General features: G+C 57.1%; 53 protein-coding genes and 6 tRNA genes (2 of these 59 only partly in view). 19 read left to right on the forward strand and 40 right to left on the reverse strand.

From position 1 onward, the window contains the following. Positions 1–841, forward strand: partial view of a helix-turn-helix transcriptional regulator gene (locus WF331_RS05535; RefSeq protein WP_340622719.1) — the 3' portion only. It extends 314 nt beyond the left edge of the window; 841 of the gene's 1155 nt are visible here — the last part of the coding sequence; the start codon falls outside the window, past its left edge; its stop codon occupies positions 839–841. Between the two features lie 39 nt (positions 842–880). Here the strand turns inward: WF331_RS05535 and WF331_RS05540 are convergent, their stop codons facing one another. From WF331_RS05540 to WF331_RS05585, 10 genes are all read right to left on the reverse strand, one after another. Next, a complete protein-coding gene (locus WF331_RS05540) occupies positions 881–1123 on the reverse strand; it encodes a hypothetical protein (protein WP_016501565.1) in 243 nt (80 codons plus the stop codon). Between the two features lie 372 nt (positions 1124–1495). Next, on the reverse strand, positions 1496–1723 hold the full coding sequence (locus tag WF331_RS05545) for a hypothetical protein (protein WP_049278030.1): 228 nt from the start codon (positions 1721–1723) through the stop codon (positions 1496–1498). A gap of 521 nt (positions 1724–2244) precedes the next feature. After that, entirely contained in the window at positions 2245–2628 is a 384-nt protein-coding gene (locus WF331_RS05550; protein WP_340622720.1) for a hypothetical protein, read from the reverse strand. Positions 2629–3347: 719 nt separating this feature from the next. Next, the gene (locus tag WF331_RS05555) at positions 3348–3575 is read right to left on the reverse strand and encodes a hypothetical protein (RefSeq protein WP_340622721.1); all 228 of its coding nucleotides are present in this window, start codon (positions 3573–3575) and stop codon (positions 3348–3350) included. 617 nt (positions 3576–4192) lie between these two features. Further along, positions 4193–4420, reverse strand: a complete 228-nt coding sequence (locus tag WF331_RS05560) for a hypothetical protein (protein WP_019471225.1) — start codon at positions 4418–4420, stop codon at positions 4193–4195. Between the two features lie 1062 nt (positions 4421–5482). Beyond that, positions 5483–8002 (reverse strand): sigma factor-like helix-turn-helix DNA-binding protein, encoded by a 2520-nt coding sequence (locus WF331_RS05565; protein WP_340622722.1) that lies wholly within the window; start codon positions 8000–8002, stop codon positions 5483–5485. Between the two features lie 5 nt (positions 8003–8007). Beyond that, a complete protein-coding gene (locus WF331_RS05570; protein ID WP_340622723.1) occupies positions 8008–10254 on the reverse strand; it encodes a DEAD/DEAH box helicase family protein in 2247 nt (748 codons plus the stop codon). A gap of 320 nt (positions 10255–10574) precedes the next feature. Beyond that, positions 10575–10835 (reverse strand): hypothetical protein, encoded by a 261-nt coding sequence (locus WF331_RS05575; protein WP_340622724.1) that lies wholly within the window; start codon positions 10833–10835, stop codon positions 10575–10577. Then, on the reverse strand, positions 10832–11812 hold the full coding sequence (locus WF331_RS05580) for an integrase domain-containing protein (protein WP_174371221.1): 981 nt from the start codon (positions 11810–11812) through the stop codon (positions 10832–10834). Before WF331_RS05580 ends, WF331_RS05575 begins: the two co-directional genes overlap by 4 nt. 1057 nt (positions 11813–12869) lie before the next feature. Further along, entirely contained in the window at positions 12870–14192 is a 1323-nt protein-coding gene (locus tag WF331_RS05585) for a tyrosine-type recombinase/integrase (protein ID WP_340622725.1), read from the reverse strand. A gap of 581 nt (positions 14193–14773) precedes the next feature. Between WF331_RS05585 and WF331_RS05590 the strand changes: the two genes are divergently transcribed. After that, the gene (locus WF331_RS05590) at positions 14774–16678 is read left to right on the forward strand and encodes an AAA family ATPase (protein ID WP_340622726.1); all 1905 of its coding nucleotides are present in this window, start codon (positions 14774–14776) and stop codon (positions 16676–16678) included. A 4-nt stretch (positions 16679–16682) separates the two neighbouring features. On the opposite strand, the gene WF331_RS05595 is transcribed toward WF331_RS05590, so the two are convergent. Genes WF331_RS05595 through WF331_RS05610 form a run of 4 tightly spaced genes read right to left on the reverse strand, consistent with a single transcriptional unit; the run spans position 16683 to position 20403 of the window. Further along, positions 16683–17645, reverse strand: a complete 963-nt coding sequence (locus tag WF331_RS05595) for an SdiA-regulated domain-containing protein (RefSeq protein WP_010794530.1) — start codon at positions 17643–17645, stop codon at positions 16683–16685. Between the two features lie 45 nt (positions 17646–17690). Next, positions 17691–18050: a TraR/DksA family transcriptional regulator gene (locus WF331_RS05600; protein ID WP_003090764.1), complete on the reverse strand. Its 360-nt coding sequence runs from the start codon at positions 18048–18050 to the stop codon at positions 17691–17693. Next, complete coding sequence (locus tag WF331_RS05605; protein WP_003090760.1) at positions 18050–18901, reverse strand: universal stress protein; 852 nt, start codon at positions 18899–18901, stop codon at positions 18050–18052. Before WF331_RS05605 ends, WF331_RS05600 begins: the two co-directional genes overlap by 1 nt. A gap of 14 nt (positions 18902–18915) precedes the next feature. After that, the gene (locus WF331_RS05610) at positions 18916–20403 is read right to left on the reverse strand and encodes a SulP family inorganic anion transporter (RefSeq protein WP_003090759.1); all 1488 of its coding nucleotides are present in this window, start codon (positions 20401–20403) and stop codon (positions 18916–18918) included. Between the two features lie 517 nt (positions 20404–20920). Between WF331_RS05610 and WF331_RS05615 the strand changes: the two genes are divergently transcribed. The 4 genes from WF331_RS05615 (at position 20921) to WF331_RS05630 (ending at position 27529) form a co-directional block, all read left to right on the forward strand. After that, entirely contained in the window at positions 20921–21481 is a 561-nt protein-coding gene (locus tag WF331_RS05615) for a recombinase family protein (protein WP_003090771.1), read from the forward strand. Between the two features lie 3 nt (positions 21482–21484). Further along, positions 21485–24451, forward strand: a complete 2967-nt coding sequence (locus WF331_RS05620) for a Tn3 family transposase (RefSeq protein WP_003090772.1) — start codon at positions 21485–21487, stop codon at positions 24449–24451. A gap of 560 nt (positions 24452–25011) precedes the next feature. Continuing rightward, on the forward strand, positions 25012–26727 hold the full coding sequence (locus tag WF331_RS05625) for an Eco57I restriction-modification methylase domain-containing protein (protein WP_156867337.1): 1716 nt from the start codon (positions 25012–25014) through the stop codon (positions 26725–26727). Positions 26728–26767: 40 nt separating this feature from the next. Then, a complete protein-coding gene (locus WF331_RS05630) occupies positions 26768–27529 on the forward strand; it encodes a PaeR7I family type II restriction endonuclease (protein ID WP_128610145.1) in 762 nt (253 codons plus the stop codon). Between the two features lie 227 nt (positions 27530–27756). On the opposite strand, the gene WF331_RS05635 is transcribed toward WF331_RS05630, so the two are convergent. Together WF331_RS05635 and WF331_RS05640 are read right to left on the reverse strand one after the other, a co-directional pair. After that, the gene (locus tag WF331_RS05635) at positions 27757–28575 is read right to left on the reverse strand and encodes a hypothetical protein (RefSeq protein ID WP_185279736.1); all 819 of its coding nucleotides are present in this window, start codon (positions 28573–28575) and stop codon (positions 27757–27759) included. Between the two features lie 997 nt (positions 28576–29572). Continuing rightward, the gene (locus tag WF331_RS05640; RefSeq protein WP_337160266.1) at positions 29573–30013 is read right to left on the reverse strand and encodes a hypothetical protein; all 441 of its coding nucleotides are present in this window, start codon (positions 30011–30013) and stop codon (positions 29573–29575) included. Positions 30014–30155: 142 nt separating this feature from the next. Here WF331_RS05640 and WF331_RS05645 point away from each other — a divergent pair, with 142 nt between their 5' ends. The 3 genes from WF331_RS05645 (at position 30156) to WF331_RS05655 (ending at position 32718) form a co-directional block, all read left to right on the forward strand. Beyond that, positions 30156–30896 (forward strand): cold-shock protein, encoded by a 741-nt coding sequence (locus WF331_RS05645; RefSeq protein WP_185279738.1) that lies wholly within the window; start codon positions 30156–30158, stop codon positions 30894–30896. A 660-nt stretch (positions 30897–31556) separates the two neighbouring features. Next, a complete protein-coding gene (locus WF331_RS05650; protein ID WP_128610141.1) occupies positions 31557–31799 on the forward strand; it encodes a hypothetical protein in 243 nt (80 codons plus the stop codon). After that, entirely contained in the window at positions 31792–32718 is a 927-nt protein-coding gene (locus tag WF331_RS05655) for a site-specific integrase (RefSeq protein WP_185279739.1), read from the forward strand. Before WF331_RS05650 ends, WF331_RS05655 begins: the two co-directional genes overlap by 8 nt. A gap of 337 nt (positions 32719–33055) precedes the next feature. On the opposite strand, the gene WF331_RS05660 is transcribed toward WF331_RS05655, so the two are convergent. From WF331_RS05660 to WF331_RS05685, 6 genes are all read right to left on the reverse strand, one after another. Beyond that, positions 33056–34072 carry a replication initiator protein A gene (locus tag WF331_RS05660; protein ID WP_337160267.1) on the reverse strand — a complete coding sequence of 339 codons (1017 nt, stop codon included), beginning with the start codon at positions 34070–34072 and terminating at the stop codon, positions 33056–33058. A gap of 6 nt (positions 34073–34078) precedes the next feature. Next, positions 34079–34282: a helix-turn-helix transcriptional regulator gene (locus WF331_RS05665; RefSeq protein WP_128610139.1), complete on the reverse strand. Its 204-nt coding sequence runs from the start codon at positions 34280–34282 to the stop codon at positions 34079–34081. 106 nt (positions 34283–34388) lie between these two features. Next, positions 34389–35135: a hypothetical protein gene (locus tag WF331_RS05670; RefSeq protein ID WP_280070249.1), complete on the reverse strand. Its 747-nt coding sequence runs from the start codon at positions 35133–35135 to the stop codon at positions 34389–34391. Then, on the reverse strand, positions 35132–36346 hold the full coding sequence (locus WF331_RS05675) for a tyrosine-type recombinase/integrase (protein ID WP_156867335.1): 1215 nt from the start codon (positions 36344–36346) through the stop codon (positions 35132–35134). The genes WF331_RS05670 and WF331_RS05675 overlap by 4 nt, the downstream gene beginning before the upstream one ends. 166 nt (positions 36347–36512) lie before the next feature. After that, a tRNA-Thr gene (locus WF331_RS05680) sits at positions 36513–36588 on the reverse strand. A 71-nt stretch (positions 36589–36659) separates the two neighbouring features. Next, positions 36660–37070, reverse strand: coding sequence for a pilin (locus WF331_RS05685; RefSeq protein WP_016484801.1), 411 nt, complete (start codon positions 37068–37070; stop codon positions 36660–36662). Positions 37071–37286: 216 nt separating this feature from the next. Here WF331_RS05685 and WF331_RS05690 point away from each other — a divergent pair, with 216 nt between their 5' ends. The 4 genes from WF331_RS05690 to yacG are packed head-to-tail and all read left to right on the forward strand — an operon-like array spanning position 37287 to position 40184. Further along, positions 37287–38495: a type II secretion system F family protein gene (locus WF331_RS05690; protein WP_284365294.1), complete on the forward strand. Its 1209-nt coding sequence runs from the start codon at positions 37287–37289 to the stop codon at positions 38493–38495. A gap of 2 nt (positions 38496–38497) precedes the next feature. Further along, positions 38498–39364, forward strand: coding sequence for a prepilin peptidase (locus tag WF331_RS05695; protein WP_284365291.1), 867 nt, complete (start codon positions 38498–38500; stop codon positions 39362–39364). Further along, positions 39364–39987 (forward strand): dephospho-CoA kinase, encoded by a 624-nt coding sequence (gene coaE, locus WF331_RS05700; protein WP_049278022.1) that lies wholly within the window; start codon positions 39364–39366, stop codon positions 39985–39987. Before WF331_RS05695 ends, coaE begins: the two co-directional genes overlap by 1 nt. Further along, positions 39984–40184: a DNA gyrase inhibitor YacG gene (gene yacG / locus WF331_RS05705; RefSeq protein WP_016501579.1), complete on the forward strand. Its 201-nt coding sequence runs from the start codon at positions 39984–39986 to the stop codon at positions 40182–40184. The genes coaE and yacG overlap by 4 nt, the downstream gene beginning before the upstream one ends. A gap of 134 nt (positions 40185–40318) precedes the next feature. On the opposite strand, the gene WF331_RS05710 is transcribed toward yacG, so the two are convergent. Further along, positions 40319–41026: an energy-coupling factor ABC transporter permease gene (locus tag WF331_RS05710; RefSeq protein WP_197864851.1), complete on the reverse strand. Its 708-nt coding sequence runs from the start codon at positions 41024–41026 to the stop codon at positions 40319–40321. A 193-nt stretch (positions 41027–41219) separates the two neighbouring features. Here WF331_RS05710 and WF331_RS05715 point away from each other — a divergent pair, with 193 nt between their 5' ends. The 3 genes from WF331_RS05715 to WF331_RS05725 all read left to right on the forward strand — a co-directional run bounded on the left by WF331_RS05715 (position 41220) and on the right by WF331_RS05725 (position 43536). Further along, a complete protein-coding gene (locus WF331_RS05715) occupies positions 41220–41849 on the forward strand; it encodes a DUF1780 domain-containing protein (RefSeq protein ID WP_016501581.1) in 630 nt (209 codons plus the stop codon). Positions 41850–41982: 133 nt separating this feature from the next. Next, positions 41983–42156 (forward strand): DUF3094 family protein, encoded by a 174-nt coding sequence (locus WF331_RS05720; RefSeq protein WP_013970765.1) that lies wholly within the window; start codon positions 41983–41985, stop codon positions 42154–42156. An 84-nt stretch (positions 42157–42240) separates the two neighbouring features. After that, entirely contained in the window at positions 42241–43536 is a 1296-nt protein-coding gene (locus WF331_RS05725; protein WP_016501582.1) for an NAD(P)/FAD-dependent oxidoreductase, read from the forward strand. Positions 43537–43742: 206 nt separating this feature from the next. Here the strand turns inward: WF331_RS05725 and WF331_RS05730 are convergent. The 8 genes from WF331_RS05730 to rluD all read right to left on the reverse strand — a co-directional run bounded on the left by WF331_RS05730 (position 43743) and on the right by rluD (position 49117). Then, positions 43743–43818, reverse strand: a tRNA-Lys gene (locus WF331_RS05730). Positions 43819–43824: 6 nt separating this feature from the next. After that, positions 43825–43901: transfer RNA gene (locus WF331_RS05735), tRNA-Pro, on the reverse strand. A gap of 46 nt (positions 43902–43947) precedes the next feature. Continuing rightward, positions 43948–44023, reverse strand: a tRNA-Lys gene (locus WF331_RS05740). A gap of 6 nt (positions 44024–44029) precedes the next feature. Then, a tRNA-Pro gene (locus tag WF331_RS05745) sits at positions 44030–44106 on the reverse strand. Between the two features lie 3 nt (positions 44107–44109). Beyond that, positions 44110–44185, reverse strand: a tRNA-Asn gene (locus WF331_RS05750). Between the two features lie 418 nt (positions 44186–44603). Continuing rightward, positions 44604–47168 carry an ATP-dependent chaperone ClpB gene (clpB, locus tag WF331_RS05755; protein ID WP_016501583.1) on the reverse strand — a complete coding sequence of 855 codons (2565 nt, stop codon included), beginning with the start codon at positions 47166–47168 and terminating at the stop codon, positions 44604–44606. A gap of 249 nt (positions 47169–47417) precedes the next feature. Beyond that, a complete protein-coding gene (pgeF, locus tag WF331_RS05760) occupies positions 47418–48158 on the reverse strand; it encodes a peptidoglycan editing factor PgeF (RefSeq protein WP_340622727.1) in 741 nt (246 codons plus the stop codon). Next, positions 48155–49117 carry a 23S rRNA pseudouridine(1911/1915/1917) synthase RluD gene (gene rluD / locus WF331_RS05765; RefSeq protein ID WP_041168125.1) on the reverse strand — a complete coding sequence of 321 codons (963 nt, stop codon included), beginning with the start codon at positions 49115–49117 and terminating at the stop codon, positions 48155–48157. The genes pgeF and rluD overlap by 4 nt, the downstream gene beginning before the upstream one ends. A 147-nt stretch (positions 49118–49264) precedes the next feature. Between rluD and WF331_RS05770 the strand changes: the two genes are divergently transcribed. Continuing rightward, a complete protein-coding gene (locus WF331_RS05770; protein WP_016501586.1) occupies positions 49265–50284 on the forward strand; it encodes an outer membrane protein assembly factor BamD in 1020 nt (339 codons plus the stop codon). A 94-nt stretch (positions 50285–50378) separates the two neighbouring features. Further along, on the forward strand, positions 50379–50609 hold the full coding sequence (locus WF331_RS05775) for a PP0621 family protein (RefSeq protein ID WP_016501587.1): 231 nt from the start codon (positions 50379–50381) through the stop codon (positions 50607–50609). A gap of 85 nt (positions 50610–50694) precedes the next feature. On the opposite strand, the gene thiO is transcribed toward WF331_RS05775, so the two are convergent. The 5 genes from thiO to WF331_RS05800 are packed head-to-tail and all read right to left on the reverse strand — an operon-like array spanning position 50695 to position 53522. Beyond that, complete coding sequence (gene thiO, locus WF331_RS05780) at positions 50695–51792, reverse strand: glycine oxidase ThiO (protein WP_016501588.1); 1098 nt, start codon at positions 51790–51792, stop codon at positions 50695–50697. Positions 51793–51846: 54 nt separating this feature from the next. Beyond that, complete coding sequence (locus tag WF331_RS05785) at positions 51847–52236, reverse strand: type IV pilin protein (protein WP_016501589.1); 390 nt, start codon at positions 52234–52236, stop codon at positions 51847–51849. A gap of 1 nt (position 52237) precedes the next feature. After that, positions 52238–52702 (reverse strand): hypothetical protein, encoded by a 465-nt coding sequence (locus WF331_RS05790; RefSeq protein ID WP_016501590.1) that lies wholly within the window; start codon positions 52700–52702, stop codon positions 52238–52240. Next, positions 52699–53346, reverse strand: coding sequence for a PilW family protein (locus WF331_RS05795; protein ID WP_016501591.1), 648 nt, complete (start codon positions 53344–53346; stop codon positions 52699–52701). Before WF331_RS05795 ends, WF331_RS05790 begins: the two co-directional genes overlap by 4 nt. Next, positions 53343–53522, reverse strand: coding sequence for a prepilin-type N-terminal cleavage/methylation domain-containing protein (locus WF331_RS05800; RefSeq protein ID WP_016501592.1), 180 nt, complete (start codon positions 53520–53522; stop codon positions 53343–53345). Before WF331_RS05800 ends, WF331_RS05795 begins: the two co-directional genes overlap by 4 nt. A gap of 109 nt (positions 53523–53631) precedes the next feature. Here WF331_RS05800 and WF331_RS05805 point away from each other — a divergent pair, with 109 nt between their 5' ends. Next, positions 53632–54123, forward strand: coding sequence for a GspH/FimT family pseudopilin (locus WF331_RS05805; protein ID WP_016501593.1), 492 nt, complete (start codon positions 53632–53634; stop codon positions 54121–54123). 126 nt (positions 54124–54249) lie between these two features. Here WF331_RS05805 and ispH read toward each other — a convergent pair whose 3' ends face one another. The 4 genes in view from ispH to ileS are tightly spaced (at most 14 nt apart) and all read right to left on the reverse strand, a layout consistent with a single transcriptional unit that may run on beyond the window. Continuing rightward, a complete protein-coding gene (gene ispH, locus WF331_RS05810; protein ID WP_016501594.1) occupies positions 54250–55197 on the reverse strand; it encodes a 4-hydroxy-3-methylbut-2-enyl diphosphate reductase in 948 nt (315 codons plus the stop codon). A gap of 14 nt (positions 55198–55211) precedes the next feature. Then, on the reverse strand, positions 55212–55649 hold the full coding sequence (gene fkpB, locus WF331_RS05815; protein ID WP_016501595.1) for an FKBP-type peptidyl-prolyl cis-trans isomerase: 438 nt from the start codon (positions 55647–55649) through the stop codon (positions 55212–55214). Further along, the gene (gene lspA, locus WF331_RS05820) at positions 55642–56157 is read right to left on the reverse strand and encodes a signal peptidase II (protein ID WP_016501596.1); all 516 of its coding nucleotides are present in this window, start codon (positions 56155–56157) and stop codon (positions 55642–55644) included. Before lspA ends, fkpB begins: the two co-directional genes overlap by 8 nt. Further along, positions 56150–56857, reverse strand: partial view of an isoleucine--tRNA ligase gene (ileS, locus tag WF331_RS05825; protein ID WP_340622728.1) — the end only. It continues 2124 nt past the right edge of the window; only the last 708 of its 2832 coding nucleotides appear in the window; its start codon lies off the right edge, out of view; it ends in the stop codon at positions 56150–56152. The genes lspA and ileS overlap by 8 nt, the downstream gene beginning before the upstream one ends.

Raw genomic sequence — 56857 nt, forward strand, 5'->3', positions numbered from 1 at the left:
GGTGGGCCGAAGCCACTCGCTGGTGCTCTCACCTTCAGACGCCATGTCACTCTGGGCGGTTTTCCAGCATGCCGAACGGTTCGGCCTGCAATCAGCCACCGATGAGTTGAAGGGCTTGCGCGACTATACGGAACTGGTGATGCAGGACGGCTCGGTACGCAAGCTGAACTTCACCAAGCGTATTACTTCAGGGACGCGGTTTACCCAGCTACAGCCGGGCAAGTACAAAGCCCAACACCTCAAGCAGATACAGATGGCCATCCTCGATAACGAAGCCCTTGAGGTCTGGTACCGCCCGCGTAATGCCGACGGGGTCGAGTGTGTCTACCAGCTCAAACCACTGGGCCTGTCCCACCAGGATTCCAATATCTACCTGTCTGCCTATGTCACCGAAGAGCAGTGGGTGGGTAACGCACCCGCGCCCGACGTGCCACGAGGCAAGTACAGCAGCAACGGGCCCAATACACTGTGCGCGCTGATGCTGCACAGGATTACCAAGGTAGAGCCGGGCAAGCGGATTATCGACGACCCGGAGGGTTACGACATTCACGCAGACGAAGCCCAGACAGACCTGGTGACCATCCACTCCCCTGCGCAAAAAACCCGCCTTCGGCTTAGCCAGAACCTGTACAACCGCCTTGCTGAAAACCCGCTGGATAAAAACCAGAAGCTGCTGCCGGACGGCGACAAATGGCTGCTGACCTGCAAGGTTCGCGATACCCAGGGGCTACGGTTGTTCCTGATGGCAAATGCTGCCGACATCGAGGTGCTGGAGCCGCTTGCCTTGCGGGCGCACATTCATGAAATGCTTACCCTCGCCCTGAAGACTTACGAACAGTGAACAACACGGTTCCAAAAGCACCTTCCTCGTGCCGGCAAATCAACGGACCAAGGGACGAACCACAACAAACAGTACTACCAGGCCCACAAGCCCAGAAGCAACCAGCCACCCGGTCGAGGCCATTGCCTGGAAAAACCCCGGGAAGAAAGGAACCCTCCCAAGCTTGACCAGCGCCAGGCAAAGCCATGGCATCAGGAGGATGTAAAGCAGCGGGATATAAACGATCGCCTGAAGCACTAGCGTCAATCCGCCGGCCCAGTCATTCCAGTGATGGTTGGACATGGTGATTTCCTTATCTTGAACGTGACGGGGAATCGTCCGGCTCTTGGTACCCCATACCGCCGTTAGTACACAAGGCATGACCCCCATTTACCATGCCTGTAAAAATATCCCCAACCCGCCCCAAAGTGGTCATTTCCAGGAGCGGCCTTGTGTCGCGGAAGGGCTGCAAAGCAGCCCAGGTAATCCATACCTCCGCACCGAACACCGGGTGTACGGCAGTTGCCCTGCTCAACACCTAAAACCTGGCACCATCCCTGTGGGAGCGGGCGAGCCCGCGAACACGGGCGCAGCCCGTGCCATCCACCGTGATGCCTGCTAAACGGCTAGCCGGCCGCGCACTGCGCAGGAAGCGCCGATCAGCAAAGGCCCAGCCTAATCAGCCGGGGCCTGACCACTCTGCTCCATCACCTTCCCACACTGCTCACTGGCCAATCGGCTGATAATCCGGATCGCTTGGTGAATGCCGGCAGTGTTGCGGAAGCTCAGTTGCGGGTTGTGTTCGCATTCCAGCATTTCGTCATGCTGGACCAGGGCCTCGCCTAGTAGTTCGAGGGTCCAGGCGTAGCTTTGGATGGTGGAGAGGCGCTCTTGGTCAGTCATGGCGTACCTCCGATTGGGCGGAGGCGAAGCGGGATTGGCTAACGGTGAAATAGCTGAGGGTCATCGAGGAACGACGGAGGAGAACGGATGCGAGGGTCCTGCTTGGACTTGAGGTAAGCATGCATGAGGCTCCAAGTTTTAGTTGGAGCTGCCACGATCCTTCCTACGGGATTGGGTGGCAGCTGTGTGCGGGGTAGGAATACCGGGAAACTTGGAAACCCGGCCAGGCCGAAGCCTGCCCACACACAGCCGCCATGACACAGCACGGCAGACACAAAAAAAGCGCCAGCTGTGGTGCAGGGGCGCCTAGTGCATGCGCCAAGTTTACCAACGGGTTCCTACGCCCGGTCACGGGATTTACCGTGACGCAGAGATTTAGCCTCACATTGCTTGGCCGGGCAAGTATGGAAGTTGTAGGAAACGTCTCTGAGTAATGTACGAACGGCGCCGAAGCAGCTGCTAACCAGACGTACGACTTCTGCATTTCTACTTACATGCCTGGGCTCATGACCGACCCTCGCTTAATTGATCAGAGCGTCCGCCGCTTCGATTTCAACGTAGTTTGACTCCCCACCACCCTGAGCCCCCGACAACCAACCCCATACGAAATGGAGCGTAGTACGCCCCGCATCATCGACCATGACCCTGCCACGTGACCAACCGGCGAGCATTTCGCCGTCGTTAGTGATGCAGTGGTAAAGCAGCTCGATGGTATCGGGGCCAGTTACTCGACCCACCTGATGGCCGGTCCGAATCCGGCCACCCTGGTAGGTGCTGGTGATCGCAACACCATCGACCTGGTAATGGAAAACCGTGCCAGTGCCAGACAGGCCCTGGGAATTGTTGGCGACTGCAAAACGACGATTGTGCAGCCGGTCTTTGACTTGGGCGAAAGTGCTTTCCATAGCGATGTATTCTCGATGTTGGATGGAACTGGGAGCAGCTAGCTACCGGTAAATCATCGGGGCAAGCTACGAACCACAACAAACAGTACTACCAAGCCCGCAAGCCCAGAAGCAACCAGCCGCCCGGTCGACGCCATTGACTGGAAAACCCCGGCAAGAAAGGAATCCTCCCAAGCTTGACCAGCGCCAGGCAAAGCCATGGCATCAGGAGGATGTAAAGCAGCGGGATATAAACGATTGCCTGGAGGACTAGCGTCAACCCGCCGGCCCAGTCATTCCAGTGGTGGGTGGACGTGGTGATTTCCTTTTCTTGACCGTGACGGGGAATCGTCCGCCTCTTGCTACCTCATACCCCCGGTAGTACACAAGGCATGAGTTCGATGCGGCCGGTGTGGGAGCTGGCTTGCCTGCGATGGGCTGCGCAGCAGCCCCATTCACCATTCCTGCAAAAATATCCCCAACCCGCCCCAAAGTGGTCATTTGTAGGAGCAGCCTTGTGTCGCGAAAGGGCTGCAAAGCAGCCCCAGTAATCTATACCTCCGCACCAAACACCGGGTGGACGGCAGCTGCCCTGCTCAACTCCTGAGACCTGGCACGATCCCTGTGGGAGCGGGCGAGCCCGCGAACACGGGCACAGCCCGTGCCATCCACCGTGATGCCTGCTCAACGGCTAGCCGGCGGCGCACTGCGCAGGAAGCGCCGATCAGCAAAGGCCCAGCCTAATCAGCCGGGGCCTGACCACTCTGCTCCATCACCTTCCCACACTGCTCACTGACCAATCGACTGATGATCCGGATCGCTTGGTGAATGCCGGCAGTGTTGCGGAAGCTCAGTTGCGGGTTGTGTTCGCACTCCAGCATTTCGTCATGCTGGACCAGGGCCTCGCCGAGCAGTTCTAGAGTCCAGGCGTAGCTTTGGATGGTGGAGAGGCGTTCTTGATCAGTCATGGCGTGCCTCCGATTAGGCGGAGGTGAAGCGGGATTGGCTAACGGTGAAATAGCTGAGGGTCGTCGAGGAACGACGGAGGAGAACGGATGCGAGGTTCAGTAACGGACTTACGGTGGTCATGCATGAGTTCCTTTCGTGATGGAACTGCCACCGCTCGCGGCCAAGCAAGTTAAGGTGGCAGCAGTACGCGGGTTGGCCGACCGGGACGAAAGGAGCCCGGCACACCCGAAGGTGTCCCGCGCACCACCGCCATAACACGACATCGCGGGCACAAAAAAAGCGCCTGCGATGAAGACTGGGCGCTGATGCGCCTTTCGATTCCGACCGGCCAAGGTCGCGTCGCCGATGCTTCGGCGACTGAGGGACTTTATTCCTGGGTGGCTGTTTTCGCAAGTTTTCGAGGGTACGAATGAACTGCGCGTTTCGTAGGAAATTGCTCGCCACAAGTAACGCACACACTCCAGGCCGTATGCGGTCCGTGTAGGAGCTGGCTTGCCTGCGATGGGCTGCGCAGCAGCCCCATACCCCGGCGTGGCAGGAATAACCCACCATCGGCCTTCGACAGAAGGAGCCAGCTGCAACCCCGACATCTGGCCCCACTCGTCAACGGCTTCCCCTATCCCTCCAACTCATGGCCGTTCCGCTCCATCACCTTCCCACACTGCTCACTGGCCAACCGGCTGATAATCCGAATCGCCTGATGGATACCGGCCGTGTTGCGAAAGCTCAATTGTGGATTGTGTTCGCACTCCAGCATTTCATCGTGCTGGACCAGGGCCTCGCCTAGCAATTCGAGGGTCCAGGCGTAGCTTTGAATGGTGGATAGGCGTTCTTGATCAGTCATGGCGTGCCTCCGGTTGGGCGGAGACGGAGCTGGATTTGCTGACGGTGAAGTAGCCGGGGACTGTCGAGGTACGACGGTGGAGAACGAATGCGAGGATCCTGGATGGACTTGAGATGAGCATGCATGCGGTCCTTTTCGAGTGAAGCACCACGCTAACCGTCGCCAAACGATTAGGGTGGCAGCTGTACGCAGGTTGGCGAACCGAGGAAAAGGAACTCGGCAGACCCGAAGGTCTCCCACGCACAGCCGCCATTACACGAAACTGCGGACGCAAAAAAAGCGCCTGCAATCGTGGTCGGGGGCGCCGATGCGCCTTTTCGTTCGGGTCGCCAAACCCGGTCGCGGAATTGGCCGCGACTGGAGTACGGTATCGCTGCGGGGGTTGCAATGCAAGGTTCGGGGCTATGCGAATGGCCGCTGAGTGTCGTAGGAAAAGTCAGGGAGCATGGCGTCTGATGTCACGCAGCAGGACCAAGTTCAGCAGACGGAGATCCTGATGAGAAAAAGCTGCATCAAACCTGCTGAACTGGTGCGCCGGAGACAGGAATCAAATCAGCACAAAAACTATTGAATTTAATGATTATTATTGTCAACGATGAACCTCCTTATCTCTAAAATTATCCTTAGGCTATTTTAAAGTCAGGGACCTCTGTTAACCGCCCTACCGGGATTTTAGGGCTCCGAGTCGCTCGAATTGCTCGCACTTTCAAACGGATAATATTTGAGGTTCGGTAAGAATTGCCATCTACTCGGCCAGCAGCAGCAATGTTAATTCGCCACATGTAGGTAGGGGGCGGATATCGAAGTGATACAGGAGCGGACCGTCGCCCCTATAATAAAGCGACATAAATATGCTGAAAAAAGTTAGGTGTCGCACTCCGCAAAGGACCGCAATAGATAGAAAGCAGTCCTTCGCGAAAGGCCGCTGCCGGCCTGGAGCAGTTAAACATCAATACTATTATGAAAAATAAGCAATCAAGGCTTACTCCACTTTGTGAGTCGCGAATCGGGTCACTGAAGCCGTCTTATGGCGCATAAGAATGCTGGCTTACCCTAAAGGCTTCAGTCAATCTCTAACTCGACATCTATTTCATCGTCCAAATCACTTGCACATACACCACTGGAGATCCTAGAATTTGCGGCCTTCCAGTTGTAGATAGATACTCTGGCCGCGTCCTCGGTGATCGCAATATGCTGACGTAGCGATTGATAATTCTGCTCGGCGCTATGTTCCGCCTTACAAAACGTATCAATGGCATCGGTTAAATTTGCAAAAGATATTGGCCGCAAAGCAAACAGACTGTAGCGGCGCTGCCAATAGCCGAGCTGGGCGAAATATCGAGCAAGAGAGCTGTAGAAGTATTTTGAGTAGGACTCACCATTCAGGGCATTCAGCTCATATTGAATTACTGATGGGTCCACAGGTTGATCGTGCCGCCTTAAAACCGTCTCTATGTTACCGCGAATAGATTCCAAGTCGACATTCTCATAAGCACGCTCCGAAGTAGTATAAAGCATTCGATCCACCTGCACTACTTGATTGCTCACCATCAACTCATTGAGATAAATCGTTGCATGTTTTGAACTACGGCTTTTCAGAAGTTGCGCCACTTCATTTTTAGTCAAAGGTCCTGAGCTTTTCCGCATTGCCTCCAAAATCACACTTTTTTGCGAAAATAAATCAAACTCAGCATTTAGACTGACTGAATCGGTTTGTGACTTACCATTAAAATAAATACCGTGATCCTTTCCGCGCATTTTCACTACATAACGAAGTATGTAATAGTCATGCCTGCGCAGCTCCGGCAAGCCTGCATGAACTTCGCTTAGATGTGCAACCTCTCTTGCAGAATTAGCGAAGTATATATGCAGGGCATCGAAAATTTCGGAATCATCGAAACTGCAAAAATCAACGAAGCGAGTGTGCCGGTATATGCCTTTTCCAGCGACGTACATAAGTTCAGAATCCTGCAATGCATTACCACCGGCCTGTTCTGAAAACGGACTGCTGGAAATGCCAAGCCGGTTTGCGTGGCGGACAATATCTAGCCACGGCAGGCCATTTGGATGCGTACTAAGCACGGCCGCAGCTGCCTCGCGCTTTCCTAGTTTCAGCGGCACTACATGGTCGCCGTCAAATGTAACTTTGCCCTGTTCATGAAGGAATTGCAGGGCATTGACTGAACCCTTTTCATCCAAGGCTAACTCTTGCTGTAAGTATTTAAGAACTAGCGCATGATCAATAGCTGCGCCGTGCATAGCGAAAAAGTCATCTAGAATTGCTAGTGAGACGTCGGGTGTCTCCCTTGCAGATGCTATATGGCCGTGACTTACAAATTCTAAAAAGTCATGAAAGTGATTCGACTCTGCAAAGCATCCTGATAGATCTGCCATTTCCAAGCGGAGCTCGTGTAAAGGCAGGCTTGTGGCGGCGCACCAAATGTCGGCAGAATTTAGAGCTAGGTAATTGTTGAGCCGCTCGTTAATCTTACTCTCCAGTTGGCGAATTCGCTCTCGGGAGACCGCATATTTTTGCCCGATCTCTGAAAGCGTAAGACGTTCGTCAACAAATCCCCACCGATGCTGAAAAATCAACTGACTTTTCTCATCAAGGGCCGCCAAGAAAGAGTCTGTTTGGACTAGCAGAAAATCACCCAATTCCGCCACCGAATCAAAGGATTGGGCCGTAGCGAATATCAAAGAAGATGAGGTCGCATGATAGTCGGAGCTGCCTGCGGCAATCTGTTGCAGCTGAGAGACGAGGCGTTCTCGTACTTGCAATAGTTGACTTCGAGTGCGGCCTGAAACTGAACTCTTCCCTCCTTGCTCCAAAGAGTCAAAGCTCAAAATACCGCGAATATCAGCGCGACCTACGACCCGCTCAAGTTTAGCAATCGCTTTAAGCTCGGCAGCGTCTAATTGCGTCAGGTTGAGTCGCATATCATCTTTAACGAGATCAAGCGGCTCAACAGTTTCTGATATATCTTTAGATTCAGGTAGAAACTCAATCGCCTGAGTGTACAGATCCTTAAGCTCTTGCCAGGCCTCCCTGTAGGATTTACCGACACCATCTAACTTGAGCAGGCTTTCAACTGGAAGGTTCAGAATATCTTCGAGCCTTTCGATCGTCACCTCTACTCCAGCGCTTCTATTCGCGCTACGACACAATCGGGCTATCAATTTATCGAAGCGACCACCGAGGCGTACATCAACAACAAGAGTTCGAGGATGGGGGAGACAATGCGGAACATCAGCAGTTGAAAACTGCTCCTCTTCCTCATCTATTTGAGAGCTCAATAATTGATCACTTGGCGCGAGGTCTTGGTGATCATTTACAGCACTGAGCGCATCCAGTTCCATCTGCGGCATAGGTGGTTGCTCGATATCAGCGGATACCTGCCAAAGAGATAGCAGCTCCCAGAAAGCTGGAAGCGCGCGCAAGCTCAGGAAGTTGTCAACATCCAACTTGGCAATCAGGATATCTAGCCGACCCGATGTTTCAGTTGCAGAGAGCAGCCCTGCTGCGATCATCTGCCCTCTCAGGGAACGAGCAGCGGTAATCATTTTAGACGAATCGTGCATTATTACTAACCTCTTAACCGCACCAAAAAAATAGACGTGGAGCGAAACACAGCAGTTATTTGATCTACTTGCGATTTCGGCAATGCCAGCAGGTCAGCGCGACTGCTGACAACACCACGATACTTTTCAAGCAAGTCAAGCTGCGCCTGAGCTTTATTCAGATCTGATGCTGAGGCAGTCTGAACCACTTCGTCTATCCTCTCTGCAACCTCCTCTCCGGCAGAAGTCGCTAGCTCATCCTGAGTAATTCCGTTAACCAACGGTATTAGTGTTAACCTGCCGATTAAATGAGCCATTTCCGTTGAGGTAAACCATGGCAACGTCTTGTACTGAAACTCCAGTGACAGGGCCTTGGGGCTTGGCACGACACCGTGTTTTTTGTAATAGGCAGCGTAAGCTTCAGCCACTTCATCACTGATTTCGGCTATATGAATGTCCGAGCCGAACACTGCTCGGAGATAGCCTTGGTAAGAATCGAAATGTGTAGCTACCTGGTCCACAGAAATGTCCTCTAGGCTGCTTTCCAGTGCGTCTATTGACGGTATGTTACCGGTTGATTGATGATAATTTCTAAACTGCTCAACCATTTCCTCACGGCTATTCAGTCGATACTTCAGACGCTCGATCAAATCCAGTACACGTGCAGCCGACTGGCTGTAATTAACTTCAATCGTATCATCATGCAGATCGTGTTGATCTTCGCTAGCTTCGTCTAGATCACCTTCAATCACCTTACGTTTCGGTTTGCTGCGCACAGCCTTGACCAACTGTTGAACATCTTTTAGACGATCCAACGACCCCACGAAATCGAGCACATGAACACATTCCTTGTTACTCGTTTTACGTAGACCACGGCCTAACTGTTGCAGCCATACTGTTTTAGACCCCGTATAACGCATAAATACGAGCAAATTGGTTTCGGGGATATCGATACCTTCATTGAATAGATCGCACACTAATATGTACTTAAGGTCGCCCTCGCGAAACTGTCGGATATTTTCCCGTCGCTCATTGTCCTGCATGCGCGAGTGTACGCTGGTCGCAGTCCCCGGCTCGAAAAATCCTAAAAGATGCCTAAGATGCCGAATATTGCGGCAAAATACGATACCTTTTACGTTATTCAAGTGTTTCTGCTTGACCGTAGCCTCGATTAGGCGCACAACTTCTTGATCTTTTTTGTGCAGGAAAAGTCGCTTATCTAGGTCCGAAATCGAGAGGCCACTCTCGAGTTTATCAATGCGATCCTGATCAATATCATCGAGTAAAACTAAATATTTAGGGAACGCCAATTTCTTATGCTGCAGCCCCCAAATCAGGTCATAACGCCCTATATGGCCATCCACACCACCAAAAAAATCGCTGACGCTTTTGTTATCAGTGCGCCAGGGTGTTGCTGTTAGCCCAATAAGCAAGCGCGGCTTGAAGTGCTTTACAACGCTCGCATAGGTCCTAGCAGGCGTGTGATGCGCTTCATCTACAATCACATAATCAAAGCTATTCTCCGCCAGTTCGGCCTGCTGGCCATAAAGGGTATCAAAACTGGCGAAAACCAAATCAGTATTCTCGGGTTTAGAACCCGCGAAGCACGCAGAAAAACTATAACGCCCCAAACCAAGTACGTTCTTAAAAGCGGTCACTGACTGAAGCAGAATCTCGATCTGGTGGGCAATAAACAGCACGCGCTGTCGACCCTCAGCGCGCTCTAGCAATTGCTTGATCAGCAGTGCAACGGTGTAGGTTTTGCCTAGACCAGTAGCCATCTCGATCAGCAGTTTTCGTTTACCACTATCGAAGGCCTCAATTGCCTGCTGAATGACATCTACTTGATACTCACGTGGCTTAATCCTTCGCCCGATCTCGGAACCCCGTAATACAAACAAATTCTTCAGTGCGTCTCGATCAATCAGTTCCACGCCAAGGCGTAAAGCCCGTATTTTCACCTCGGAGGTAAAGTACGAGTTGGTGACCAAAATCATCTGCTTTACATCTGCTAGCTGAGCACCGGTAACCAGTTGGTTAAGGGAAACGACGTCCACTGTTGTTTTTAATTCGCGCTGTTTTACCTCAACGGCGAACTTGCGCCCGTCACGGTAGGCAAAAATGTCCACTCCACCGTCACCATAGCGATACTCACTGCCAACCTCTGTAACCACTGCGTCTTGCCAGCCAGAGGAAAGCAGAAGATCCTTCACAAAGTGCTCGAAATCTTTATGGCTCAGGTCATCGACCAACCTAAAATCTGCAACCTGCATTTTTTCCCCTAGCTATCCGTGTCGTTACTTGATTCGTACAATGCCCCAGCATGTCGGAGTAGATTATTCGGTCTTTGGGTGAATAGGACAGAAAAATTTTAGATCTCAGCCGTTTGGGCTGTAGCCGGATTTTCAGCTGCCCCCAGCGAGGGGGCTTGTAGTGGGCTTATACCTTGGTAGGGGCGGCTGGGGTCTAGATTAGAGAGAGGCATAAGTGTCTGCGTTGGGCCGTTAGCTGTCACCTACAAACGGCAGCTTTTGGGTTGAGTGCTGCAGAGTAGTGACTATCAATATCAGATTTTTGCTCGGCATTTGAAGACCTATGGCTTTTCTAAACGGCGAGCAAGCAACCGTTCGGTCAGCAGGTAGTAAAACCTAGTCGCCGCGCATCGCCCAGCTAGTCGGTGTTCAAGAAACCAAGTCACATGTTTTCTCTGCCAAGCCCAAGGCGTTTTCAGCTGCCAGCGTTCCGTTATCTCAGCTTGGGTGAGCTTCGCTTGCCGTATATGGCGCTGCCGCGTTGCGCGCGACCCCGTCAGCACCGCGGCCAAGAAGAGCTCCATGTCGAATGGCTTACTCATGCGCGCCCCCCAATGTAAGCCGCGACCACGTCGATCCGGCCGTGCCCCAACTCATAGCTGATTTGCCTCCGAGCCTCACGATCAAGGTTCCTATCTACCTCGCAACTGTTTCCGCCATTGATAGGCGCGTGGTGTTGGGTGATTTGCTCATAACGCTCAATCGCGTACGCCGCTCGTAGCTCGTAGATGCCGTTAAGGTTGTGGGCATGCAGGATGTCCCGTGCAGCCCGGATGATCTGTCGCAGAAGATTCAGATAGCTTTCGTATGGTGCAATCAGGTTGCGGCTACCCGCAGGTGACACCTGCCTTGAAAACCTAAGTGCAACTCGGACATGGTTGTCCACCGCAATCCAGCGTGGCGCCGATGCCCCGGCGCGGCCGCCTTTGGTGCCATCCTGAATGTTGATCTTGCCGAAGTCGTTCGCCTCACGGCTTAGCCGTGGCAGGTCAGCCAATATGGCCTCACGCAAGCGCATGCCGGTGGATCTCGCTAGCATATCTATCGCTGCGACTCGTAGTTGATCACGGCTACAAAGCGCATCGACGATCTGCCTAACTTGATCGCGGTCTTGGCCCTTGGGCACTGAGTGGCGAACCCCTGTGCGCTGCATACCCAACGCCTTGCTCGGGCTGGACAATTTCACGCACTGATCACCGCGAAGCGCCGCCATGGTCCTGTTAACGCTGGATAGCCTATTCTGCGCGGTGCTGATGGCGAGGTCACCGCGTCCAACAAGGTCGCGCAGGTACGCCGCATACTCGGCCAACAGTTTCCGATCAATCTGCCGCGCATCATTGATACCGGGCCCCTGGTCGGATCGGCACCATTTGACGAATGCTTGCCATCGATCACGGTGCGCTTTGACCGTGCCGTAATGACCGCCGCCGAACATGTCTTTCAGCGCCTGCGGCCCTGCATAGCTCAATTGCCTGCCGTAGCCGAAATTGCGGCCATCGCGTCTACCCACCAATGCCATGTCAGTCACCTCATCATCCGCTCTCCGATCCTCGCCCCACGTCATCCCGCCAAGAATGCTGAGTGTTATCAGGGATCAAGGCCCCTGCGACCTGTGGGGAATGTCCACTACGCGGGACTGGCGGCTCCTTACGTCCCAGGCTGTGTGAAAACCTCCCGACCGATGTGGCTGTTCAAAAAACATCCTAAAAATCGCGCGTCTACGCAAAATCTGGGTCTGCTGAGCCGCCATCTCTTTTCAGATTTCACGTACGAGCGCGATCATCGAAAAGCAGCGGGGGTTTTCACACAGCCTGGTCCGGGAGCAAGGGCATCTCATGATCTGGCCTCCTGAGCACCGTTACCGGTGGGCGGGTGGAGGCTGCATTGGCTGACGAGACCAGTGCCGCGAGATCCTGAGCCATGTGCAAGCAGCAATGCGATGACCGGGGCATGCCTGACTGTCAGTCAGGTACAGTCCATTCCCTAGTCTGCGGCACCATCATCTACAAGGCTGTTGCTGGTGACATCGGCGTTTGTCACGCCGACTGTCACGAGGGGAAATGCCGCATAGCCACGTGCGATCAGGGCTGCAGCAGTGGTAGAAGTGCCCGTCTCTTTTCAGGAAAAGAGACGGGCACCAGTTGGCGCAATATTCCGCCAATCGGAGAGGTTGCTGCAGGCAGCGAGGTACGGTGTATCTGGCGCACGAGCGCCATATGTGTAAGAGCATCCATCACATGGGTAGTGACCGGGCGAGCTGCCGGATGCGAATCGCCCTTGGGGAGAACCACCGCGGGAGCGGCGTGACCTTGAAGGCTCGGGTCACCTGGGGTGCTGTCAACGACAGCCTTTGCACTGTCTTTTCTACGCCCGCAATTCGAGAAGTTCAAGCGACACGCCCGCTGGATTTTGTGGTTGAAAATGGTATTGGGCGTGTACGGAATCCCGTGGTTTCCAGTGGCCGATTTGGTGCTTTTGATTTTTTAGGTGAGGTCCATCCAAACAGTGCGGCTTTGCAGCCCTGTTTGGATGGACCCGCATGGAAAGCAGATCATCGAAATTTCAAAGCCGTGCGCTCACCCGACTGCGCCACGCCTTGCTCTTAGGCTAGAAACGTTTGCCCCGGTCTGATTCGCGAACTCATGCGGCGAGATATGCTCCTGCCGGTTCGCTTCGAGGTAACGACTCCACCAACTCATGATCAATCGCCGTTCCTCCAGGAACTCGGCCTTGTGGATATACGCCGCCCGAACGTTATTGCGCTCCCTGTGGCTCATCTGCCGCTCAATAGCCGTCTCTGACCACAGCCCGGATTCGACCAAGGCACTGCACGCCATGGATCGAAAGCCATGCCCGCAGATTTCGGTCTTGGTGCCATAGCCCATGTTCCGCAAAGCGCTATTGACCGTGTTCTCGGACATAGGCTTCCACGAGCGAGCGTCACTGGTGAACACCAGATCGAAGTACCCCGTGATCGCATGAATCTGTTCGAGCAACGCCACCGCTTGCGGTGACAGAGGGACAAGATGGATGTCACCTGCCATCTTCGTCCCCCTTGTCGAATACGGGACGCCGTCCAACGCGGGCCGCGTGTCAGGTATCTCCCAGATACCGCGCTTCAGGTCGAATTCACTCCAGCGTGCGAAGCGCAACTCGCTGGAGCGTACGAACACATGCAGCGACAACATGACTGTCAGCCGAGTGAGCGTGCGCCCCTTGTAGTTCTCGATGCGGTCCATCAACTCAGGCAGACGAGATAGCGGGAGTGCAGGTCGGTGCGTAACCCGTGGCGCGCTGATGAAGCCCTCAAGGTCATATGCCGGGTTCACCGTGATCAGCCGCAGCCGCTTCGCCTCACGCATGATGCTCTGCAGGTAGTTTTGTACCCTCAAAGCCACATCAATCGTGCCGCGCTTCTTTATCGCCTCAAGCGGCTGCATGAGGTCGAAGGTATCCAGATCAACGACGGCTCGTGCCCCTAGCAGCGGAAATACGTGAGTTTTCAAACGACTCAGCACAGTCCTCGAATGGCCAGGCGCCCACTTCACGGACATTTCCTTATGCCAGTCCAAGGCAACGCGTTCGAATGTGTGGCCTCTGACAACCGCCTCGGCCTTGGCCTGCTGCTTGGACGCAATCGGATCAGTGCCTTCAGCCAGCATCCGCTTGGTCTCCAGACGCTTCTGCCGAGCATCTGCAAGACCGATGACGGGATAGTTGCCAAACGAGGTTAGCCCCTCTCGCCCATCCGGTTTCACATACCGGAAGCGCCAGCCTTTGCGGCCATTGGTGTAAACGAGGAGGTAAAGACCGTCACCGTCAAAAAGCTTGTATGGGCGGTCAGTAGGTTTGGCCGAACGGCATGCGGTGTCGGTCAGGGGAGCAGTAGTACGAGCCATAAGGGTAAACCCCTTTATCGAATCGACTTTATCCCAAACGTTATCCCTAAATCGGCTGGCAGCTGTCGGATTCCGACGGAACGCCATAACGAAAAAACCCGCCAGAAGGCGGGTTTTACGGGGGTTCCAGAGATTTTGGTAGCCTTCGCTGGAACCTGAACTGGTGCGGAGACAGGAATCGAATCCGGACGATACAGACCCCATAAACAAAGGCTATGATGCGTTCCGAATTCCATCAAGGTACTCAATTAGGTACTCATACCCTCGAGACAAACTGTTTACCCGGCAAATCCAACATGAACTGTGTGACGGCCAAATAATATCTATGGGCCACCCGCCCACCCTGGCGCTTTGCCATCCTCTACCTATAATCGATGCGCACCCCAGCGACTAACCACACCGCTGCGACCTACAGATTGTGATTCGAAGATCCACTGGCTCAGTGGAGCCTCGGGTTCACATCAATGCCTGAGGCCTCTTGATGATATTTCCTTCCGGCAGAATGGACATCACTTTTGGCCGTTGAGGACTGACAGCGGTTGGTAAGGAAACGAAGACATACACAGATCAGGGATCTCACGATGCGCCTTAAGACCGTCAAGCTCAGTCATTTTCGCGGCTATAGCACACCCACCGTCATTCCTATCGATTCATCTATGACCGGTATTGTGGGTCGAAACGACTTTGGGAAGTCGACCATCCTGGAAGCTTTGGCCATCTTCTTCGACAGCGCGGACATCAAACCCGACAAGAGTGATATGAACTGCTTCAGTCTAGCGGAGGGTCACACTCAGTTCGAGATTGCCTGCGAGTTCGACGACCTGCCTGAGGCTTTGGTGCTGGATGAAAATGTACACACCTCGCTATCACAGGAATACCTGCTGAATGCGGCTGGCGTCCTGGAGGTCGTCAAAACGTTCAAAGCGAGCACCGGCAAACTGGACAGTACAGCCATCCGCTGTGAGCATCCGTCTGATAAAGCGCTCGCTAGCCTACTCAGTCTGAAAATGGTCGACCTGAAAAAGCTCGGCGCACAATTTGAGATCGCTGATCGAGTAGCAGATCAGCGGGTGGCATCCCAATGGCGGAAAGCCATTCGCGATGCGGCCGGAGATGTTGCCTGCCAAGAGACGCTTCTTGATGTAGGCAAGGGGCTGTCCACAGAAGGCAAATCTGTTTGGGATAAAATCGAGGCGCTGCTGCCAACTTTCGCGCTCTTCAAGGCGGACAGGGAGAGCAGTGACGGTGACGCCGAGGCCAAGAACCCTCTACAGCAGGCGGTCAAGGAAGCCCAAGCAGCGCTACAGGAGCAGATCAGTGAGCTAGAGCGGCAGATCGAGAGCAGTGTGTTGGACGTTGCTGGACGCACCCTCGACAAACTTCGAGAAATGGCTCCGGAGTTGGCTAATGAATTGACTCCCCGTTTCAAAGAAAAGCCCAAGTGGAGCTTCAGCTTTACTCTTGAGGGCGAGAATGGCATCCCCATAAATAAACGCGGCAGCGGGGTACGTAGGCTCATTTTGCTCAACTTCTTCCGAGCTGAGGCCGAAAAAAATGCAGTGGCTGGTAGCCCACGCAACGTGATCTACGCAATCGAAGAGCCGGAAACCTCACAGCACCCCAACTATCAGATGATGTTGATGAAGGCGCTTCTGGAGCTATCCAATCAGACCAATAGGCAGATCATCGTCACCACCCACGTCCCTGCGTTGGCCGGCCTGATGCCCATCGACGGCATCCGTTACGTAACCAAGGACGAACACGGCGTCCCCATTGTAAAAATGCCAACCAAGGAAGTACTCACGGAAGCCGCCGAGAGTCTAGGCGTACTGCCCGAGACAGGAATGGAACGAGCAAAAGGGGTCGTCCTGGTGGAGGGCAAGTCCGACGTCACCTTCCTCCGTCACACTTCAAATACCCTCAAAGCAGGGGGATACCTCCCATCCAGCTTGGAAGACGCAGGAATCGTCCCGATCCTAATTGGTGGCTGTGGCAGCGTTAAGCATTGGGTAACCCTCAATCTTGCGGACGATCTTGGACTGCCTTGGTGTGTGTTTTTGGACTCCGACATTGGCGGAAGCCCGGAGCAGGTTGCAGCCATCTTGAAACGTAAGCAAGAAGTCGAGGGACAGGGACGAGCGTTCTACTCGACTCGTAAACGTGAGATCGAAAACTACTTGTGCCCCGACATGATCGATGCCCAAAGTGGAAAAAGAGTTACGTTCACAGACACTTGCGACGCCAAGAAAATCATCGGCAAGGCAGTTGGCATGAAGCCAGACGATGTGATTGACAAGTTCTGGCCGCTAATGACTGCTACGCAGATCATTGATCGCTCTACGTATCATGACAATGGTGTAGATCGCGCTGAACTCAAGGACCTGTTGGAGAATCTGCTCAAGCTAGTTGGGGAGCCCGCAGAATTCGGAAAAAATCGTACGCTAACAGTTCAAGCGTCCCGGCCACGCCTGACTGTAGCTTGTTGACTGGTCAATCTGTCTCGCGGGTAAAGCGATAGAACAAGTTCGGCTCGCTGACCACGTACAAATACCCTTCATCGTCGATGGTTACGCCTTCGGCTTGGGGTATACCTTTCAGCAAACCAGCAAACCCCCTCGCCAAGGAGCGGAAACTCACCACCTTGCCCTCGTCGGTCATTTCAATCAGCAGTTTCGACTCGTCGCTGAGCAGGATCAGATGGCCGCTCTGTTGATCGAATACAACCGAAGACAAGTCAGTGGCAAACACCTTGTCTTTTACTAGGTTGGACATGTCGCGGACGTGCAGGGAAACGCCTCCTTCCAGGCTGGCACGAAGGCCGCTCACTTCCAGTAATTGCCGGGGGTCACGCTCCTTGGTCACAAACAAACGATCACCTTTTAGGTCGTAGGCGAGCCCTTCAAGGCCTTTGTTGTCCTCCTTGCCAAGCGCCAAGGTTAGCGCTGAATACTGGTCTAGGCTCAATGGTCGATCAGGAGAAAGCTTACCGTATTCGTCGATGGGGATATCCACGATAACCAGGCTCTGCCGCCGCTCTTCGGCAATGACCAGTTGACCGTTGCCGGCATAGGACACCGCTTCCACGTCGTGGAAGCCATCCAGGCTGTAACGTCGCTCCACGTCACCGTCACGACTGAGGGCCAGCAGCTCGTTCGGGCCATTGGTAACCGCCCACAGCAGATTTAGGTCAGGATCGAAGGTCAGGCCCGAAAGGTTGTTGTCCACACCGGGAACCGCCTTAGCATCCAGCTCAACCCGATAGCCAGGCAGCCACACAGAGCGCTCCTGCCAATCGTCTGTGTGCCAGTGGGTCTTGATCCAAAAGTACAGACGATCATCAAGGTGATGAGTACGTACTTGGAATACGGTGAGCAACACAAGGCATACAAGCGCCCACATCCAAACACTTACTTTCCGTGTTCGGCCCAGCCAGTTTTTAGCCATCAAATACATTAGAAGCCTCGTTAAATCAGACTGACGCCACGAGCCGTGATGGTTTCAACCCGACTCGGCGCGGCTGGCACAGGTGATACACAACGGCGTGGCCGGATCGAACTCCAGACGGCCCGAGGCGATCAACTCGCCGCATTGGTTACACCAGCCATAGTCGCCCTCGTGCCAGCGCTTGAGGGCCAGTTGGAGACGGACACGTTCATGCCGTGCACGACTGCGGATCGCATCGTTCATCGCTTGTTGCTGGAGTGCGTCCATTCTCGATAGACGCCCCACCTTGCTTTGATCCAGCTCTACCGATTGCGAGCGAGACTCAGCGTCTCCCAGCAATCGATCCAGCTCGGCAGCCCGCTGTTCCAGTAGGGTCTTGAAATGGGCAAGATCGAGGGCGTCGTCCAGGCTCATTAGCGCAGCAGTAACAGCGGACTGGTGGTGGTACGGAGCATGCTGGTAGTGGTGCTGCCGACCAGGAACTGCCGGATACGTGAGTGTCCATAAGCCCCCATCACTAGCAGATCGATGCCATGCTCTTTCTGATAGGCGTGCAGGGTACGTTCTATTTCACCGCTCCGAGTCTCAGCGCGAACGGTAAATCCGGCGTTGATCAGCACTTTCTGCGCCCAGTCCAGCTGCGCGGACGCTTCGTCGTTCACGGGCCCAACCATGACCAGATGGATCGGCAGCCCCTTCAGCAGCGGGCTGGCTGCCAGCATCTCCACACCCTTGCGGGTTGTAGCGCCGCCATCGAATGCCAGCATCGCGCTCTTGGGCTTTTGGAAGTTGGCCGGGGTGACCAGGATTGGCCGGTGCATGATACGAATAACGCTTTCCAGCTGGCTTCCGACATGCTGACTCAGACCGCCACTAGACTCGCCCTGGCGACCGATAACCAGCAAGCGCGTTTCACTTTGCAGCTCTTGCAAGCTCTCCAGTAAATCGCCATGTCGCTGCTTGGACTCCGGTGCGCGCACACCATCATTCACGGCCCGTTCTTTCGCGGCTGCAAGCATGATTCGCCCTTGTTCAAGGGCCAACTTGCCGCGCTGTTCATCCAGGGAAGCAAGCTCATCAAGCAGGTGCTCGCGGCTGCCAAGGCCAATGTTGCCACTCAAATCTGCTGCAACCGGATACTGGCGCTGATCCAGCACATGCAGGAAGGTCAGCGGCGCTTCCAGGCTCAGACTGGCCCAGGCCGCGTAGTCGCAAACAGCTGGAGCCGAGGTGGAACCGTCGATACAGGCAATTACGTGGGTCATTGTTGTTCTCCTTCTCAGTGGCCCATGAGTTGATCAATGGCGTCAGGTTTATCGTGAACACCAAAGCGATCCACGATAGTGGCGCTGGCCTCGTTTAAGCCCAGCACTTCGACTTCAGTACCTTCACGGCGGAACTTAATGACTACCTTGTCCAGGGCTGCAACAGCGGTGATATCCCAGAAGTGTGCACGATTCAGGTCGATGGTTACCTTGTTCAGGGCTTCCTTGAAGTCGAAGGCTGCGACGAACTTGTCAGCCGAGCTGAAGAACACCTGACCGGTGACGTTATAGCTACGATGCTCGCCGGCTTCGTCCAGCGAAGAACTGATCGCCATGTAATGGCCAACCTTGTTGGCGAAGAACATCGCAGCCAGTAGCACGCCGGCTAACACGCCGAAGGCCAGGTTGTGGGTGGCCACCACGACCACCACGGTGACGACCATGACAATGTTGGTCGACAACGGATGCTTCTTCAGGTTGCGCAGCGAATCCCAACTGAAGGTGCCGATGGACACCATGATCATCACTGCCACCAGCGCAGCCATTGGGATCTGCTTCAGCCAGTCGCCGAGGAAAACCACCATCAGCAGCAGAAATACGCCTGCGGCAAGAGACGACAGGCGAGAACGACCGCCGGATTTCACGTTAATGATCGACTGACCAATCATCGCGCAGCCAGCCATACCGCCGATCAGACCCGAAGCAATGTTGGCCACGCCCTGGCCCTTGCACTCGCGGTTCTTGTCACTCGGGGTGTCGGTCAGGTCGTCGACAATGGTCGCGGTCATCATCGACTCCAACAGACCGACCACAGCCAGTGCTGCCGAATAAGGAAAGATGATGGCCAGCGTCTCGAATGTCAGCGGCACATCAGGCCAGAGGAAGATCGGTAGCGTATCCGGCAGTTCACCCATATCACCGACCGTGCGGATATCCAGACCAACCGACATGGCGACGGCGGTCAGCACGATGATGCACACCAGCGGCGATGGGATGAGCTTGCCGATCTTGGGGACATAGGGGAACAGATAGATGATGCCGAGGCCTGCGGCTGTCATGGCGTAGACGTGCCAGGTGACATTAGTCAGCTCGGGCAGCTGAGCCATGAAAATCAGGATCGCCAGTGCATTGACAAAACCGGTCACCACCGAGCGCGAGACGAAGCGCATCAGCGATCCGAGCTTCAGGTAGCCAGCAGCAATTTGTAGCACGCCACATAGCAGCGTGGCGGCCAGCAGATATTCAAGACCATGGTTCTTGACCAGAGTCACCATCAGCAGTGCCATGGCACCCGTTGCGGCCGAAATCATGCCTGGGCGGCCACCGACAAAGGCGATCACCACAGCGATACAGAAAGAGGCGTAAAGGCCGACCTTAGGGTCAACGCCAGCAATGATCGAGAAGGCGATGGCTTCAGGGATTAGGGCCAGTGCGACCACAAGACCGGCGAGGATGTCGCCACGGATGTTGGATAACCAGGTTTGTTTTAACGAGTGGAGCATCAGAATTCCCAAGGCAATGGATCGCGCAGCACAGCATGGCGCAGGCCAAGTGCAGCTGGTCGATACGAGGTCAAATGTCGGATGTAGAGGAGCTGTGGCGGGTGTTAAAACCTAAAGCACAGCAGAAAGCGACCGCTGGCAGAGCAAGCAGTCACAGATGATGCGGGGGGGCGAAGCGCTATGGCGGCGTAGGCAGCCAGATCATGTTTTGCAGGGTAAGCATGAGGTCTTATCGAGTGTCTTTAGTAACTCAATGGCCGCAACAGTCTACAGGAAGAGGGCAATTTCTGCGAGTCACCCCCGGACTAGGGCGTCCTGTTTGGATGTCAGCCTGAGCTATACCCTAACTGGATGTCAGGCAAGGCGCATCACGCCGTCAGAATAGAGTCCGCTTTCACATTCTTTGACACATGCTTGCCAAGGTCATAGATTTCAGCCTGACAAATTCAAGGCTTCGGGCGCAATGGAACCAAAAACCAACGCAAGCCCTGCCGCCCATCCAGCCCATGGAGGCATCTTGCAGGGACAACGCATCGGTTACGTCCGGGTCAGCAGCTTCGACCAGAACCCGGAACGCCAACTTGAACAGGTCGAGGTCGGCAAGCTGTTCACCGACAAAGCCTCGGGCAAGGACACCCAGCGTCCCCAGCTGGAGGCCATGCTCGGTTTCGTTCGCGAAGGCGACACCGTGGTGGTGCACAGCATGGATCGCCTGGCACGAAACCTCGATGATTTGCGCCGCCTGGTGCAGAAGCTGACCCAGCGCGGTGTGCGCATCGAGTTCTTGAAGGAAGGCCTGGTGTTCACCGGCGAGGACTCGCCGATGGCCAACCTGATGCTGTCGGTCATGGGGGCCTTTGCCGAGTTTGAGCGCGCCCTGATTCGCGAGCGGCAGCGCGAGGGCATCGCCCTGGCCAAGCAGCGCGGTGCCTACCGGGGCCGCAAGAAAGCCCTCTCCGACGAGCAAGCCATCACGCTGCGGCAGCGGGCCGCTGCGGGCGAGCCGAAGGCGCAGCTCGCCCGCGAGTTCGGCATCAGCCGAGAAACCCTCTATCAGTACCTTCGCAAGGACGACTGAACCATGCCGCGTCGCTCGATTCTCTCGGCTACGGAGCGCGACACCTTGCTTGCGTTGCCGGAAAGCCAGGATGACCTGATCCGCTACTACACCTTCAACGACTCCGACCTGTCGCTGATCCGCCAGCGGCGCGGCGACGCCAACCGCCTGGGCTTCGCGGTGCAGCTCAGCCTGCTGCGCTACCCCGGCTATGCGTTGGGCACCGACAGCGAGCCGCCCGAGCCGGTCATCCAGTGGGTGGCCAAGCAAGTTCAGGCCGACCCGGCGAGTTGGTTGAAGTACGGCGAACGCGACGTGACTCGCCGCGAGCACGCCCAGGAACTGCGCACCTACCTACAACTGGCCCCGTTCGGCCTGTCCGACTTCCGCGCCCTGGTGCGCGAGCTGACCGAGTTGGCCCAGCAGACCGACAAGGGCTTACTGCTGGCCGGTCAGGCCCTGGAGAGCCTGCGACAGAAGCGGCGCATTCTGCCGGCGTTGAGCGTAATTGATCGAGCTTGTTCGGAGGCCATTGCGCGGGCCAATCGCCGAGTCTACCGCGCCCTGGTCGAACCACTTACGGACTCGCATCGGGCCAAGCTGGACGAGCTGTTGAAGCTCAAGGCCGGCAGCAGCATCACCTGGTTGACCTGGCTGCGACAGGCACCGCTGAAACCGAACTCCCGCCACATGCTCGAACACATCGAGCGGCTGAAGACATTTCAGCTGGTGGACTTGCCCGAAGGCCTGGGCCGACACATCCACCAGAACCGCCTGCTCAAGCTGGCCCGCGAGGGTGGGCAGATGACGCCCAAAGACCTCGGCAAGTTCGAGCCGCAGCGACGCTACGCGACCCTGGCCGCCGTGGTGCTGGAGAGCACCGCGACGGTGATTGATGAGTTGGTCGATCTGCACGACCGTATCCTGGTCAAGCTGTTCAGCAGCGCGAAGCACAAGCATCAGCAGCAGTTCCAGAAGCAGGGCAAGGCGATCAACGACAAGGTGCGCCTGTACTCGAAGATCGGCCAGGCTCTGCTGGAAGCCAAGGAAAGCGGTAGCGATCCCTATGCCGCCATTGAGGCGGTGATTCCCTGGGACGAGTTCACCGAGAGCGTCAGCGAGGCCGAGCTGCTGGCCCGGCCGGAAGGCTTCGACCATCTGCACCTGGTCGGCGAGAACTTCGCCACTCTGCGCCGTTACACGCCGGCCTTGCTGGAGGTGCTGGAACTGCGCGCTGCCCCGGCTGCGCAAGGCGTGCTGGCAGCCGTGCAGACCCTGAGCGAGATGAACGCCTACAACCTGCGCAAGGTGCCGGCCGATGCGCCCACCGCCTTCATCAAGCCGCGCTGGAAGCCGCTAGTGATAACCCCGGAAGGCCTCGACCGGCGCTTCTACGAAATCTGCGCCCTGTCCGAGCTGAAGAACGCGCTGCGCTCCGGTGACATCTGGGTCAAGGGCTCGCGGCAGTTCCGCGACTTCGACGACTACCTGCTGCCGGCAGAGAGGTTCGCCGCGCTCAAGCATGCGCAGGCTCTGCCCCTGGCGATCAACCCGAACAGCAACCAGTACCTGGAAGAGCGCTTGCAGCTGCTGGACGAGCAGCTGGCCACCGTCACCCGCCTGGCCAAGGACAACGAGCTGCCCGATGCCATCCTCACCGAGTCCGGGCTGAAGATCACCCCGCTGGATTCCGCGGTGCCCAATACCGCGCAGGCGCTGATCGACCAGACCAGCCATTTGCTGCCGCGCATCAAGATCACCGAACTGCTGATGGACGTGGACGACTGGACGGGCTTCAGCCGCCACTTCACACACCTGAAGGACGGTGCCGAGGCCAAAGACCGGACATTGCTGCTGTCAGCGATCCTGGGCGATGCAATCAACCTCGGGCTGACCAAGATGGCCGAGTCGAGCCCCGGCCTGACCTACGCCAAGCTGTCCTGGCTGCAAGCCTGGCACATCCGAGACGAAACCTACTCGGCGGCCCTGGCCGAGCTGGTCAACCACCAGTACCGTCATACCTTCGCCGCTCACTGGGGCGACGGCACGACCTCTTCTTCCGATGGCCAGCGCTTCCGGGCGGGTGGTCGAGGCGAAAGCACCGGCCACGTCAACCCGAAGTACGGCAGCGAGCCGGGGCGGCTGTTCTACACCCACATCTCCGACCAGTACGCACCGTTCAGCACCCGCGTGGTGAATGTCGGCGTGCGCGACTCTACCTATGTGCTCGACGGTCTGCTGTACCACGAGTCCGACTTGCGGATCGAGGAGCACTACACTGACACGGCTGGCTTCACCGATCATGTCTTCGCCCTGATGCACCTGCTGGGCTTCCGCTTCGCACCGCGCATCCGCGACCTCGGAGAAACCAAGCTGTATGTTCCGAATAGCGTCCAGGACTACCCGACATTGCGCCCAATGGTTGGCGGCACCCTGAACATCAAGCACGTCCGCGCCCATTGGGACGACATCCTGCGCCTGGCCAGCTCGATCAAGCAGGGCACGGTCACCGCCTCGCTGATGCTGCGCAAGCTCGGCAGCTATCCGCGCCAGAACGGCCTGGCCGTGGCCCTGCGCGAGCTGGGCCGGATCGAGCGCACGCTTTTCATCCTCGATTGGTTGCAAAGCGTCGAGCTGCGCCGGCGCGTGCATGCTGGACTGAACAAGGGCGAAGCCCGCAACTCCCTGGCCAGGGCGGTGTTCTTCAACCGCCTCGGCGAGATCAGGGATCGGAGCTTCGAGCAGCAGCGCTACCGGGCCAGTGGCCTCAACCTGGTGACGGCCGCCATCGTGTTGTGGAACACGGTGTACTTGGAGCGCGCCACCCAGGCGATGGGCGATGCGGGGAAGTCGGTGGATGGTGAGCTGCTGCAATACCTGTCGCCGCTGGGGTGGGAGCACATCAATCTGACCGGCGATTATGTCTGGCGGCAGAGCCGCAGGCTGGAGGACGGGAAGTTTCGGCCGCTAAGGCTGCCCGGAAAACCTTAGCGTACGATTTTTTCCGTTTTCTCTATTCGCCCCTAGTTGCCTGAACTCTGCAACTGCTAACGAGCCTTACAGGCAGCAGTCGCTGCGCGGCCGTACGCTTCGGATTGACATCGGACGGCCGCACCCAACCTATTTCGAACCAAATCGAAACAAGATGTCGCCCAACCCGCGACCTTCGTAACACCCATGCCACCTTCCCGGTATGACGACGGCGCGTCAGGTAAGAGGTCGATAAAATCAAGCTATGTGGCCGTACCCATGACGACGAAGCTCTAGAACGAGAGCGAGATGGACGCCCACCTCAGCATGTGCCTTCTCTGTCATTCCGATCTGGTGTCCAACACGGCTTCTGCATGTCGATCAGCTCGTCGTTGGTCATCCCGTAACACTCTGGGAAAAGGATTCAGGTATCCTAGATCGTTTGCGGGAACCCCACGTGTCGCCCTCAAGGCAGCCCCAAATACCCTAAAGCATGCCATCAAATTGCAGATGGCCATGGCAACGGGATCCCCGTGAAAGCACTTTTTCTACGGCATTTACCGCAATCGACGAGGTAGACGATGCACCCGCAGCCAATTTTCTTTCAGGCTTCGTTCCCTTTGGTGGAGTGCCCAATTGCCACTGCGACGGAAGCCTTGGCATCGGGTGGTGGCATCGAAGCACTAGGTGCGATTTTTACTCGTATCGAGGTCGTGAATTTTATTTTGGATCTCGCTGGGTATACCTGTGATCAGCCGCTCCACAAACAAAGATTGCTAGAGCCATCGTTCGGCGCAGGCGACTTCCTCTTGCCTGCCATTGAGCGCTTGCTAACTGCTTGGCGCGCAGATGAGGAGAGAGAGTCTGGTATTGAAGGGTTAGCAAATGCAATCTGTGCCGTTGAGCTTCATCGCGACACTTTTAGCAGAACTTATTCGGCAGTAATCGACCTACTTGCACAGAATGGATTTTCACCAGATTCAGCTGAGAAACTAGCCGACGGCTGGCTAATTCAGGATGACTTCCTGCTTCAGTCCTTCGAAGAAGGCTTTGACTATGTTGTAGGTAACCCACCGTACGTGAGGCAAGAGCTCATACCCGCACCGCTGCTCGCGGAATATCGTCGCCGCTACAAAACCCTATATGACCGTGCTGACCTGTATGTTCCCTTCATCGAGCGCTCACTGTCACTTCTGACTAAATGCGGGAATTTAGGCTTCATATGTGCAGATCGCTGGATGAAAAACAAATACGGTGGCCCTCTGCGCCAGATGGTTGCTGACAGTTTTCACCTTAAGGTCTATGTGGATATGACAGACGCACCTGCATTCCATACGGATGTCGTCGCCTATCCCGCAGTAACGATTATATCTAGAGAGAAAGCGGGAAAAACGATGGTTGCGCATCGGCCAGCCATTGAAAAAGCCAGCCTGACAGCGTTAACGCATAAACTTTTAGCTAAAGAGCAAACAGCACAATCGGCAGATGTTAGGGAAATAGCTAAAGTTACCAACGGGTCTGACCCATGGCTATTGGAATCATCTGACCAAATCGCTCTGATACGTAGGCTGGAGAATGAATTCCCCTGCTTGGAGGACTCAGGCTGCAAAGTAGGCATAGGCGTAGCTACAGGTGCAGACAAAGCCTTTATTGGTCCATTTAACTCACTAGATGTTGAACCAGATAGAAAGCTTCCGCTTGCGACTACAAAAGACATAGTTTCAGGGGAAGTAGCATGGACGGGGCTTGGCGTAATAAACCCATTCAAGGATGAGGGTGGGCTTGTCGACCTGGAAAATTATCCTCGATTAAAAAAATACCTAGAGGCACGCCGGGACGTTATTGCAAATCGTCATTGCGCGAAAAAAACACCCGCTAGCTGGTATAAAACCATTGATAGAATCACTCCTTCACTAACTAGCAAACAAAAGCTTCTAATCCCTGATATCAAAGGAGAAGCTCACGTTGTCTATGAGGCAGGGGAGCTTTACCCACACCACAATTTGTATGTTGTGACATCGGAGTCTTGGAACTTACGAGCATTGCAAGCTGTTCTGATGTCAGCCGTATCTAGGCTATTCGTAGCGACGTACTCTACGAAAATGCGAGGTGGCTTCCTTAGATTCCAGGCTCAGTATCTTCGGAGAATTAGACTTCCCCTCTGGGAAAGTATTCCCGAAGAGCTGCAAAGAGAACTAATCTACGCTGCAGAAAGCCTAGACATCAACGCCTGCAATGTGGCGACATTCAAAATTTATCGCATGACTACAGAAGAAATCAGATCAATCGGCGGGTAGTGCCAGCTGTAGTACTAAAGATCTAATTAAGGGAATAAACGTGAATTTTGACTGGCTAGATGAACGAGTTAAAGACGCCATTGGCAAATTTTGGACTACGCGTGATGGTGGCAAGGGTGTCTTGGCGGGAAAAACACTGGACGCTTTCGTTCACATCATAGAGAAGACTGTCCAAGATAGTGGCCTGAAAGACGCTAAAGCATACACTGGCAAAAATACGTCGCAACTCCCCGGTTTCTTTAGGCCGCACAAGTGCTGGGACGTAGTGGTGATAGACAACGGCAAGCTTATTGCGGCGGTTGAATTTAAGTCTCAAGTCGGGTCAATCGGCAACAACTTCAACAATCGTACCGAAGAGGTTCTAGGTAGCAGCTTAGACCTTCGAACAGCCATTGAGGAGTCTGCATTCGGTGAAGACGCCAACATATTTACAGGATATATTATCGTAGTAGAGGACAGTGCCGAAAGCCGTAAAACCCCAAACATAAACATGTCATATTTTCCTGTCATGAGTGGTTTTCTACTAGACGAGTCTGCACGAGAGACTTCTTACATACCGCGTGAAGACACAACCTATCCACGAGTTAAAGGAATATCGTACATTGATCGGTACGATGTGATGTGTAAAAGATTAATGATGAAAGGCTTGTATACCGCCACCGCTCTAATAGCAGCGCCTAAAGAAACACCCAGCAACGGAAGCTACACCAGCATTAGCGCCCAAACCAGTATGCAAACATTTATCTTAAAACTTGCAAAACACTGCGAAGTCATCGACAACATAAACCAACAGAAAATATAATCACTTATTAGGTTTACCGATACAGATCAGCAGCCACGTGCTAAATGAAAATGCGCGAAAACTCCTAGTTAACGCGCACTGATCTACGCGCCCTGTTGTTGGGTGAGCAGACCGAGCACTCACCCAACAATTTAAACACGGCACACCTCGGCCATCGTTAGCGCATACTGTAAGTCGGAAAATGCATTAAATGCTAACCCACATCCGAGACAATTGCGTTGAAAGCGCTAAGGGTTACCGGCCATCTTACGAGCATAATTACGATCACTGAGATCCTTCTTCGGATCTGCTTTGGCCCAAACCATCGGCTTATCACAATTCATGCAGATCAACATCTGTTTGTCGCTGCTTAAAGAATAGAGCTTCGTGGCGGAGCCTTCTCCGACCTTCAAACCGGCATCTGTCACCTCAAAACCTGGAAGCTCATAGCTAAGGCGATCCATTGTTTCGTACTTGAAAGACCAAACTCTGATATGTTTGCTGCGCCAGACCCCCATGATAGTCAAGGGATCATGCTTCGTAGCCCGCTGATAAACCCAATCACCTTCGAACGGCGTCACCTTCCGAGCTTCCATATCCCGACGCCCCTTCTCCAAAGCCTCCTTCTGCATCTTCTCTAGCTCAGCATTCAAGGCCTCTTCTCTTTTGCGGGCTTGTTCCTTGAGTAGCTGATCTACGTCATACGGCCCTTTCGGGTCATAATTCCAGACAAGACCATCCGCCCTCATACCGAGCACCTTACAGTTGAGGCAGTCCAAGCTCCGCTCATCAACGTTACGCTTCATCACCAGTCGTAACGAGCTATTTTTATCGTCAAGTAGGAGCTTCCCATCCTTTTGCGAAACGTTGAGCTTGCCCACCGGTTTTATCCCCGACGCGACAATATCTGCGAAGAGCTCTGCCTCATTGCCATGGATATTCAGCACCATAGCGCCTTTTGAGCTTGTCTCTTGATATCTATAAGCCCCAGTGAAATCCTCGCCACCGCATCCAGTAATGGCGGTACCTGCAACAGCCACTGAAGCAAATTTAAACAGCGTACGCATAACATTCTTCCATTGAGTAATTATCGCCTAAAGGCGATGCGTCACAGAGCGATATCACTTTAACATCACCGACCTAGGTGATGTGGCTCCATGTGATTGAGTTGCGCGATAAAGAGCTCGGCGCGAAATTCGTCCAGCCGCAACAGCATCGGCATACGGTACAAGCGCAGGACGTTACCCTCTCTGGCGATGAGCACAGACCGCGCAACAGAAGCCGACCACCTCATAGCTGGAAACAAACAGCTCACGATCACCAGCTCGTCTAGATTTGCGCGCATCATTGATTGCGCCCCCTCCGCTCTAGCCACTCAGCCAAAACCCACAGCGCAATCCCCACCACCCACAGCACGACAATGACCCAGGATGGTGCCGACCAGTGAGAGCCCACACAGAAGCCTGCAGCTGCAAGCCCAAGACACATCAAAACCGTTCTCATACGGAGCGCCTCCTATCATGGTGAGTGGCCACGCTATCCGATGATTTCGTGTGTCATCGCCCCTCCAACAAAAATCGCCAACTCCCATGCTGGGGATTGGCCACAGTATGCTGGTGGGATTTGAGTGGCAGTCAGTGGCGTCATTACACCTCCGCTATGACTGCCGGTAGAATCTCAGTGGTTTTTTGAAGATTCCCAGAGAACGCGTAGATCGAACTCAGGTGCGAGCGACGCCCACGCTGGGTAATCTCATAACCCGGACAAAGGCCCCTGAGGGATTCATAACGCTTTTTCTGGGTATGACTCAGGCCCCCCGAATCCAAATGCGGGGTGTGTTGCTGATTGCCGAAGGCGTGATGATGGTGGGTCGTGCTGGCGTGCCTCACCGTTGGTGACGTCATCGCCAGCACCAGAACGGTCGTTGCCGTCCCTCTTACCCGAAAGCTTCTATGAGCCTCAGCCAATCGTGAGCGGTATCACGAGCTGCCCTGCCGCAGAGGGCTGGAGGCTGGAGGCTGGAGGCTGGAGGCGCAGCCATTGAGCTATGGTGGCTGGGATTTTCTAAGCGATGTTAGCTGCGAAAGCTTCCTTAAATTTCGCCATATCTATTTGGAGGCTGTTCATCTGATCGACCAGCATTGCCTGCCTTGCTTCTAGAATGTAAATTCTAAGTGGCATTGTCGATTCAATATTATACATGCTTGGAACAGAAGAGACCTCTACAGGTCGCAATAGAAAATCACTCCTAGTTACTTCATCCACCAGATAGATAAGTCGTTCCTTACAGCCAACCAGACCAAACGCTAAATACATCCCCTTTGAAACCCCCAAAACATTAATTCTCTTACCACTTTCTTCACTGGGAAAAAAGCTAGCAATTTGGATTTTCTCTCCACGCCGATAAACTATCCCGCCCCACGATTTCTTATTTATGAATCCAGGCATGTTATTAGCAAAAGGACTCTCAATAAATCCATCATCATCGATAAGAATTTTGCGCATGTTATTGAACCAAGTCCGCGAGTAGTCGAGTCAGCATAAGGATACCGCCCTCGCCTCACAACCGAAGTCCTCACAGTTACTCGGTGGTGACACCTGATACCCTGAGATACCATGGCTGCCTTCCAAAAAGGACAGCAGGTTCATGAGCGAGAAACCAGATCAGGAAGATACCCTCACCTCAGGCATCGTACGCAGTTTCATGCCCGAGAAGGGGTTTGGCTTCATCCAAGGAGATGATGGACGCAGCTACTTCGTCCACATCAAAAACGTAGAGGGCGGAGAGCTGTTCGATGGGCAGTCAGTAGCATTTGAAGGGCAGCCGGGTCCGAAAGGATACAGAGCAGTGAGGGTCAAACCAGGAGAGCGCCCACCGCCTCCAGGCTATGCCTACGAGTCTCCGAATCACTTCATATGGACAAGAGATTCGAAGGCACGTGGTTTCGACACCATTTTCACTTTTGGGAGTGGCTGGGCTGAATCCAACAATCCAAATGAGGCTCGGGCTCTACTAGAGAAAGCAAGCATGGAGCGCGGAGGCAACGCCGTCTTGAATGTACAGCTTGAGAAGTACAGCCGCAGTGATGGCTGCTCCAACTATCACTACACCGTGCACCGTTTCACAGGCGACTACGCGAATGTCCAGAAAATCGTGACCACCACGGATCAAAACTGGATAGCAGTCTGCGCTCAATGGGAGCGGGATGTTTTGGCTCGCATCGAAAATGAAAACGCCCAGATCACAAGTTGGGATAGCGGCGTAACCAGCCTGGTACCACCCGGAGCATTCAAACACGGAGCTATTCTGCTCTTGAGCTGGACGGCCACCTTCATAAAAATCCTGGGCCTCGCCATTTTGGCCTTAGCTAAGCAGATGCGTCGCTAGCAGGATCAAAGGCCTCAACTCCTCATAGCGTGAATGCAAAGTCGGCTGAAGCTGTCACCGTAAAAACTCCCCACACAGGATGTGCTCAGCACATCTGACTGAATACTGTCCCCTATCGCGTCACAACGCTTTGTGCCCGCTATGTAACGCGCCTTCTTGGCGCGTTACATAGCGGGCACACTCGACCATTCCAATTTGACGCAACAAATACAACGCAGCGACATTGCGTTGTTTGGCCATCCCCATTTCCGTAAGCTGAACACGAACCAAACCGCACTGCCCGGTGGTCTCGTTACCCGTGTGACTCACGGGTTGGGACTGTGGCAGGGGGCCCGGCCTGCGTCATCGCGGGCCCTAGCCCATCGGCCATACCTGCGTCATCGCGTGTGTGCCCGTGTTAACGCCGACTATGTGTCGGAACCATCAACGACCAATCACCAAAGGAGAAAAGACAACCCAACATAATCAGCCAGATCCAATGGCAGCCGAACCTGAGCGGACACTCAGGAACTCACTCGGAGACTCCGAGTAGGCGTGAACAGTCCCCGCCTGCATCTGATGCAAAGGGGGGCGAACAGGCACACATCGAACCATCTGCGGATGGTGTGCCGCTGAACCACTATCGGTCAGGAGTTCTTACACCCGGATGGAGAGAACCACATGAGCGATTTCGATGCGCAGAGTATTACTGCACGCCTAAAAGCCGAGTCTAGGATTCGAAGAAAACCGCGAACATACGCCCAGCGTCGTTCATTGTTGGACAACTACAAGTATGAGCTGTTGCAACTCGATCAAGCAGGTTGCAATGGCAGTGAACTGCAACGCTGGGTAGCTGAAAAAGGCATCAAGATCCAACGCTCGACCGTGCACCGATGGCTACACCGGAACCGACAAAGTGGCTAAGTTTGCCAAGCCGGCGAAGCAAGCTGCATCGGTGATGAAAAAGCTCCAGGGCACCTACATCCGTTCGGTGGGCACTGTCCGTAACTATGAGCAGCGATTGGTACGCATCACCGCTTACCTGCGCGAGCATCGCTTAGGCAGCCTCCGTGGAATGACACCTGACCGCGCTATTAGCTACCTCCAGCAACGAGCCACGACCGTAGGCCAGAAAACTTTGGATATGGAGCGTCAGGCTCTCCAAGCGATGATGCAACACGTCACCCTCCAGCTGCCACCAGGCAAGACACTAGAAGTAGTCAAGAGCAGCGCGACTGCTCGCACGAGCACAAAGAAGCACCCGACGCTGGGTCGCCGCTTGGCCGACCAAGCACGAGCATATAACCGCGAGCAGATTACGCTGATCGCATCTCGCCAAGCTCCGCACAACGCTCTTGCGACAGAGATTGCGTACGCAGCTGGTCTCCGTGCTCATGAATTGCTGAGCCTGCAGAGGACTCATCGGCGTGGAGCGGATGAACGTCCGGCGCACGGGATGAAATTCGCGGGAATTCGGGAAACCACGATCAGCTACACCGTTCACGGCAAGGGTGGACTGGTTCGCGAGGTGCGTATCCCGATTCCACTGGCTCAACGCTTGGAAAGGAGCCGGCTGGCAGCGCCGCGCGTCATAAAGGATCGCGGCATCAACTACCAGCAATTCTATGAGATCGGCGGCGGACAGCCGTGGAGCAAAAGCGTTAGCACTGCCTCGAGGCAGGCTCTCGGCTGGTCAAATGGCGCCCACGGATTACGACACACGTACGCTCAAGAGCGAATGGCTTCACTACAACGTCAACTCACACGGAAACAAGCACTGGAGGTGGTTTCACAGGAACTGGGCCACTTCCGCCCAGAAATTAGCGAGGTCTATCTACGTTGATCACCACCGTCGAAGCGAACCTGACTCACAGCAGCTTTCTCTTCGTTTTCGGTACGTCACTGATTCTCATCGTTGTGCATCTCCTTCTCCTTGCCGAAAGCAGAAAGGCGAGAGCGCAATCTCAAATCAACGCTTTCAAGCAGAGCCTGGCTAGCATGTGAGGAAGCTATGTTTTACAGGGTTTTTGAAGGATTCAAAGCTTTAGACCTGAAAAGGCCGATTAATCCCTTATTTTTCAACGATATAAAAATTTCAGGAGTGGGCAATGGACGGGCCCTAGTGGTTAATCGACGGAAAATGGTGTGCAATGGACGGAATGTGGTGGGTAATAGACGGGTTATCCACAGCCTGAATCCCAGCCTCGTCGTGTCATGATCAGTTGCGGCCCGGATTGTCCAGCCTCCTCGTATAATTCATATTCAGGGAGATTATTCAACCTGATTAGAACCCTTAGAGTTCGACAGAACTCCTTAAAGCTTGTAACCCCGCTTCGCTCATAAACGGTTCTAAATCCCCACCGAGCCCTATCATTCCCCGCTGCACGTCGAGCCAAACGATAAATAAAGCGCCCAATAGCTGATTCGATTAGAAAATAGTCTGCACCGACAGTGAGAACTGTAGATTTTGGACTGCGCGTCACTTGCGAGTAGATCCAATTAGGCGCCTCAATTTCAACGCGATCTAGTCTGCCGCTGCCTGTGACGGAAAGCACACGATACCCACTAATAAGGCTTTCACTTTTCACCTCACGCATTATGAGCTTACTCTTATGTACAGCACGAGAAACCACACTTTTAATTACGGTTCCCTTTAAGCGATCCAATGCTGACTCAATTCTTCCCGACTGACCACCACCATCGCCGCGCTGACTAAACCTCAGCATATCCGAGACATGCATGGTAAAAACACGACTCGGCATTGCGCTGTGGCCTTTTTTATGGCGATTCATCGATTCGGTCAAATGCGATATCAACATCAACACAATATCGTAGTCCCAGATCGTTGCCATCCCATCTGGCCCTGCCTTCACCTCGACATAGCCATCTTTCAAGTTATACCGTATAACTTCACCTGCACGCTTTTCCTTTTTGGACATTCGAAACAGCGCAATGTCCATAAAGTGTCGACTATCTTTGGCCGCGATGCTTTCAGCTGTTACAAAAAAATCAACTAGCTCTACTTCTTCCGCGCTTTTACTTATGCTAGCTTCACGACACCTAGAATTTAATTCCTCCCAGGACTCACCAGGACGAGCTTGATCTTGGATTCGCGTCCCACTAACCCTAGCCTTAACTTGCGCCCAGGACTCACCTGGACGCGCCTCCTTTAGTAATCGTTCATGACTGGATGACAATTTGCATCATCCCTGCGACGCGTTAATTTTCTCAGCGATCCACGCATTCACATGCTCCGCTGGCCATGCCACAGAATTCGCTCCGAGAGAGATTCCAGGAGGAAACTCACCGGCTCGAATCAAGCGGTAGATCTGAGACTTGCTCAGCCCCACAAGGGCACAGACTCCCGGCAGGCGAAGCAGTAGAGGTGAGACAGGTTGGATAGCCATCTTGGCGGATCTCCTTGGAACCGGATTGGATGGCTATCGATTGAATGGCACCTGAGGCTGTGAGTCTTGGCAATTGCCATTTTTACAGGGAAATGCCAAAAAAACTCTAGCGAGGTTTCTTTGTACCCTTACGAAAACTATCATCCATGTATTTTTCTAGCGTTTTATGACTTCTAGGCATATCGGCTTCCGCGGCATCTGCAAGGTTTAAAATTGTCGTGCACAGGTTATATATTGAACTAGAGTCATGTAGCCTAGCGGCACGTAACTTGATAGTATCAGCACGCATTCTGGCCTTATCATCTACAGGCTGCTCAGTGTGAGCCCTGTCAACTTCCTTAATCAAATCAACCAAACCACTGATTATCTGACCAATCGACGCCATCTCTTTTGCCCGAGACGCCTTCCCTTCATTACTGATTTCGATTTTTGCACTAGCCTCCTCAACCAGAAAGTATTTAGGAACTTCAATTCCTGCCTGCCCAAACCACTCAGCCAAAGTCTTCTTGGACAAGAATATTAGGCCTGCCGGCACATCCCTAGTATCTCGACAACTTTCAGAGTATGTAGTAACAAGATCAAACCCTTCCTTAGATACAGAACCATACAAACCATAAAAATAGTTCAAGACACCTTCAAAAAAAAGCTTATATTTTCGAATCGAATGTCGCGAAGAATCTACCCTCCCGACCCAGAATACATGGCTAGGCAGTGCAAACCTTCCTTGGGCCTTATACTCTTGGTGTAGCTCGCCAATCAACTCATGTAGAGCGTGCGCTGCATCGGGAACATCAACGCCGTAATATTTAGCATATTCAGAAACCAGCTCAGGCAGACGTATTTCATCACTCATACGGCACTCTCCCTCATCTTTCTATAAGCGTCAGTAGTTGACGACAATTCATCAAGATGATCGGCATACCATTGAAGCATTTCGCGACGCCCCTCTAAGTACTGAGCGTGGTTATAGGTGCCGCGAATACTATTTTTGTCTACATGTGCAAGCTGAGTTTCAACCCACTCACTGCGATACCCCTGCTCATGCAGAGTGGTGGACATCGTGTGGCGGAATCCGTGTCCAGTAGCCCTGCCATCGTAGCCGGAGCGCTTGAGCAATTGATTAATAGCAGCTTCGCTCATCGCCTTCGCCGGATCGTTCCGACCTGGGAAGGCAAGCGTGTAGCCGCCTGTAATGCCTTGGAGTTCACACAAAGCGGCGATTGCTTGCTTGGACAAAGGGACTAGGTGGGCGCGGCGCATCTTCATCCGGGCGGCCGGAATCATCCAGAGCTTTTGTTCCAAGTCAAACTCAGACCAGGGGGCGCCTCTCAATTCAGCGGTCCGTACCCCCGTCAGAATGAGCAGTCGGGTAGCAATCTTCACTACATCATGGCCAGGACACTCCTGAAAGCTGCGTATCAACTCAGGAAGCTCGGAGATAGGCAGAAACGGATAGTGTCGAGACGTCGGGGTCTGCAGTGCTCCTCCGATGTCTGCGATTGGGTTGTACTCGATACGTCCAGTGGCAATCGCAAAACGATAAACTTCTTGGCAACGTTGCCGAACCTTACGCAGCTTCTCCAGAGCGCCCCTGGACTCGATACGGCGGAAGACCTGCAACCACTGCATGGGCTTGATATCAGCTAACGGGAAAGACCCGACTTGCGGAAAGATATCGAGCTCGAAGGCCTCGATTACATCAGTGGCATAACCTGCTGACCAACGAGGCGACTTGTGCTGATGCCACTCCAACGCCAGGCTCTTGAAAGTATTCGCACGTGAGACCGCTGCCTGTGCTCGTGCAACCTTTCGCTCAAGCCCAGGATGTCGCCCCTGCGCCACAAGCTGACGGGCCTCTGAGGCATGCTGTCGCGCCTGCGCAAGAGTTACTTTTTCGATGGTGCCAAGCGAAATGTGTGACTGCTTGCCATCCAAGCGGAATCGAAAGCGCCACGACTTGCCACCCGCTGCACGAATCCAGAGAAACAAGCCTCCCCCGTCGGCAAGCCCATAGTCCCGTTCACGTGGAGCGGCATTCTTAACCTGTAGTGCCGTCAAAGGCATGCTGAGTACCCATGGATTATTGAACCACAGTAAGGTACTCGCACAGGTACTCAAAGGACAAGCGCTGGGATGGAACTGGATGGCACTGCATAAAACAGAAAGCCCGCACTAGGTGGGCTTTTGAGGAGTTTCATGCGACTGCTTGGCACTGCATGAATCTATTGACTGGTGCCGGAGACAGGAATCGAACCTGCGACCTTCGCGTTACGAGTGCGCTGCTCTACCGACTGAGCTACACCGGCGTGTAGCGCAACGTACCACTGCTCACACCCGCAACGCAAACCCCTGTTTCCGCTGGTTTATTGCCCTGCCCTCAAGCCCCCTTGCACCCCTTGGGCGCCAGGTCTTCCTCAATGTCGGTGGTGCACGCCCAGCCGCTGGCCGAGCGGGTCAGGGTCAGTGCCTTGCCCAGCACGTTGGCCGGGGCATCCACCAGCGTGCAAGCAATGCTGCCGCTGCCATCTGCCGCCTTGCCGCTAGCGGTGATCGCACAATGCGCGGTCGCCGGCTGGCCACCCAGTTCGGCCACGGCCGCTACGTCTTTCCCGTCATTCAACCGCAGGTCCATCGCCGTCTTCAGCGCGCTGATTTCCAGCAGGCCGGCCGCGGCCTTGGAGCGTGCCTGGTGGTTGGTGTACATCGGTAAGGCGATGGTCGCCAGAATGCCGATGATCGCGACAACGATCATCAGTTCGATCAGGGTGATACCGCGTTGCCCTTTCATGAACATCTTTCCTTTTTGATTCGCTTACACATTGAGGTGGGTTGCGCCCCAACCGGCAGCGGCGCAGTAGGCCTGAACAGACACCTTTTGTCACCCCTGCCCGCTTGGGCGTCATCTTCGCTGAACTACTCTAGTGAGCATCACGGACGCGCGCCCTTGAATGGACGCGGCAAGCTGTTTCCAGGCTTGTCGCCGGGGCAGAAAAAGGACCTTTGCATGACTTCAACTTCACTGCTTTACAGCTGGCACGGCACCGACGCCAACGGCACGCCGGTCAGCGGCCAAACGCCTGGGCGCAGCCCGGCTTATGTGCGCGCCGGGCTGATTCGCCAAGGGATCACGGTAGCCAGTCTGCGGCCGGCCAGCGGGCTGGCGTTCAGTTTGCCGAAGCGGCGGGTGAAGGCGGACCCGGCGGGGTTCAGCCGGCAGTTGGCGACCTTGCTCAAGGCCGGGGTGCCGCTGTTGCAGGCGTTCGAGGTGATGGGGCGCAGTGGTTGCGATGCGGCGCAGGCGGCGTTGCTGAGTAGATTGAAACAGGATGTGGCCTCGGGCCTGGGGCTGGCGGATGCGTTGCAGCGTCACCCGGCATGGTTTGATGCGTTGTACTGCAACCTGGTGCGGGTAGGTGAGCAGTCCGGCACGCTGGACCGGCAGCTGGAGCAACTGGCGGGCATGCTGGAACAGCACCGGGCGCTGCACAAGAAGGTGCGCAAGGCGATGGTCTATCCGCTGCTGCTGTTGCTGACGGGGCTGGGGGTGTCGGCGATCTTGTTGCTGGAGGTGATCCCGAAATTCGAAAGCATGTTCTCGGGCATGGGCGCGGCGTTGCCGGCATTTACCCAATGGGTGATCGACTTGTCCACAGGGCTGAGCCGGTTTGCGCCGCTGTTGCTGGTGATAGGGGTTGTGCTGGGTTTGGCCGTGCGCCAGCTGTATCGGCAGCATGCGCCAGCGCGCCTGTGGATATCTCGGCGGGTGCTGGGCTTGCCGCTGTTCGGCAAGTTGCTGAGGGAGGCGGCGCTGGCGCGGTTTGCGCGTAGCCTGGCAACGTCGTACGGCGCCGGGGTGCCGTTGCTGGATGCGCTGGGCACGGTGGCCAGGGTGATAGGGGACGAGCTGCATGAGCAGGCGGTGTTGCGGCTGCGCCAGGGCATGGCCAACGGGCAGGGGCTGAACCAGGCGATGGCGGGCGAGTTGCTGTTCCCAGCGCTGCTGGTGCAGCTGACCGCCATCGGAGAGTCCAGTGGCACGCTGGACCAGATGCTGGAAAAAGCCGCCAGCCATTACGAGGAACAGGTCAGCCAGGCGCTGGACCAGTTGACCAGCCTGCTGGAGCCGGCCATCGTGCTGATCCTGGGCCTGCTGGTGGGTGGCCTGGTGGTGGCGATGTACCTGCCGATCTTCCAGTTGGGTAGCTTGATCTGAACATGACTTTATGGACTTTGCTGGCTGAGCAGCCGGCGTACTTCCTTACCCTGGCCACGGTGCTCGGCTTGCTGGTGGGCAGCTTTCTCAACGTGCTGGTGTATCGCCTGCCGATCATGCTGGAGCGCCAGTGGCAGCGTGAGGCGCAGGAGGTATTGGGGCTGCCGCTTGCGCAACACGAACGGTTCGACCTGTGCCTGCCGGCATCCCGCTGCCCGCACTGCGCGCATCAGATTCGCGCGTGGGAGAACATTCCGGTGCTCAGCTACCTGGCGTTGCGCGGGCGGTGCTCAGCCTGCAAAACGCGTATCAGCCCGCGCTACCCGCTGGTCGAGATAGCCAGCGCGCTGCTGTCGCTGGTGGTGGCCTGGCGTTTTGGCGCTTCGGCCGAGGCGTTGCTGGCACTGCCGCTCACGTGGTGCCTGTTGGCCCTGAGCCTGATCGATGCGGACCACCAATTGCTGCCGGATGTGCTGGTGCTGCCGATGCTGTGGCTTGGGCTGATCGTGAACGCCTTTGGCCTGTATGTGCCACTGGCCGACGCGTTGTGGGGCGCAGTGGCCGGGTACCTCAGCCTGTGGACGGTGTACTGGGTGTTCAAGCTGGTCACCGGCAAGGAAGGCATGGGCTACGGCGACTTCAAGCTGATGGCGCTGATCGGGGCCTGGGGCGGTTGGCAGGTGCTGCCGTTGACGCTGCTGCTGTCGTCGGTGGTGGGGGCGCTGGTTGGCCTGTGCCTGCTGCGTTTGCGCCGGTATGCGATGGGCACGGCGATACCGTTTGGCCCTTATCTGGCGATTGCGGGGTGGATTGCTGTGCTCTGGGGTGATGAAATATACGCCTCTTACATGCAACTGCTTGGATACTGATGGCCACTGCAGCCTTTACCCCCTGGATTCTCGGCCTGACCGGCGGCATTGGTAGCGGCAAGAGCGCTGCTGCCGAGCGCTTTGTCGAGCTTGGCGTGCACCTGGTCGACGCCGACCAGGCGGCGCGCTGGGTTGTCGAACCTGGCCGCCCGGCCCTGGCCAGCATCGTCGAGCGCTTCGGCCCGGGTGTGTTGCAGGCGGACGGCCAGCTTGATCGCGCCGCTTTGCGCCAGCTGATCTTCGCCGACCCGGCGCAGCGCAAATGGCTGGAGCAACTGCTGCACCCGCTGATCGGGCAAGAGATTTTCAGCTACCTGGCCAAGGCGCAGTCGCCGTATGCGGTGTACGTGTCTCCGCTGCTGATCGAATCGGGCCAGTACCACAAGACCCAGCGCGTGCTGGTGATCGATGCGCCACAGGAGCTGCAAATAGCCCGTACCCTGGCGCGGGACAACACCAGTGCCGAACAGGTGCAGGCGATTCTGCAGGCCCAGCTGGCCCGTGAGGAGCGCCTGCGCCATGCCGATGATGTGGTGGTCAACGACGGCGGCCTGGCCGCGCTGCATGAGCAGATTGACCGCCTGCACCACTTTTACCTGACTTTGAAAGGAGGCCAGCCATGAGCCAGCCGTTGACCGTCGATTGCCCTACTTGTGGCGCACCTGTGGAATGGGCCGAAAAAAGCGCGTTCCGGCCGTTTTGTTCGGACCGCTGCAAACTGATCGACCTGGGGGCCTGGGCAGCCGAGGAGCACAAGATTGCGGGGTCGGAAGAGTCCGAAGATGAGCTGTATTCGGGGGACCTGGAGCCGCGGCACTGAGCTGATTACAAGGTGGGTGCGCCGGCCCTTTCGCGGGTGAACCCGCTCCCACAAATATCGCGTGTGCCCGAAACGTGCGCGGTCCCTGTGGGAGCGGGTTTACCCGCGAAAGGGCCGGCACAGCCACCACTCATTCACCGCTCATCTTCCTTCCACGGCGCCTGCAGATACCGTGTGCGGTTGAAGGTTTCCAGCCACTCCGGGCAAAACACCACCAGCGCACTGATCACCATGCCGTTGATGAACGCCTCGGGGAACATCATCAGCCACAGGTAGCCGACAAAGTCGCTGAGCCACTCCGGCAGGGCAAAACGCCCGTCCAGCCACAACAACCCTAGCGCCGCTGGTACGCAAACCAGCACGGTGAGCGCTGCCGGGAAGAACCCCGAACAGAAGATATAAACGAACAGGTTTCGCGGCTGGGCGCGCTCGACCACTATCGCGCACACCTCGGTAATCAGCACCGGCAAACCAATCAGCAACAAGCCGTTCACCCCGAGCGCCGCCAGGTCCTGTCGCCCTAACGCCAGCAAGCCAAGTTGGGCCATGAACCCGCCCAGCACCGCCAGCGGCCAGTCCAGCAACAGGGTGACCGCGGTCATGCCAATAAAGTGGTACGACACCCCGGTATCAAAATCGCGCCTCACCAGCCACAGCGCGAACAGGCAGAACACCGTGCCAAACAGCAAATGCTGGCGGCGCCGGTCGGTGAACAGTTCAACCCAGCGAACCCGGCTTACCGCCCAGATCAGCAACGGCACAAAACCCAGCCAGCCAAGAGTAAGGGTGGTGCCGGACAACACCTGCGCGCTGATCACCTGAACAATACCCTTTGCAGCCATGTGGATAAGATCGAGTCTACACCCATTCTCCCTTTCCTTCGGCTGCGGTGGATTAGTGCCCTCATTCGATCCAGGAAGCATCGGTCAAGCCCGAAGAAATCGGGCGCACCTGTGCAAGCGTTGTCGGTACTGGGCTGATTCCCACGCTTAAACAGCATCTTACCGTCATCGATTAGCGGCTAAGCTTGTCTGCATGGATGACTCAGACTACCTGCGCCTGCTTACCATCCAGGCCGAGCAAGCTAACGCCTTTCTCTCCAACGCCCGCAAGTGGGAGCGGGAGCGTTGGGTGTGCCAGCGACTGTTGCAGGGGTTGAACATCCCCTACCGCAGCGAGGACTTCACCCCGGCCGGGCAAGAGCCGCCCGATGTGCTGTTCCGCGATGCGGCCTTCGAGGTGTTTTTCGTGCTCGACGAGGGGCGTCGGCTGAACGATGAGTGGCGCGAAGAGCTGCAGCGCCGGCGCAGTGCGTTTTCCCTGGCACAACTGGTGCGCCGTGAAGCGCGCCCACGGCGTATCAGTGCCACCGAGCTGCTGGCGCGCCTGGCGCCTACCTTGCGCAAGAAAGCGCACAACTACCGGGAACGCGGGCTGGAGCTGAACGAGCTGGACATCATCGCCTTCTCCAGCCTCAAGCGCGAAGTGCTCGACCTCAACACCCACTTCCCGCCGCCCACCGAATACCTGCGCCAGGGCTGGCGCTCGTTGTCGCTGGTGGGGCCGACGTTTGCCCGGGTGCTGTTCGCCCACCCCGACGCGCCAGACTTCCTGCGTGGCAACCTGGGGCGCAGCATTGTTTTTGATGTGGGCATCAGTCTTTGATCCAGTGCAGCGAGTGTTTGCGATGGCGTACACTCGGCGCCAGAGATAGAAAGCATTATCATTTGTTTCAAAGCGCCTGCACGAACGCTGTAGCGTTTGCGCAGTCACAAACGTCTACCTGACGAGGCCCACCATGACCAGCCGCCTGAACCCGGAAGATCAGCGTCGTGTCGATGAGTATCTGCGAGCCCCCCAGCACCAAGTCGAGCGCAGGCCATTCCGGCCGTGGCTGCTCCTTGTGCTGGTGGTGGCCGTGACCATCGGGTTGGGTCTCATCAGCCGCCTGCTGAGTGGACTGGTGCTATGAGCTGCTTCGCGCTCGCCCTCCCCTCGTGCAGTTTGCGGCCGGCCCAAAGGGCCACGAATTCCGTAAACCTTATGAGATATCCCCATGACTCATCGCATCGTGATTGTCGGCGGCGGCGCCGGCGGCCTGGAACTGGCGACCCGCCTGGGTAAAAGCCTGGGCAAGCGCAAGCAGGCCGACATCACCCTGGTCGACGCCAACCTCACGCACATCTGGAAGCCACTGCTGCACGAAGTGGCCGCCGGCTCGCTGAACTCCTCGGAAGACGAACTGAACTACGTGGCCCAGGCCAAGTGGAACCACTTCAACTTCCAGCTGGGGCGCATGAGCGGCCTGGACCGTGAGGGCAAGCAGATTCAACTGGCCGCCACCCTCGATGATGAGGGCCGCGAGCTGTTGCCTGCGCGCACCCTGGGCTACGACACCCTGGTCATTGCCGTGGGTTCCAACACCAACGACTTCGGTACCTTGGGCGCGGCGCAGCATTGCCTGTTCCTCGACACGCGCAAGCAGGCCGAGCGCTTCCATCAGCAGTTGCTCAACCACTACCTGCGCGCCCACGCCGGCGACGTGGCCAGCGAGCAGATCAGCGTAGCCATCGTCGGCGCCGGTGCCACCGGTGTGGAACTGGCGGCCGAGCTGCACCACGCCGCCCACGAGCTGGCGGCTTATGGCCTGGACCGCATCCAGCCCAAGGACATGCACATCACCATCATCGAGGCAGGCCCACGCGTGCTGCCGGCGCTGCCGGAGCGCATCAGCGTGCCGGTGCACAAGACCCTGGAAAAACTCGGGGTGAAGGTGATGACCAACGCGGCTGTCAGTGAAGTGACCGAGGACGGCCTGAAAACCAAGGACGGCGAGGTGATCCAGGCCAGCCTGAAAGTGTGGGCGGCGGGTATTCGTGCGCCGGGCTTCCTGAAGGACATCGATGGGCTGGAAACCAACCGCATCAACCAGCTGGTGGTGCGCCCTACCCTGCAGACCACCCGCGACGACAACATCTTCGCCTTCGGTGACTGCGCCGCCTGCCCGCAACCGGGTAGCGACCGCAATGTGCCGCCACGTGCCCAGGCGGCACACCAGCAGGCTTCGATGCTGGCGCAAAGCCTGAAGGCGCGCCTGGAGAACAAGACGCTGCCGACCTACGAGTACAAGGACTACGGCTCGCTGGTGTCGCTGTCGCGCTTCTCGGCGGTGGGCAACCTGATGGGTAACCTGATGGGCAGCGTGAAGCTGGAAGGCTGGCTGGCGCGGATGTTCTACGTGTCGCTGTACCGCATGCACCAGATGGCGTTGTACGGGTTCTTCCGCACGGCGTTGATGATGCTGGGGAGCAAGATTGGCCGGGGTACCGAGCCACGCCTGAAGCTGCACTGACAGGCACCCGCTCCTGCAGGCCATGCACTGACCTGTAGGAGCAGCCTTGTGCTGCGAAGAGGCCATTACCCGCAGAGAAAATCTTTTACCGTACCGGCCCTTTCGCAGCACAAGGCTGCTCCTACAAGGGCCTGTGTAGCGGTAAGAGGTGGGTTAAATTTGAGGCAAAAGAAAAAGGGCATCTCTTTCGAGATGCCCTTTATTCATGGTGGGTCGTGTAGGATTCGAACCTACGACCAATTGGTTAAAAGCCAACTGCTCTACCAACTGAGCTAACGACCCGGAAAATGGTCGGGGTGAGGGGATTCGAACTCCTGACATCCTGCTCCCAAAGCAGGCGCGCTACCGGACTGCGCTACACCCCGGGTCTTTCAAAAAAAAGGGCATCTCTTGGAGATGCCCTTCTTTACATGGTGGGTCGTGTAGGATTCGAACCTACGACCAATTGGTTAAAAGCCAACTGCTCTACCAACTGAGCTAACGACCCGGAAAATGGTCGGGGTGAGGGGATTCGAACTCCTGACATCCTGCTCCCAAAGCAGGCGCGCTACCGGACTGCGCTACACCCCGAGATGGCTCCGCGACCTGGACTCGAACCAGGGACCCAATGATTAACAGTCATTTGCTCTACCGACTGAGCTATCGCGGAACTGAACTTCGGTACAACTTACCGATTTGCTACTCCGAAGGCTGTGTTCGCTTCGGACTCTTTAGCTTCTTAGCTTTCGCTTTGTCGCTGCTGAGGCCGGCTATTCTACATTCTTCGTTTTGCTTGTCAACCACTTTTTTTCATTCAACTTACTGATTTGTAAGTTGTTTTGCGGTCACCGATGTTGCTGGTGATTCGCTTAGTGCCTGACAACGCGGCGTATATTAGGGTCACTCGAATTTTGATGCAAGCAAAAATTTCAAAAATTTCAGCAAGTTATCCTGGATTCCCCGGAAGCCCCGGTTTTACTGGGCTGTGCCGGCCTCTTCGCGGGTAAACCCGCTGCCACAGGGGCCCCACAGCGCCTGGGAGAAAGCAAAAAAAAGCCCCGCAAAAGCGGGGCTCATGGTGAAACACATTACCCAAAGACGATTTCGTCGCCTTCCACTGTGGCGGTAATCGACGTACCCGGCACAAACTGGCCAGCCAAGATCAGCTGCGCCAGCGGGTTTTCGATCCACCGCTGGATAGCCCGCTTCAGCGGCCGTGCGCCGTACACAGGGTCGTAACCCACGGCAATCAGCTTGTCCAACGCTTCCGGGCTCAGGCTCAACGACAGTTCGCGCTCCAGCAGACGGCTGCGCAGGCGGCCCAGCTGGATCTCGGTAATGCCGGCGATCTGCTCGCGGCCCAGTGGCTCGAACACCACCACTTCGTCGATACGGTTGATGAACTCCGGACGGAAATGCGCGCCCACTGCATCCATCACCGCCGCACGCTGTGCCTCGCGGTCGCCTACCAGCTCCTGGATCTGTGCCGAGCCCAGGTTGGAGGTCATCACGATCACCGTGTTGCGGAAGTCCACGGTGCGCCCGTGGCTGTCGGTCAGGCGGCCGTCTTCCAGCACCTGCAGCAGCACGTTGAACACATCCGGGTGGGCTTTCTCCACCTCATCCAGCAGCACCACCGAGTATGGCTTGCGCCGTACGGCCTCGGTCAGGTAACCGCCCTCTTCATACCCTACATACCCTGGTGGTGCACCGATCAGGCGAGCCACAGAGTGTTTCTCCATGAACTCGGACATGTCGATGCGCACCATCGCCTCTTCGGTGTCGAACAGGAACTCGGCCAGCGCCTTGCACAGCTCGGTCTTGCCCACACCGGTGGGGCCGAGGAACAGGAACGAACCGCTTGGCCGGCTCGGGTCGGACAGCCCTGCACGCGAGCGGCGCACGGCGTTGGCCACGGCGGTTACCGCCTCGTTCTGGCCGATTACGCGCTGGTGCAGCAGCGCTTCCATTTTCAGCAGCTTCTCGCGCTCGCCTTCCAGCATCTTGGACACAGGGATGCCGGTCCACTTCGACACCACTTCGGCAATTTCTTCCTCGGTTACCTTGTTGCGCAGCAACTGGTTTTCGGTCTTGCCGTGCTGGTCGACCATCTGCAGGCTGCGCTCCAGGTCGGGGATTACCCCGTACTGCAGCTCGGCCATGCGGCTCAGGTCACCTTTGCGGCGGGCGGCTTCCAGCTCCTGGCGGGCTTGTTCGATCTTTTGCTGGATCTGCGCAGAGCCCTGCACTTCGGCCTTTTCCGATGCCCAGATTTCTTCCAGGTCGGAATATTCACGCTCCAACCGCTCGATTTCTTCGGTCAGCTTCTCGAGGCGTTTTTTCGCCGCTTCGTCTTCTTCCTTCTTCAGCGCCTGCGATTCCACCTTCAACTGGATCAGGCGGCGATCAAGGCGGTCGAGCACTTCCGGCTTGGAGTCGATCTCCATGCGGATGCGGCTGGCCGCTTCGTCAATCAGGTCAATCGCCTTGTCCGGCAGCTGGCGGTCAGTGATATAGCGGTGGCTGAGCTTGGCGGCTGCGATAATGGCACCGTCGGTGATGGCCACCTTGTGGTGCACTTCATAGCGCTCTTTCAGGCCACGCAGAATCGCGATGGTGTCCTCCTCGCTCGGCTCCTCTACCAGCACCTTCTGGAAGCGGCGCTCCAGGGCGGCGTCCTTCTCGATGTACTGGCGGTACTCGTTCAGCGTGGTGGCGCCGACGCAGTGCAGCTCGCCGCGCGCCAAGGCTGGCTTGAGCATGTTGCCGGCATCCATGGCGCCTTCGCCTTTACCGGCGCCGACCATGGTGTGCAGTTCATCGATGAACAGGATGATCTGGCCTTCCTGCTTGGACAGCTCGTTCAAAAGCGATTTGAGGCGCTCTTCGAACTCGCCGCGGTACTTGGCACCGGCAATCAGCGCGCCCATGTCCAGCGCCAGCAGGCGCTTGCCCTTGAGGCCATCAGGCACTTCACCATTGATGATGCGCTGGGCCAAGCCTTCGGCGATGGCGGTTTTACCCACACCGGGCTCACCGATCAACACCGGGTTGTTCTTGGTACGGCGTTGCAGCACCTGCACGGTACGGCGGATTTCATCGTCACGGCCAATCACCGGGTCCAGCTTGCCTTCTTCGGCACGCTTGGTGAGGTCGACGGTGTACTTGTCCAGCGCCTGGCGCGACTCTTCGGCGTTGGCATCATTCACTGCCGCGCCGCCACGCAGGTTGTTGATGGCGTTTTCCAGAGCTTTCTTGCTCACGCCCTGGCTCAGCAGCAGCTTGCCGAGCTTGCTGTTCTCGTCCATGGCAGCCAGCAACACCAGTTCGCTGGAAATGAACTGGTCGCCCTTCTGCTGGGCGAGGCGGTCGGCCTGGTTAAGCAGGCGTGCCAGATCCTGCGACATGTTCACGTCGCCGGTGGGGTTCTGGATTTTCGGTAGCTGGTCGAGCTCTTTCACCAGTGCCTGGCGCAGGCTGTTGATGTCGAAGCCAACCTGCATCAGCAGCGGCTTGATCGAACCGCCCTGCTGTTCAAGCAGTGCCTGCATCAGGTGCACGGGCTCGATGGCTGGGTGGTCCATGCCAACGGCCAGGGATTGAGCATCGGATATTGCTAATTGTAGCTTGCTGGTCAAACGGTCTATTCGCATGGTGTACCTTCCTTTAAAGGGCAGGTCGGAGCGATGGACAGCGCCTGTTTATGAAGAAACCTGCCTGAGATGACCTTATAGATAAGGCTGATTCTGGAAGATTCAAGCGTAGCGGGGTTGACCGAAGTCAACCTGTTGGATTAACGGAGGCCATTCGCGGGCATGCCCGCTCCCACAGGTACACCAACAGTTTCAAAAGGTGTGGATTCCTTGTGGGAGCGGGCGAGCCAGCGAAGAGGCCAGTACAGGCTAGCGGGGTTGCAGCCACACCAGTGATGCAAACCGCCCACCCTGCGGGGTACGGCGATAGGAGAAGAACCGAGCATCACTTACCGTGCACAAGCCGCCGCCATACACGGCAGTTACGCCACGGGCAGCCAGACGAATGCGCGCCAGCTCGTAGATATCCGCGATCAGCTTGCCTGGCCGCTCGCCCTCGACGAATGCCCGAGCGGCTTGCGGGTGCACGGCGGTAAAGGCATCACGCACTTCCAGCCCCACTTCGAAAGCCTGTGGGCCAATGGCCGGCCCCAACCACACCAGCACTTCTTCAGGCGGCAGTGCCAGGCGGTCCAAGGTGGCTTCCAGCACGCCGCCCGCCAACCCGCGCCAGCCCGCATGCGCCGCCGCCACGCGAGTACCGGCCCGGTCGCAGAACAGCGCAGGCAGGCAATCGGCGGTCATCACGGTACAGGCAATGCCAGGCTGGTCGGTCCAGCTGGCGTCCGCCTCGGCCACCAAGGCCGGGTCGGCATCCGCCACTACCAGCCCATGCACCTGCTTGAGCCAGGCCGGCCGGATGGCGAACGTGTCGCTGAGGCGACGGCGGTTCTCGGCAACGGCAGCAGGGTCATCCCCTACGTGGTCGCCAAGATTGAAGGTTTCGTAGGGCGGCAGGCTGACGCCGCCCTGACGGGTGGTGACACAGGCGCGAACCGAGGCCGGGGCCGGCCAGTCGGGAAACAGCAGCGACTGCGTCAGGCCACTCATCCGATAAAGCTCTCGCGGTCTTCGCTCAGCAGCGACAGCAACCAGAGGAAGTCATCGGGCAGTGGCGATTCCCACTTCATGATTTCACCGGTGATCGGGTGAGCCAATGCCAGGAAGCGCGCATGCAGCGCCTGGCGCGGGAAGGTTTTCACCGCCTCGACCATGGTCGGGCTGGCAGCCGGTGGAATGCGGAAGCGCCCACCGTACGTCTGGTCACCGACCAGCGGGAAGCCAACGTGGGCCATGTGCACACGAATCTGGTGGGTACGGCCGGTTTCCAGCTTTACCCGCACGTGGGTGTGCGAGCGGAAGCGCTTGAGCACGCGGTAGTGGCTGACCGCCGGCTTGCCGCCGTCGGTGACTGCCATGCGCTGGCGCATGCCGCCGTGGCGGCCGATCGGGGCATCGATCTTGCCACCGGAAGTGACCACGCCGATCACGATGCATTCATAAATGCGGCTGACCTTGCGCGCCTGCATCTGCTCGACCAGCCTGGTCTGCGCCTGCAAGGTCTTGGCCACCACCATCAAGCCGGTGGTGTCTTTATCCAGCCGGTGAACGATACCGGCGCGCGGTACGTTGACGATGTCTGGCACGTGGTGCAGCAGCGCATTGAGCAGCGTACCACTGGCATGACCGGCAGCCGGGTGCACAACCAGCCCGGCAGGCTTGTTGATTACCATGATATGGTCGTCTTCGTAGACGATATCCAGTTCGATATCTTCAGGGATCCACTCGCCCTGGGCCTCTTGTTCGGCCTGCAGTGCTAGCAGCGAGCCACCATAGACGGTGTCTCGAGGGCGCACAACGGCGCCATCGACCGTCAAGCGGCCCTCTTTGATCCACGAAGTAAGCCGCGAACGCGAGTACTCAGCGAACAATTGGGCGGCGACCTGGTCGAGGCGTTGGCCGCCCAGTTCGGACGGTACCTCTGCGCTAAGTTGAATGATCTCGGACATGCTCGATTCGGCGGGCGCACAGCCTTTGGTTTCGGCTGCGAGCTTGTGGTTAAATACGGCTTCTTTTGTCCCGGGGTTGGCCGGGGCGCTCATCATAACAGGACGGCACCGCCCAAGACAGCGGCCGTCAAAGGGACGCAAGCCGCCATGCAAGTGAAACACCTGCTGCTGATCGCCATCCTCGGGCTTACCGCGGCCTGTTCCTCTAATAAAGAGGTCATTGACGAGAACCTCAGCGAAGCCGAGCTGTACCAGCAGGCGCAAGCTGACCTGGACAACTCCAGCTACACCAGCGCCGTGAACAAGCTCAAGGCCCTGGAGTCGCGCTACCCGTTCGGTCGCTATGCCGACCAGGCGCAGCTCGAGCTGATCTACGCCAACTACAAGAACTCCGAGCCCGAGGCTGCCAAGTCGGCCGCCGAGCGCTTCATCCGCCTGCACCCGCAGCACCCGAACGTCGACTACGCCTACTACCTCAAAGGCCTGACCTCGTTCGACCAGGACCGTGGCCTGCTGGCGCGCTTCCTGCCGCTGGACATGACCAAGCGTGACCCGGGTGCCGCCCGCGACTCGTACAACGAGTTCGCCCAGCTGACCAGCCGCTTCCCCAACAGCCGCTACTCGCCCGACGCCAAGCAGCGCATGATCTACCTGCGCAACCTGCTGGCCTCGTATGAAATTCATGTGGCCGACTACTACCTGAGCCGCCAGGCCTATGTGGCCGCCGCCAACCGTGGCCGCTACGTGGTAGAAAACTTCCAGGAAACCCCATCGGTCGGCGACGGCCTGGCGGTGATGGTCGAGTCGTACCAGAAGATGCACCTGGACGAACTGGCCGCCAGCAGCCTGGAAACCCTCAAGCTCAACTACCCGGACCACCCGAGCCTGGCCGATGGCGAGTTCCAGCCCAAGCAGACCGAGTCTGACGGGCGCGGCTGGCTGTCCAAGGCCACACTGGGCCTGATCGAAACCGATACGCCGCTGCCGCCGGGCGAAACCCGCGCCAACCAGGACGTGGTCAAGCAGTTCCAGGACGCGCGTGACGAGATGCCGCAAGAGCTGCTACCGAAAGACGAAAACGGCGATCCGATCGTGCCGGAAGGCCCGAAAGAAGCCGAAAAAGACCGTTCCTGGTTCAGCTACATGACCTTTGGTCTGTTCGACTGACACACAGCGGTAAATGAAAGGGAGGCCTTGGGCCTCCCTTTTTTATTGGCCGCGCCCTAGACTGTCAGCTTCTTCAATCGACAAGCTGGACACCATGGTTCGCCTACTTTTCTGGATCGCCCTGATCGCCGCCGCGTTCTGGCTGTGGCGCAAGTTCAAAGTCAGCCAACAGTCGCACCCCGAGGCGAAGCTGGATGCGCCCCTGCAGATGGTGCGCTGCGCCCATTGCGGTGTGCACCTGCCCAACGACCGGGCGCTGCAGCAGGGCAAAGAGTGGTATTGCAGCCAGGCGCACCTGCAACAGGGGCCTGGCCAACAAGGCTGAACACCAAACCGCGGCAGGAGCGGCCTTGCCTCGCGATAGGGCCGCGCCTACAAAGCATCGTGTACTCTCTGTAGCCCCGGCGATCTCAACCCAGACGCCCTGCTGGTGCATACGGCGCCGGGTCGATGATTGGCTTGGCACCGGTCAACAAGTCGGTAAACAGCTGGCAGGAAGCCGGCGCCAGCACCAGCCCGTTGCGGTAGTGACCGCAGTTCAGCCACAACCCCTCGTACCCTGGCACCGGCCCGATGTAGGGAATACCCTCGGGCGAGCCCGGCCGCAACCCGGCCCAGTGCCCCACCACCGTGGCCCCTTCGAGCCCTGGCAGCAACTCCGCCGCCGATGCCTTCAGGCTTTCCAGTGCATCTTCAGTCGGGGTCTTGTCGTACCCGGCATGCTCCAGCGTGCTGCCCACCAGAATGTGCCCATCCCGCCGCGGGATCGCATAGCGCCCCTTGGCCAGCACCATGCTCGGCAAAAAGTCCTCGGCGCACTTGAACAGGATCATCTGGCCCTTCACCGGCTCTACCGGCAGTTCAAGGCCAAGGGTGCGCAGCAGGTCGCCACTCCACGCCCCGGCACTGAGCACCACCTCATCTGCCGCCAGTACGCCTTCGGCGGTCTGCACACCGGTGACGCGCCCGCCCTGCTGAACAAAGCCGGTGATCTGGCAGTTCTCTCGCAGGGTTACGTTGGGCAACGCCAGCAGCGCTGCCTTCAGCGATTTCACCAGGCGCGGGTTGCGCACGTTGGCTACACCGGCCATGTAGATGGCGCGCTTGAAACCCGGGCCCAGCACCGGCACCGCGTCGTAGGCCGCCGAGATATCCACGGCACTGAGCGGCCGCTGCTCACGTTCGGCCCAAGCCAGCGCTTCGGCTTCGTCATCCAGGTCGAGCCAGTACAAACCCGTGGTGTGCACTTCGGGGTCGACGCCGGTGCTGGCGAACAAGCGCTCGCCCAGCTGTGGATAAAAGTCTTGCGACCAGTGCGCCAGGGCGGTGACTGCCGGGCTGTAGCGCCACGGGTACAGCGGCGAAACAATACCGCCGCCGGCCCACGACGACTCACGGCCGACTTCGCCCTGATCACACACCACCACCTGCCCGACCTTGGCCGCCAGGTTGAACGCCGTCAGCAGGCCGATCACCCCGCCGCCGACCACCACTACTTGCTTGCTCATCTGTCGATCCAACACCTGAAGTAAAACCGCGATGCACCGGGCATCATTCAACCTTCAGCTTCCCCAGCAGTGCTCGCTGCCGTCAACGGCACCGGGGTTGCGCTGCACACCGGCCTGGTCCAGCTGGAAGTCGCCACAGCCATCCTGCGCCATCAGCCCATGGGGCAGCCGCCGAGCGCGCAGCGTGAAGGAGTCGCTGTCGCGCAGGGCCTGCAAGCTGTAATAGCGGGTACCGTCGGGCAAGGCCGGGTCGCCCTCGGCATATTGGCCGGTGCGTACGCGGTGGCGCTCCAGGCGCAGGGCGGCATCATGCAGCAGGCCAACCACTTCGCTGCGTGCGGCTCGCCGAAGCTGGTCGCTGTAACTGGGGTAGGCAATGGCTGCCAGAATGCCGGTCACGGCCAGCACAATCAACAACTCGATCAGGCTCAAGCCTTGCTGCATGTCAGTCTCCTCTCAGTCTTTGCCGCCAGGTGATGCGCCGGGTTGTGTCGCCGGCCACGGCGTAGACGGCCTCCAGCACATGCCGGGACTGGGTTTGCTTGCTGACGGCCGTTATCCGGAACAAGGTGACAAGCAGCTCATCCGGCATATGCGCAGCGCAGGTGCTCGTGCCCAGGTTCTGTACATGGAAGTAACCGCTCTGTGTGCCCTGCCACCGCCCGGCCAAATCGTGCGGTCGAGCTGGCGGCAAGCACGCGGTACACCGATCGGGAGGTGCCCGCTTGAGCTCACCCTCACCTGCTTGCAACGCGGCCTCGGCCTCTTCGAACGCCAGCAGACCATCGCGCATGTAGCCAGCCATTCGCGTCTCCACCAAGGCCTCGCGCAGGCTCGAGGCCGACAACAAGCCGAGCAGCAAGCTCAGTACCAACGCCAACAGCAGCACAACACCGCGTTGACGCTTCATGGCCCCGGCACCGGGTTGCGCAGTGCCACGCTCAGTTCATGGCGCTGTTCGAGTTTGAGCGTGGGCTCGTACAGCGTGAGTGCGATATCTACCCGCTCTCCCCGGGGCGTTTGCACACGCTCGAAATGCACTTCTCGCACATTTTCCACCAGCGGCTGGAAGCTGGTTCGTCGTCTAAAGCTCAGGGTATCGCCGTTAAGCTGGTAGACGTACTTGCTAACGGGATACGCCAGTGGGTGGGGCTTGCTCGCGCTTTGCCCATCCTCCACAGATACCTTTTCAAGGCAGTCTGTCTGCAAGAACCAGTCAGGTGCTCCTGCCTGCCCGGGCAGCTCTGCTACCACGAGGCTCAGCATGGACGGTGCCACCTCCAGGGGACGGGCGAAGGCCTGCTGTGCAGTGGAACTCTTGAAGTCGTCAGGTCGCAGGCGCAGGCAGCCGAACATTCCGGCCATGCGAATATCCTGAGCCATACGCAGCAACGCCTGACGTGCCTCATCCTGCATGCGCACCGCGGTACTTTGCAGGCGCCACGTCTGGTGTGCCGAAGCGAAGAGCTGGCTGGCTGCGGCCAGCAGCATCAACCCGATGGCCAGCGCCATCACCACCTCAAGTAAACCGAACCCGCTCTGACGGGCCTTCATCGCCGCCTCTCAAGCTCACTGTGCGCCGCCATTGCCGCCTGCCCATCGCGACGCGCGCTGTCCGCAGCCTGCAATGCCTGCAACTGTATCGATGCCGTTGCGAACATGCCCACGGCCACAACCACGACCGCCAACAACACTTCCATGAGCGTCATGCCCCGTTGCCTCGCGTGCATCCCTGCACCTCCTGCGACTTTTCCTGCAATAGCCCTGAACCTGGCCGACTAGACCGCCTGGCCAGCGAACGTGAAGCTATAGCCAAGCACTTCCAGGGAGGAATGCACGGTGAAGCAACGAGGCGTAACACTGATACAAATGTTGTCGGCCTTGGCCATAGCTGTCTTGCTGACACAGCTCGGTATGCCGGCCTACGCCAGGATGAGCGACGACCTACACCGGGCAGCCGCTGCCCGTGATTTGGCACAGGCACTGCGCAGCGCACGCAGCCACGCGATGCTGCAAAGCCAGCCGGTGCTGGTGCAGGCGTTGGACGGTAATTGGGGGAATGGTTGGCGGGTGATGCTGGAGCATAATCAGCAGCTGCTGCGCGAGCAGCGCCTTTCGAGGCCGCTCAAGATTACGAGCAATCGCGGGGAGCAGTTCAAGTTCAGTGCGCTGGGCGTTCCAATGACGCTGAACAACAGCTGGTTGGGAACAACGCTGGAAGTGTGTGAACGCTCATCTGCCAGCAGCCGATATCAAGTGGTGCTGGCATCGACCGGGAGAGTCAGATTGCTTGCAGAGGACCGAAACAATACTCGCTGTGCAAGCACATAGCCTTGAGCCGACCTTGCCGGCCCTATCGCCGGCAAGCCAGCTCCCGCAGGTACTGCACAAGCCTTGAAGGCAGTGATGTCCCTGTGGGAGCTGGCTGGCCGGCGATGAGGCCAGTACAGGCTTCAGTCAGATCAGCGAGCGAACCCGCAGCTCTTTTGGCATCGAGAAGGTGATGTTCTCTTCACGCCCGTCCAGCTCTTCAGCACCGGTAGCGCCCCAGGCCTTGAGCTGTTCGATCACGCCACGTACCAGCACTTCGGGGGCCGAAGCACCGGCAGTAATGCCAATACGCGCCGCCTGTTCGAACCAGCCCTGTTGCAGGTCCTCGGCACCATCGATCAGGTAGGCCGGGGTGCCCATGCGTTCGGCCAGCTCACGCAGGCGGTTGGAGTTGGAGCTGTTCGGGCTGCCGACTACCAGCACCACGTCGCACTCGCCCGCCAGTTGCTTGACGGCGTCCTGGCGGTTCTGGGTGGCGTAGCAGATGTCGTCCTTGCGCGGGCCACCGATGTTCGGAAAGCGCGCACGCAGGGCGTCGATGACGCGGCTGGTGTCGTCCATCGACAAGGTGGTCTGGGTCACGAAGGCCAGGTGGTCAGGGTCGCGCACCTGCAGCCTGGCTACATCATCTTCGTCTTCAACGAGGTAGATGGAACCACCGTTGCTGGCGTCGTACTGGCCCATGGTGCCTTCGACTTCCGGGTGCCCTTCGTGGCCGATGAGAATGCACTCACGGCCGTCGCGGCTGTACTTGGCCACCTCGATGTGCACCTTGGTCACCAGCGGGCAGGTGGCATCGAACACTTTCAGGCCACGGCCAGCCGCTTCCTGGCGCACGGCCTGGGAAACACCGTGGGCACTGAAGATGACGATGACATCGTCCGGCACCTGGTCCAGCTCTTCGACGAAGATGGCACCGCGGTTGCGCAGGTCTTCTACCACGAACTTGTTGTGCACCACTTCGTGACGCACATAGATCGGCGGGCCGAAGACTTCCAGCGCGCGGTTGACGATCTCGATCGCCCGGTCGACCCCCGCGCAAAAGCCGCGAGGGTTGGCGAGTTTGATTTGCATGATCGGCTCCAGGCTTACAGGGCCTTCACCTCGAGGATCTCCACCTCGAAGGTCAGGGTCTTGCCAGCCAGTGGGTGATTGAAGTCGATGGTCACCTGGTCGTCATCGAACGCTTTGACCACACCCGGCAGCTCGGCGTTGGCGGCATCGTTGAAGATGATCAGCAGCCCGTCGGACAGCTCCATGCCCTCGAAGTTGGACCGCGGCATGACTTGCACGTTTTGCGGGTTGGGCTGGCCGAAGGCGTTCTCCGGGGCCACTACCACGGTGCGCTTGTCACCGGCCTTGAAGCCGAACAGCGCGTTTTCGAAGCCCGGCAACAGGTTGCCATCGCCAACCTTGAAGGTGGCCGGAGCTTTGTCGAACGTGCTGTCGACGGTGTCGCCGTTTTCCAGGTGCAGCGCGAAGTGCAGGGTGACTTCGGTGTTCTGGCCGATACGGGTGTCAGTCATGGACCGGATCCTCGGACTTCTTGCTCTTGAACATATCCAGCGCCAGCATCACCGCACCAACGGTGATGGCGCTGTCGGCCACGTTGAAGGCCGGGAAGTAATGGCGGTTTTGCCAGTGCACCAGGATGAAGTCGACCACATGGCCCAGCACGACGCGGTCGTACAGGTTGCCAATGGCGCCACCCAACACCAGCGCCAGCGCCACGGCCAGCCAGGTTTCGTTGCGCCCCAGGCGCTTGAGCCACACCACCAGCACGGCACTGACCACCACGGCGATCAGGGCGAACAGCCAGCGCTGCCAGCCAGCGCCATCAGCGAGGAAGCTGAAAGCGGCGCCGGTGTTGTAGGCCAAGGTCCAGCTGAAGTAGTCAGGGATGACCACAATCTGCTGGTACATGGTCAGGGCGTTGTTGAAATACAGCTTGGTGGCCTGGTCGACGACCAGCACCAGCAAGCTCAGCCAAAGCCATGCAAGGCGCCCAAAGCGCCCCACTGCCGGGTTAGGCATAGTGACGCACCTCGCCCGAACCGGTCAGGTTATCGACGCAACGGCTGCAGATTTCCGGGTGCTCCGGGTGGCTGCCTACGTCGGCGCGGAAGTGCCAGCAACGGCCGCACTTGGCATGGCCGGACTTGACCACTTTCAGCTTGAGGCCTTCGACTTCGGTGGCCACGGCGTCCGCCGGTGCCTGCACGAACGGCACCACGCTGGCGGCCGAGGTGATCAGCACGAAGCGCAGCTCGTCACCCAGCTTGCCCAGGTCGGCGCTCAGGCCTTCGTCGGCGTACAGGGTGACTTCGGCCTGCAGGTTGCCGCCGATGACCTTGGCGGTACGCTGGTTTTCCAGCTCCTTGTTGACCGATGCCTTCACCGCCATTACGCGGTCCCAGTAGGGGCGGTCCAGCTCGGTGCCTTCCGGCAGCTCGCTCAGGCCCTGGTACCAGCCGTTGAGCATCACCGACTCGTTGCGCTCGCCCGGCAGGTATTGCCAGATTTCGTCAGCGGTGAACGCCAGGATTGGCGCAATCCAGCGCACCAGCGCTTCGCTGATGTGGTACAGCGCAGTCTGGCAGGAACGGCGGGCGACACTGTTGGCGCCGGTGGTGTACTGGCGGTCCTTGATGATGTCGAGGTAGAAGCCGCCCAGCTCCTGCACGCAGAAGTTGTGCACCTTGGAGTAGACGTTCCAGAAACGGTACTCGCTGTA

This window comes from Pseudomonas sp. YNh, from assembly GCF_037993085.1.
GTDB classification, from domain to species: Bacteria; Pseudomonadota; Gammaproteobacteria; order Pseudomonadales; family Pseudomonadaceae; genus Aquipseudomonas; species Aquipseudomonas putida.

Excerpts from the sequence above, each read along its gene's own strand:
- WF331_RS05540 (WP_016501565.1), bottom strand. The coding sequence starts at position 1,123 with ATGTCCAACCATCACTGGAATGACTGGGCCGGCGGATTGACGCTAGTG.
- WF331_RS05545 (WP_049278030.1), bottom strand. The coding sequence starts at position 1,723 with ATGACTGACCAAGAGCGCCTCTCCACCATCCAAAGCTACGCCTGGACC.
- WF331_RS05550 (WP_340622720.1), bottom strand. The coding sequence starts at position 2,628 with ATGGAAAGCACTTTCGCCCAAGTCAAAGACCGGCTGCACAATCGTCGT.
- WF331_RS05555 (WP_340622721.1), bottom strand. The coding sequence starts at position 3,575 with ATGACTGATCAAGAACGCCTCTCCACCATCCAAAGCTACGCCTGGACT.
- WF331_RS05560 (WP_019471225.1), bottom strand. The coding sequence starts at position 4,420 with ATGACTGATCAAGAACGCCTATCCACCATTCAAAGCTACGCCTGGACC.
- WF331_RS05565 (WP_340622722.1), bottom strand. The coding sequence starts at position 8,002 with ATGCACGATTCGTCTAAAATGATTACCGCTGCTCGTTCCCTGAGAGGG.
- WF331_RS05570 (WP_340622723.1), bottom strand. The coding sequence starts at position 10,254 with ATGCAGGTTGCAGATTTTAGGTTGGTCGATGACCTGAGCCATAAAGAT.
- WF331_RS05575 (WP_340622724.1), bottom strand. The coding sequence starts at position 10,835 with ATGAGTAAGCCATTCGACATGGAGCTCTTCTTGGCCGCGGTGCTGACG.
- WF331_RS05580 (WP_174371221.1), bottom strand. The coding sequence starts at position 11,812 with ATGGCATTGGTGGGTAGACGCGATGGCCGCAATTTCGGCTACGGCAGG.
- WF331_RS05585 (WP_340622725.1), bottom strand. The coding sequence starts at position 14,192 with ATGGCTCGTACTACTGCTCCCCTGACCGACACCGCATGCCGTTCGGCC.
- WF331_RS05590 (WP_340622726.1), top strand. The coding sequence starts at position 14,774 with ATGCGCCTTAAGACCGTCAAGCTCAGTCATTTTCGCGGCTATAGCACA.
- WF331_RS05595 (WP_010794530.1), bottom strand. The coding sequence starts at position 17,645 with ATGTATTTGATGGCTAAAAACTGGCTGGGCCGAACACGGAAAGTAAGT.
- WF331_RS05600 (WP_003090764.1), bottom strand. The coding sequence starts at position 18,050 with ATGAGCCTGGACGACGCCCTCGATCTTGCCCATTTCAAGACCCTACTG.
- WF331_RS05605 (WP_003090760.1), bottom strand. The coding sequence starts at position 18,901 with ATGACCCACGTAATTGCCTGTATCGACGGTTCCACCTCGGCTCCAGCT.
- WF331_RS05610 (WP_003090759.1), bottom strand. The coding sequence starts at position 20,403 with ATGCTCCACTCGTTAAAACAAACCTGGTTATCCAACATCCGTGGCGAC.
- WF331_RS05620 (WP_003090772.1), top strand. The coding sequence starts at position 21,485 with ATGCCGCGTCGCTCGATTCTCTCGGCTACGGAGCGCGACACCTTGCTT.
- WF331_RS05625 (WP_156867337.1), top strand. The coding sequence starts at position 25,012 with ATGCACCCGCAGCCAATTTTCTTTCAGGCTTCGTTCCCTTTGGTGGAG.
- WF331_RS05635 (WP_185279736.1), bottom strand. The coding sequence starts at position 28,575 with ATGCGTACGCTGTTTAAATTTGCTTCAGTGGCTGTTGCAGGTACCGCC.
- WF331_RS05640 (WP_337160266.1), bottom strand. The coding sequence starts at position 30,013 with ATGCGCAAAATTCTTATCGATGATGATGGATTTATTGAGAGTCCTTTT.
- WF331_RS05645 (WP_185279738.1), top strand. The coding sequence starts at position 30,156 with ATGAGCGAGAAACCAGATCAGGAAGATACCCTCACCTCAGGCATCGTA.
- WF331_RS05650 (WP_128610141.1), top strand. The coding sequence starts at position 31,557 with ATGAGCGATTTCGATGCGCAGAGTATTACTGCACGCCTAAAAGCCGAG.
- WF331_RS05665 (WP_128610139.1), bottom strand. The coding sequence starts at position 34,282 with ATGGCTATCCAACCTGTCTCACCTCTACTGCTTCGCCTGCCGGGAGTC.
- WF331_RS05670 (WP_280070249.1), bottom strand. The coding sequence starts at position 35,135 with ATGAGTGATGAAATACGTCTGCCTGAGCTGGTTTCTGAATATGCTAAA.
- WF331_RS05675 (WP_156867335.1), bottom strand. The coding sequence starts at position 36,346 with ATGCCTTTGACGGCACTACAGGTTAAGAATGCCGCTCCACGTGAACGG.
- WF331_RS05685 (WP_016484801.1), bottom strand. The coding sequence starts at position 37,070 with ATGAAAGGGCAACGCGGTATCACCCTGATCGAACTGATGATCGTTGTC.
- WF331_RS05690 (WP_284365294.1), top strand. The coding sequence starts at position 37,287 with ATGACTTCAACTTCACTGCTTTACAGCTGGCACGGCACCGACGCCAAC.
- WF331_RS05695 (WP_284365291.1), top strand. The coding sequence starts at position 38,498 with ATGACTTTATGGACTTTGCTGGCTGAGCAGCCGGCGTACTTCCTTACC.
- coaE (WP_049278022.1), top strand. The coding sequence starts at position 39,364 with ATGGCCACTGCAGCCTTTACCCCCTGGATTCTCGGCCTGACCGGCGGC.
- yacG (WP_016501579.1), top strand. The coding sequence starts at position 39,984 with ATGAGCCAGCCGTTGACCGTCGATTGCCCTACTTGTGGCGCACCTGTG.
- WF331_RS05710 (WP_197864851.1), bottom strand. The coding sequence starts at position 41,026 with ATGGCTGCAAAGGGTATTGTTCAGGTGATCAGCGCGCAGGTGTTGTCC.
- WF331_RS05715 (WP_016501581.1), top strand. The coding sequence starts at position 41,220 with ATGGATGACTCAGACTACCTGCGCCTGCTTACCATCCAGGCCGAGCAA.
- WF331_RS05720 (WP_013970765.1), top strand. The coding sequence starts at position 41,983 with ATGACCAGCCGCCTGAACCCGGAAGATCAGCGTCGTGTCGATGAGTAT.
- WF331_RS05725 (WP_016501582.1), top strand. The coding sequence starts at position 42,241 with ATGACTCATCGCATCGTGATTGTCGGCGGCGGCGCCGGCGGCCTGGAA.
- clpB (WP_016501583.1), bottom strand. The coding sequence starts at position 47,168 with ATGCGAATAGACCGTTTGACCAGCAAGCTACAATTAGCAATATCCGAT.
- pgeF (WP_340622727.1), bottom strand. The coding sequence starts at position 48,158 with ATGAGTGGCCTGACGCAGTCGCTGCTGTTTCCCGACTGGCCGGCCCCG.
- rluD (WP_041168125.1), bottom strand. The coding sequence starts at position 49,117 with ATGTCCGAGATCATTCAACTTAGCGCAGAGGTACCGTCCGAACTGGGC.
- WF331_RS05770 (WP_016501586.1), top strand. The coding sequence starts at position 49,265 with ATGCAAGTGAAACACCTGCTGCTGATCGCCATCCTCGGGCTTACCGCG.
- WF331_RS05775 (WP_016501587.1), top strand. The coding sequence starts at position 50,379 with ATGGTTCGCCTACTTTTCTGGATCGCCCTGATCGCCGCCGCGTTCTGG.
- thiO (WP_016501588.1), bottom strand. The coding sequence starts at position 51,792 with ATGAGCAAGCAAGTAGTGGTGGTCGGCGGCGGGGTGATCGGCCTGCTG.
- WF331_RS05785 (WP_016501589.1), bottom strand. The coding sequence starts at position 52,236 with ATGCAGCAAGGCTTGAGCCTGATCGAGTTGTTGATTGTGCTGGCCGTG.
- WF331_RS05790 (WP_016501590.1), bottom strand. The coding sequence starts at position 52,702 with ATGAAGCGTCAACGCGGTGTTGTGCTGCTGTTGGCGTTGGTACTGAGC.
- WF331_RS05795 (WP_016501591.1), bottom strand. The coding sequence starts at position 53,346 with ATGAAGGCCCGTCAGAGCGGGTTCGGTTTACTTGAGGTGGTGATGGCG.
- WF331_RS05800 (WP_016501592.1), bottom strand. The coding sequence starts at position 53,522 with ATGCACGCGAGGCAACGGGGCATGACGCTCATGGAAGTGTTGTTGGCG.
- ispH (WP_016501594.1), bottom strand. The coding sequence starts at position 55,197 with ATGCAAATCAAACTCGCCAACCCTCGCGGCTTTTGCGCGGGGGTCGAC.
- fkpB (WP_016501595.1), bottom strand. The coding sequence starts at position 55,649 with ATGACTGACACCCGTATCGGCCAGAACACCGAAGTCACCCTGCACTTC.
- lspA (WP_016501596.1), bottom strand. The coding sequence starts at position 56,157 with ATGCCTAACCCGGCAGTGGGGCGCTTTGGGCGCCTTGCATGGCTTTGG.